This is a genomic window from Embleya sp. NPDC025285 (assembly GCF_055558835.1).
Window position 1 is genome coordinate 108,547 of the sequence record NZ_JBVHLU010000014.1, and the last position, 50,184, is coordinate 158,730.

Here is a 50,184-nt window from a genome sequence, read left to right on the forward strand (position 1 = left end):
CCCAACCCAGCCCGTCCGGCGCTTGAGGACAAGGCAGGCCGCCCGCCCCACAACCCACGCCCACCGGCAACGGCAGCGCCGCGTGCGCCGCGTGCGCCGCGTGCGTGTCAGCCACCCCGCCTAGCCTGAAAGGTATGTGCCGAAACATCACGACGCTCCGCGGACTCGACCCCGCCGCCACCGACGTGGAGATCGAAGCCGCCGCCCGTCAATACGTCCGCAAAGTAGGTGGCGTGCAGACCACGTCGACCCGCACCGAGGAGGCCGTCGAGCGCGCCGTCGCCGCGATCGCCGAGGCCACGAAGGTGCTGCTCGCCGAGCTCCCCGAGCGCCGCCAACCACCGCCCACCCTCCCCCCGCTACGCCGCCGCGAAGCCGCCGCACACGCCGCCGCCGAAGCCGCCCGAGCGCACACCCACCCGCACCCCCACGCTCCCGCCGAGGAGCCCGCCGACGCCCGCTGACCCCCTTCGCGAACCCCCACCAAACCCCGCCGAACCACCGCACAGACCACTTCGCGGGCCACTCCGGGGCCACTCGGATACGGGTCGGAAACGACTCGGAAAAGCCTTCGCCGACAGGCGTGGACACCCGCCTCGGACACCCGGTTGCCGGCCTCCGCCGCGTTATGGTGGATGGTCCCCGCCGCCCCCTTCGAGGAGCCTCACACACCGTGTCTGACTCGTTCGTTCACCTGCATGTCCACACCGAGTACTCGATGCTGGACGGAGCGGCGAAGAACGACAAGCTGTTCGCCGAGGTGGCCCGCCAGGGCATGCCGGCGGTGGCCATGAGCGACCACGGCAACATGTTCGGCGCCTACGAGTTCCAGGGCACGTCCAAGAAGCACGGCGTCAAGCCGATCATCGGCATCGAGGCGTACGTCGCCCCCAGCACCCGGCACGCCCGCCGCCCCGAGTTCTGGGCACCCGGCGGCAAGCGCGCCCCGAGCGAGGACGGCGAGGGCGGCAAGGACGTCTCCGGTGGCGGCCGGTACACCCACATGACGATGTGGGCGGAGAACGCCCAGGGCCTGCGCAACCTGTTCCGGCTCTCCAGCCTGGCGTCCATCGAGGGCTACTACATGAAGCCCCGGATGGACCGCGAGCTGATCGCGCAGCACCACGAGGGCATCATCGCCACCACCGGCTGCCCGTCCGGCGAGGTGCAGACCCGGCTGCGCCTGGGCCAGTACGACGAGGCGATCAAGGCGGCCTCGGCGTACCAGGACATCTTCGGCAAGGAGAACTACTTCCTGGAACTGATGGACCACGGCCTCGACATCGAGCGCACCGTGCGTCAGGACCTGCTGCGGATCGCCAAGGAACTGAGCATCCCGCTCCTGGCCACCAACGACTCGCACTACGTCACCGAGGACCAGGCCGACGCGCACGACTCGCTGCTGTGTGTGGGCGTGGGCAAGAACAAGGCCGACCCGAACCGGTTCAAGTTCGCCGGCACCGGCTACTACATCAAGACCTCCGACGAGATGCGCCGGCTGTTCGCCGAGGTGCCCGAGTCCTGCGACAACACCCTCGCGATCGCCGAGCGCATCCTGCCCTACGACGAGGTGTTCGCCGAGGTCAACCGGATGCCGCAGTTCGACGTCCCGGAGGGCGAGACGCAGGCGACGTACCTGCGCAAGAAGATCGCCGCGGGCCTCAAGCACCGGTTCGGCGACAACCCGAGCCAGGAGGTGCTGGACCGGATCGAGTTGGAGATGGGCGTGATCACGCCCATGGGCTTCGACTCCTACTTCCTCGTGGTCGCCGACATCTGCCAGTACGCCCGGGACAACGGCATCCCCGTCGGCCCCGGCCGCGGCTCGGCGGCCGGATCGATGGTCGCCTACCTCACCGGCATCACCGGCCTGAATCCGCTCGACTACGACCTGCTGTTCGAGCGCTTCCTCAACCCCGAGCGCATCAACCCGCCGGACGTCGACATCGACTTCGACGACCGCCAGCGCGACCAGATGGTGCGCTACGTCACCGAGAAGTACGGCTCCGCCTACACCGCACAGGTCAACACCTTCGGCACGATCAAGGCCAAGGCCGCGATCAAGGACTCCAGCCGGATCCTGGGCTTCCCGTTCGCCACCGGCGACCGCATCACCAAGGCGTACCCGCCGGACATCATGGGCAAGTCGATGCCGCTGGCGGGCATGTTCGACAAGGACCACGCGCGCTACACCGAGGCCGGCGAGATCCGCGCGCTGTACGAGTCCGACCCCGAAGTGAAGATGGTGATCGACACCGCGCGCGGCATCGAGGGCCTGACCCGCGGCACCGGTGTGCACGCCGCCGCGGTCATCCTGTCCTCGACGCCGCTGATCGACCTGATCCCGCTGCACCGGCGGGACAAGGACGGCGTGATCATCACCGGCTTCGACTACCCGTCGTGTGAGGCGATGGGTCTGGTCAAGATGGACTTCCTGGGTCTGCGGAACCTGGGCATCATCGATCACGCCATCAAGATCATCAAGGCCAACCGGGGTGTCGACGTCGACATCGAGAAGATCCCGCTCGACGACCCGACCACGTTCGAACTGCTGTCCCGGGGCGACACGTTGGGCGTGTTCCAGCTCGATGGCGGCCCCATGCGCGCGCTGCTCAAGCTGATGAAGCCCACCGAGTTCGAGGACATCTCCGCGGTCTCCGCGCTGTACCGGCCCGGTCCGATGGGCATGAACTCGCACATCAACTACGCACTCCGCAAGAACGGGCAGCAGGAGATCACGCCCATTCACCCGGAGTTGGAGAAGCCGCTCAACGAAGTGCTGGGCCCCACCTACGGTCTGATCGTGTATCAGGAGCAGGTGCAGCGTGCCGCGCAGGTGTTGGCCGGCTACAGCCTCGGCCAGGCCGACCTGCTGCGCCGGGCGATGGGCAAGAAGAAGAAGGAAGTCCTGGAGAAGGAGTTCATCCCGTTCCAGGCGGGTTGTCGCGAACGCGGCTACGGCGACGAGGCGATCCAGGCGGTGTGGGACGTACTGGTCCCGTTCGCCGGCTACGCGTTCAACAAGTCGCACTCGGCCGCGTACGGCCTGGTGTCGTACCAAACGGCCTATCTCAAGGCGAACTTCCCCGCCGAGTACATGGCCGCGCTGCTCACCTCGGTGGGCGATGAAAAGGACAAGATGGGCATGTACCTGGCCGACGCCAGGTCGGCCGGCATCCGGGTGCTCTCGCCGGACGTCAACGAGTCCGTGGCCGACTTCACCGCCGTCGGCTCCGACGTGCGATTCGGCCTGCGGGCGATCCGCAACGTGGGCGACAACGTGATCAACGACATCGTCGAAGCGCGTACGAGCAAGGGGAAGTTCAACTCGTTCGCCGACTTCCTGACCAAGATCGGCCTGCCCGCGTGCAACAAGCGCGCGGTGGAATCACTGGTCAAGGCCGGGTCGTTCGACGCCCTCGGGCACACCCGCCGGGCCCTGGTGGACGTCCACGAACAGGCCCTGGACGCGGTGGTGGGCCTGAAGAAGCAGGAGGCGGCGGGTCAGTACGACCTGTTCGGCGGCGGCGACGAGGCCACCGCGGAACCGGCCGTCGGGCTCGACTTCACGCTCACCGACCAGGAGTGGCCGCGCAAGCTCAAACTGGCCACCGAGCGCGAGATGCTCGGCCTGTACGTCTCCGCGCATCCGCTCGACGGCGCCGAGCACATCCTGTCCCGACACCGCGACACCTCGATCACCGAGCTGAAGAACTCGGGCCGGACCGAGGGCCAGGTGCAGTTGGCGGGCCTGATCACCGGCATCCAACGCAAGGTCAACAAGAGCGGTTCGCCGTGGGCGATGATCAACCTCGCCGACCACGACGGCGAGATCGAGGTGTTGTTCTTCCCGCAGTCGTACACGCTGGTCGCGCACGCGCTGGAGGAGGACGTCGCGGTCAGTATCAAGGGCCGGCTCAACGAACGCGACGGCGCGCTGAGCGTGTTCGGCTCCGAACTGGTCCCGCTCGACATCGGCTCGGCCGAACACGGCGGCAAGGCCCCGGTGTGCCTGCGGCTGCCCACCACCAAGGTCAACGAGAAGCTGGTGAAGGACATCAAGCGGGTGCTCTCCTCACACCCCGGGGACAACCCGGTGCACCTGATCCTGGAGAGCGCGCGCATGCGCACCCGCTACAACCTGGACTTCCGGGTCAACCCCGAGGGCGGCCTCGCCGGCGAGATCAAGTCGATGCTGGGCGCGGGGGTCTGGAGCATCTGAGCCGGTCCCGAACGGACCGGACCGACCGAGGGGTCGGGAGCACGAGCGTAACCCTCGTGCTCCCGACCCCTCGGCCGTCTCCGCCGACCCTCGGCTCTGTCCGCGGATCCCTCGATCGTCTCCGCGACCGGCGACCGGCGACCGGGCGCGGGGTGCTCAGGTGTGCGTGCGGTCGTACTCCTCGCGCGCGATCAGCACCTGCGCCATGTGGCCCTCCAGGTGCTTGATCAGGTCGAGCAGCTTGGCCGCCGTCGCGGCGCCCAGTTCGGTGAGCGTGTACTCCACCCGGGGCGGGATCGCGCTGTGCACCTCTCGGAGCACGAAGCCGTCCCGCTCCAGCGCCTGCAAGGTCTGCGCCAGCATCTTCTCGCTGACCCCGTCGACCCTGCGGCGCAGCGCGTTGAAGCGCATCGGGCCGTCGTACAGCCCGCCCAGGACCAGCACGCCCCAGCGGCCGGTGATGTGCTCCATGGCCGCACGCGAGACACACGCCTTCGCGAACACGTCGAACTCGAACTCCGGGGTCGGGTCCGGCCCGGTCTCGGTCTCGGTTTCCATCGCTGCCCCCTTCGTCGTGTGCGTCTGCGGCTGCGTCTGCATGCTTTGAGGCTACCTCCGAGTCAGCACTTTCGAAAGTGCTGCACTTTCCTGACGCTTGCGCTTTCGAAAAGTTAGTGCAATCGTTTGGACAGCGGCCGGACGACGGGTTCGGCGCGGAAGAGAGGAAGCTCGCCATGATCGTCGTCACCGGAGCCACCGGGCAGTTCGGCCGCCTCGTCATCGACGCCCTGCTGGAGCGCGGCACCCCCGCCTCGGAGATCGTCGCCGCGGTACGTACGCCGGCCAAGGCCGCCGACCTCGCCACCCGCGGGGTCGAGGTGCGCGAGGCCGACTACGAACGGCCGGAGACCCTCGTGCCGGCCTTCACCGGCGCGGACAAGCTGCTGTTCGTGTCCAGCAACGGTCCAGAGGCGGACCGGATCGCCCAGCACACCGCCGTGGTCGCCGCCGCCGCCGAGGCGCGGGTCGGACAGTTGATCTACACCTCCATCTACGCCGCGAGCGAGAGCCCGCTGGGCCTGTCCCGGGTGCACCGCGACACCGAGGCGCGGATCGCGGCCACCGGCCTGCCCGCCGTGCTGCTGCGCAACGGCTGGTACACCGAGAACTACACCGGCTCGCTGGCCGGCGCCGTCGAGCGCGGCGCGGTCGCCGGCTCCGCAGGCGAGGGCCGGATCGCGTCCGCCTCGCGCGCCGACTTCGCCGAGGCCGCGGCCGTCGTGCTGCGCAGCGACGACCAGGCCGGGAAGGTGTACGAACTCACCGGCGACCACAACTGGAGCCTGGCCGAGCTGGCCGCCGAGGCGGCGAAGCAGAGCGGCAAGGAGATCGCGTACGCGAACCTGCCGGCCGAGCAGTACACCGAGATACTCAACGGCGTCGGCCTCCCGCCGTTCCTCGTCGAGCTGATCGTGGACGCCGACGTCCAGATCTCCGACGGCGCGCTCGCCGGCGTCACCGGCGACCTGTCCGGCCTGCTGGGTCGCCCGACCACGCCGCTCGCGGACACGGTCGCGCTCGCGCTCAAGGGCTGACCGCGCACCCGTTCCGACGCCTCCCGACAGCAAGCGCCCCGAGCACGGCGGCAAGCCGACGCCCGGGGCGCTTCGGGCGCTCTCGGCGCTTCGGGCGGCGCGGATCGCCTCCCCACGTGCTCCACCGGATGGAAACCGCGCCGGGTACCCGCCCTCGGCACCCGCGTCCGGTCCCGCCCGACCGACTGCGGGGACACCCCGAGCGCATACGAATCGGTGCCCGCCGGCGACACCGCCGCTTCACCGGGTGAGCGCCTCCCCCGGCGCCGCCGGGGCGAGCAATCGCCGGAGCGCGGTGGGGGTGTACCCGAGTTCCTTCCGCACGGTCCGGGAAAGGTGCGCCTGGTCGGCGAAACCGAGGTCGACGGCGAGTACGGCCAAGCCGACCTCACCGGCCTCCAACCGATCCAGCACCGAACCGAGCCGAACCCGGTTCCGGTATCGGGTGATCGAAACACCCATCTCCCGGGAGAACACCCGACTCAGCCGGAACGGTGACACCCCGATCGACTGGGCCAGCGAGAGCAACGCGCCGGAGGCGGCGTCGCCGGTCGTGATCGCCTCGCGCGCCGCCGCAACCAGCCGCCGGTCGTCGGGCGCCGACTCGACCGGACGCGGTCGCGCCGCCATCCGGTCGACCGCGCACCGAATCAGGGTCAGCACCTGTTCGGCCAGCGCGTAGTCGACATCGCCGTCCTCGGCGGCCGACAGACACCGCCGGTGCGCGAGGTCGAGCGCCGCGTCGACGTACAGCGCCGAGCACGCGGGACCGCGACCCGGCTCGCCCGCCGCGTCCGCCCACAGTTCCGGCGCGACCCGCACGGACGTACACACGTCGCCACCGGCGGGGTGCGCGAAACGCTCCTCCTGCTTCGGGACGCCGACATAGCCGACGGTCGGATCCAGGTCGACGTCGACACCGTCGACCCAACGCCGAAATCGGCCACTGCGCACCAGCACGATCCGGTGGTCGTCACGCTCCTCGGGCGATGTCCAGTCCCGATGGTCACTCCGGCACCGCACCGCACTCACCACAAACGCGGGCCGATCGACAACATCCACCACGGACAACACACCTCCACGCTACGCCCGCCCCCCCGACAGCACCCCCGCGTCGGCCGCACGGCACGCCACCGCCACCCCGCTCGGGCCGGCGCCCGCTCCACCCGCGACCCGCCTTCACCCGAACTCCACGCCCGTGCTCGCCCCGCCGCACATCGCCCCCGGCCACCCCGCGTGGTCCGCGCAAGGATGTTCAAGACCCGGGGGCGCGTGGGCGGCAGGCTCGGTGTGGGCGTGTATCGCGCCTTTGATGTTTCGATTCGGACCGGAGGATTGCCGTGACGCGCATCCAAGAAGAGCGCATCGTCGAAGCCGACGCCGATGACGTCTGGGCGATCATCGGCGAGTTCGAGACGGGGCCGGTGCGGATGGCTCCCGGGTTCGTCGTGGACAGCCGGCTGGAGGAGCCGGGCACACGGTTCGTCACCTTCGCCAACGGCATGACCGCCCGCGAGCGCCTGATCGAGCTCGATGCCGAGGAGCGCAGCTTCACCTATGCGGTGACCGGCGGCAGTGTCACGCCCACCCACGACCGGGCGACCATGCGGGTGCGGCCGACGGCCGAGGGCCGCTGCGTCTTCAGTTGGACCCGCGACGTACTTCCCGACGGTGTCGTGGAGCCGATGCGGCAGGCGATGGCGTACGGCGCGGACCTGATCAAGCTCACCATGGAGGACCTGGCCAAGGCGGCCGGCCGGGCGGGTTGAGCCCGGCTGGCCGCCCCGATTCAGCCCAGTTCGGCCTCGATCAGGTCGGCCGCGCGACGGGTACCGCCCTCCGCGAGGGCATCGGCCCGCAGTCCGGCGGAGCGCGCGGCCACCTCCGGGTCCGAGGTCAGCGCGAGGAGCGCGCCGCGCAGGGCTTCCGGCGTGGCGTCCTCGGTGTCCAGGCGGCGGGCCACGCCCAGCTCGACCAGCCGATCCGCGTTGCCGAACTGGTCGACGCCCTGCGGTACGGCGATCATCGGCACACCGGTGATCAGCCCTTCGCCGCTGCCGCCCATCCCCGCGTGCGTGACGAACGCGTCGGCCTGCCGCAGAATGGCCAACTGCGGCACCCAGGAGTGCAGTTCCACGTTGGCCGGGAGTACGCCGAGGTCCGCCGGGTCGGTGTGCCGGCCGATCTGGAGCACCACGTGCCACCCCGGCAGGTCGCCGAAGGCGGCGAGGCACCGCCGGTAGAACTCCGGCTGTCGGGTGAAGGCCGAGCCCAGCGAGATCAGCAGCACCCGCTCCGCGCCGACCGGGCGGGTCCATTCCCCCTGATCCTCACGGCGGCCCAGGCACGGGCCGACGAAGTCGACCACGTCCGGGTCCACGAGTTCCGCGTTCGGCTGCATCGCGCGCGCGACGGTGGCCACCACCCGGCGCGGCCGTCCACCGAACGTGTCCACGTCCGTGGTGGTCGCACCGGCTTCCGCCAGCCAGGCGGCGAAGCGCGCCCAATACGCGTCCGCGCCCGGCAACTGCTTCATTCCGGGCAGCACTTCGTCCTCGTACCCGCGCCAGGCCACGTACGTCGGCGACAGTTGCACGATCGGCCGGTCCTGACGCTCGGCCAGCGCGCGGGCGGCGTACGCGCCGATGTCGTAGAGGTAGAGGTCCGCCGGGTCGTGGTCGTACGCCGCGCGCAGTTGCGGCAGCGCCTGGATCGCGTCGTCCAGGAACACACCCATCGCGGCGATCGCATCGGCCGGCCAGTCGTTGTCGGCGACCGGCAGCGTGGAGCGGTACGGCACGAACTCGGCGCCGGTCGGCGCGATCAGTTCGGCGACGGCGGGGTCGTTGGCGTAACTGACGCGGTGGCCGCGATCGGCCAGTTCGCGGATGACTTCGAGGCTGGGCAGGACATGGCTGACGGCGGGGATGCCGATCATCGCGATGTGCGCACGGCGACGTGACATGGGAGTTCTCGTTTCGGATCTACGGCGGGTGGACACGGCAGCCCGACCACCCGGGCGTCGGCGCACGATGCGGGCGCCACCCGGTGCGGGCCGATCGAGGGCACGGCCCTCGCCGGTGTCAGCCGTAGAACTGAAGGAAGTACATCCCTCGACGATATCCCGAGCACTCGGCACCGACCAACCGACTTTCCGGATCACACTCATCCTGCCGCGTGGAGTCGCATGCAGGCCGAGGTCGACCCGGGTAACCGCGTGGGCGGCCGTCCGGGTCACGCGGGCCGGACGTGCAGATCCGTCCCGGTCGTCCCCGGCACCTCGACACCCGGCAGCAGCCGCATGTCGTGGTCGTAGTCGCCACCGACCAGCGACCGGAACGCGACCGGCTCGTCGGTGAAGAGCCCTTCGAGGCGTCGCCCGAACTCCAGCTTCGCCGCCTCGAACCGCTCCTCCGACACGTCGTGCGCGCCGAACACCGCGAACGGTTCCAGCGGCGTCATGCCGGCGAACCAGAACAGGCCGTGCTGCATCGGGTACAGCAGATCCGCCAACCGCCCGTGGATACCCCGGTCGGAGAACGCCGACTCCCGGGCACCGGCCGTCACCGACACCAGCGCACGCCGCCCGGCCAGCGCGCCTTCGCTGTACGGCGGCGGGACCGCCGGACCGTAGCCGAATCCGGCGGTGAACACCCGGTCGATCCAGCCCTTCATGATCGCGGGCACCGAGAACCACCACATCGGGAACTGCAGGATCACCGCGTCCGACCAGCGCACCTTCTCCTGCTCGACGGCGATGTCCGCCGCCAGGCGCCCGGCCAGCGTGGCCTGCTCCGAGTCGGCCATCACCGCGAACCGTTGTTCCGGGTCCCGGCTCGGGAAGTCGTCGGTGTCCACACTCGCCTTCCACTTCATCGCGTAGAGGTCCGACACCCGCACCTCGTGGCCCGCGGCGCGCAGTTCGTCGACCGCGAAGGCGGCCAAGGCGGCGTTGAGCGACCGGGGTTCCGGGTGGGCGCTGACGACGAGGATCTTCTTCGGCTCCTCGGTCCGGCCGGACTGCTGCTGGTGCTGGTGCGACTGCGACGTGGTTTCGGTCATGACGCAACGCTCTCCCGGACGCGCCGGGGCAGCCAGTACCCGGTTCAACCGGCGGAATGGCGTTCCTGGTACTCCGAAGACCAGGAACGGGACGGCAGGGCACGGCAGACGGGACGAGACGCGGCGCCGGTGCGCCGGGCCACGCACGCACCGCCCGGGCGCCGCGAGGGCCACGCATACTGGACCATATGAACGGCGTGAACCGCACCGAACGCACCGAACGCACCGAACGCACCGACGACATGGAGAACCGCACCTCAGGGGCCGTCGACGGCGTCGGCGACACCCGGCGCGCGCTCGGCGGCTTCCTGCGCGCTCGCCGCGAGCGGATCGCCCCGGAGAACGTCGGACTCGTCGGCGGCGGCCGACGGCGGGTACGCGGGCTGCGTCGCGAGGAGCTGGCCCAGCTCGCCGGGATCAGCGTGGACTACTACGTCCGGCTCGAACAGGGCCGGGCCACCCAGCCCTCCCCCGAGGTGCTGGACGCGCTCGCCAGGGCGCTCGGCCTCGACGCCGCCGAGCGCCGGCACCTCACCACGCTGACCGCCGCCAAGCGCGATCCGGCGCCCGCGACCCGGGTCAGCCCGCTGCTGCAACAGGTGCTGGACTCGATGACCCGGTTGCCGGCCTTCGTGACGAACCATCGCCTGGACGTGGTGGCCTGGAACGACCTGGGCGCCGAGCTGGTCGGCGGCCTGGCCGACCCGGGCCGCCGGGATCCGAACAACGCCCGGTACTTCTTCCTCGACCCCGGCTCCCGAGTCGTCTTCCCCGAGTGGGAGGAGCGGGCGGGCGACGCGGTGGGCCAGCTCCGAGTCGCCGCCGGGCTCTACCCGGGCGATCCGGAACTGGCCGAGCTGATCACCGAACTGTCCGCGCACAGCGCCGACTTCCGGCGGATCTGGGCGACCGGCAAGGTGCTGATGTGCTCGGCGGGCCGCAAACAGGTGCGACACCCGCGGGTCGGCCTGATGCACCTGGACTACGAGACGTTGCGGGTACCCGTCCCGTCCGGCGAGACCGGCCTGGAAATCCACATCTTCTGCGCCCCCGAACACAGCCCGGACGCCCGGGCCCTCGCCGAACTGGCCACCATCACGGCATCGGCATCGGCGACAGCCTCGGCGTCGGCCGAAGACGCGACACCCGCGACGGAGGCGCTCAGCCCTTCGATCGGGTGAAGCACACGAACCGGCCGACCGTACGCCCGCCCATCCGCACCGCCACCCGCACCGCCGGTCCGTCTCGGCTCACACGTCGAGGATCTCCGTGTTCTGGCAGGCGACCAAGAGCCGGCGTCCCGCCTCCTTCGCCATGACATAGAGCGGCGTGCCCGGGTTCCCGGTGGGCCGACCGTCGAGCGTCAGGTACTGGGCGTGCACCTTGACCGCCGCGACGTCGGGGCGGATGTGCGTGTTCGAGCGTTGCGATCACCCGCTTGATCGCCGCGATCTCGACTTCCCGTACCGGTCCATTGCCATCGGTCGTAGTCATGGGACCAGCCTGCAACTTCAACCGAACTTCAGATCAAGAGCCCGCAGGACCGATCGGCTCCACGTCCACCGCGTCCTGCTTTCGAGGCGACGGCGCGTGCTTGGCCGCGTAGCGGCGGGCCTTGGTGCGGTTTCCGCAGACGCGCATCGAGCACCAGCGTCGGCTGCGGTTCTTGGACACGTCCCAGAACACCCACGCGCAAGCGTGCTCCGGGCAGCGTTTGAGCCGGGTCGACTCGCCGGTGCCGACCAGGTCGCCCCAGGCGATCGCGAGTCGGGCCAACGCCCCTTCCACCGGCGGCAGTTCCGGACTCGGTACGAAGCGCCCGGGTGGCTCGCCGGTGCCCAACTCGAACACCACCGGCAGGGCGCGCAGCACCTCGTCGGCCTGCCGGAGCGATTGCGGATCGGGCACGTCACCGACCGGTACACCGAGCCTCTCCCGCAGGCCGGCGCGCAGTCGTAGCGCCGCGTCGAGGTCCGCCTGGCCGAGCCCGGCACGGGGGTCGAGCAGTTCCCAGGCGACCAGCCACGCGCCGAGTCGGGACGGCGTGACCAGTTCGTCCGTACCGAGTTCGACGTCGACAGTGTTCACGAATGCCTGGATCAGCACTGCCGAAGCGGGTGCTTCGAGCATCGGGGCCTCCATGGTGCGCGTCGGGTCCGGTCGGGCCGGGCCGCGTTCGCGGCGCGTCGCGACCTCGGTGCGGCCCGGGCACCAGTCTACCGCCGCGCTAACCGGCTATCGAGTTTACCGGTTGACGTGTCGTGCGTGCCGATGTCACCATCGACGCGGCGCACTAACCGGTGAAAGCCTTTGGGTAGTTAGGACATGCGATGGCCCCGCAGAACGTCCGAACCGTGCCGACCGCCCCGAAACGCGAGCGGGACCGCAACCGGCCGGCTCCTGCGAAGCCCGAGCCCGAGCCGAAGCCCACGCCGCGACCGAAGCCCGAGCCGAGCCCGGCGCCGAGCCCGCCCGGCACCCGGAACACCGCCGTCCTGCTGGCCTTCACCCTCGTCACCAACCTGGCGGACGGGATCACCAAGATCGCGCTGCCGGTGCTGGCCACCCGCAGTACCGATTCCCCGGCGCTGATCTCCCTGGTCTCGCTGACCCTGACCCTGCCGTGGCTGCTGTTCGCGCTGCCCGTCGGCGTACTGGTGGACCGCGCCGATCGGCGCAGGTTGTTGTGGCTGGCCGACGGGCTGCGGTTGCTCGCCATCGGCGGGCTGATCACGATCGTGCTCGCCGGCCGGGTCACCGTCGCCGTGCTCGCGATCGGCGGGCTGGTCCTGGGCGTGGCCGAGGTGATCGCGCTGACCTCGACCTCGGCACTGATCCCGGCGATTGTGCCGCGCGCGGACCGGGAACGCGCCAACGCGCTGATCACCGGTGTCGAGACGGCCGCCAACGAGTTCGCCGGACCGTTCGTGGGCGGCCTGCTGCTCGCCGCCGGCACCGGCCTCGCGCTCGGTGCGACCTGGGTCGCCTACCTCGCCGCGAGCCTGCTGCTGCTCCTGCTCACCGGCCGCTTCCGGGCCGTACGCCGGGCCGACCCGGGCGCGGACGACGCTGCGGGCGAGCCGTCGACCGGTACGCCCGGAGCCGGTGTCGCCGCCGAGTCCATCGGTCGGCAGATCGGCGCCGGTCTGGGCTTCCTCTGGCGCGATCGCCTGCTGCGCACGATGTCGCTCATCCTCACCGTGCTGTTCGCGAGCTGGGGCGCCTGGCTGGCTCTGATGCCGCTGGTCGCGCACGACCTGATGCACCTGTCCGCCCGCGAGTACGGGGTCGTGCTGAGCGCGCTGGGCGTCGGCGGCCTGCTCGGCGCGGTGCTCGTCGGTCGGCTCAACCGACTGATCGGCCACCGTCGGGTGCTGCTCGCCGACCTGATCGGCACCGTGGCGATGATGGCGGTGCCGGCGGTGACCACCGACCTGTGGGCGGTGGCCGGCGCGGCCTTCGTCGGCGGCATGGGCGGCACGCTGTGGTCGGTGAACTACCGGCTGATCGGTCAGAACCTGGTTCCCGAGCACATGATGGGCCGGTACAGCGGTGCCTCCCGGCTGCTCGGCTGGGGTGCGCTGCCGGTCGGCGCGGGCCTGATCGGCGTCCTCGCGCAGTGGTTCGGGGTACGCGCCGCGTTCCTGGTGTTCGCGCTCGCCGCGGCGGCGACGATCCCGGTGTTCCTGATCGCCGTCACCGAGGAACGGCTGGCTCCCGCGCTGCGCATGCCCGATTCGGCCGACGCCGGGTGACACCAGGTGACGCCCGGTGCGGGTGACGCCGCGAGCCGGTCGGCCCCGACCGATCCGCGAGACATCCGCCGCGCGGCGGTCCCGGCCGATCCCGTCTACACGCCCATGTCCTCCGCGAGTTCGCCGCCGACCTCGGCCGTGGCCCGCCCCGCGCTCACCGTCGTGCTCGCCTGTCTGGGCGTGTTCGCCTCGTACGTGCCGATCGGCGGGGTGGCGGTGTCCCTGCCCACCATCGCGCGCGGGTTGCACGCGTCCACCAGCGATCTCCAGTGGATCAGCGACATCTTCATCCTGCCGATGGCGGCACTGAGCCTGACCTTCGGCCTGATCGGCGACCTGTACGGGCGCAAGAAGGCGTTCCCGGCCGGCCTCGCCCTGCTCGCGATCGGCTCGGCCACCAACCTCACCGCGCACAGCGTCACCCAGGTCTGGGTGGGCCAGGCACTGTCCGGCGCGGGCGGCGCGGCCCTGCTCACCTCCAGCCTGGCGCTGATCAGCCACGCCTATCCGGACTTCCGGGCCCGCGCCAAGGCCATCTCCGCGTGGGCCGCGTCCCTGGGCCTGGGCCTGTCGCTGGGCCCGCTGCTGAGCGGGATCATCCTCGAACACGCCTCGTGGCGCTGGATCTTCGCGCCGATCGTGCTGGTCTGCCTGATCGGTGTCCTGGTCGCGGCGATCCTCCTGGAGGACTCCCGGTCGCCGCACGGCCGGGCGATCGACGTCCCGGGCCAGATCGCCGCGATCATCGCGATCACCGGCCTGATCTACGGCGTGATCGAGGGCGGCACGATCGGCTGGACCGACGGCCCGGTCCTGGCCGCGTTCGCGCTCGCGGTGCTGGGCCTGGCCGCGTTCATCGTGATCGAGCACCGCTCGGCGACCCCGATGTGGTCGCTCAGGCTGTTCTCCTCGCGCGCGTTCACCGGCGCCGGTGTGGTCACCATGCTCACCATGTTCGGCCTGGTCGGGATCGTCTTCTCGCGCAGCCTGTTCTTCGGCAACGTCCAGCGGCCGAGCGCACTCGAGATCGCCTACCGGTTCCTGCTCATCAACGGGCTCACCGTGCTGATCGGCCCGATCGTCGGCCGGTTGATGGGCCGGATCGCCTCCGGCGCCCTGCTCACCGCCGGGCTGGTGATCACCGGCATCGGCATGTTGACCCTGAACACCCTGGAACCGGACACCGGATTCGCCGCGCTGGTCGGACCGCTCGCGGTGATCGGGGTGGGCTTCGCGTTCGTGATGACGCCGATCACCTCGGTCGCGGTGACCAGCGTGCCGCACCACCTGGCGGGCATGGCCAGCGCGGACAACAACACCCTGCGCCAACTCGGCGGCGCGCTCGGCCCGGCCGTCCTGGGCGCGGTGCTGACCAGCCGGATCGTCGTGGTCCTGCCGGACCACCTGGCCGGCTCGGGCCTGTCCGCCACCGACCGCGACCACGTCGACGCGGCGGTCTCCGCCGACGGCGTCTCGGCGGCCGGCCATCTGGGCCTGGCCCCCGAGGCCACCGAAAAGGCACTGTCCGCCGTCGGCGAGAGCTTCGCGGACGCGCTGCACCTGTGCATGACCATCGCGGGGGTGGGGATGTTCGTGGCAGCCGCGATCACCGTGCTGATGATCGGTGTGCGCCGGTCCAAGCACGCGGGCGGCGTGACCGCACGGCACGTACCCGCACCCGCGACCGCCGCCACCACCACCGCCACGCTCTCGACCTCCACGTCGGCGTGACGCGGTGCCGCTCGCCGATCCGTACGCTCGGCGAGCGGCACCGTGCCCGAAACCCCGCGGCCGGACAGGACCTAGCCGACCGGCACCCGTGCCCGCCCGCGCAGACCGAACGTGGTGACCACCGCGCCCAGCAGCACGCCCGCCAGCGGCACGAGCAACGCCGTCCGGAAGCCGTCCAGTTCCGAGCCGCCCGCGCCGGCCAGCACCGCCGTCACGGCGGACAGGCCCAGCGCAGCGCCGAACTGGAAGGCGGTGTACAGCAGTCCGCCGGCCAGACCCTGCTCGTCCTCCTCGATGCCGTCCGTCGCGGTGATCGTGAGCGGCCCGTACGCCAGCGAGAAGGCGAGCCCGAGCAACAACATCGTCGGGAACATCGCCGCGTACGAGGTGTCCGCGTCGATCGACAGGAACAGCGCGTACGCCAGCGCGGCCAGCAACATCCCGCCCAGGATCACCCGCAGGTTGCCGAACCGATCGACCAACCGCGGCGTCACCGTCGGCGCGAGCACCGCGTCCACGCCGACCGCCAGCAGTGCGAAGCTGGTCTCCAGGGTCGACCAGCCGCGTACCTCCTGGAGGTAGAACACCGCGACGAACTGGAACCCGAAGAACGAGCCCGCGAACAACATCGCGCCCAGATTGGCCCGCACCAGCGCGCCCGAGCGCAGGATGCCGAGCCGCACCAGCGGCGTGCCGGCCCGCCGTTCGGCGGCCACGAACACGACCAGCAGCGCGATCCCGCCCGCGAAGACCGCGATCGTCCAGCCCCAGCCGTGTGCCGGGTGCTCCAGCCGGACCACGCCGTACACCAGCAACAACATCGAGCCGGTCACGCTGATCGCGCCCGCGACGTCGAAGCCCTGACCGTTGCGCTCGGGTCGGCCGTCCTTGGGGATCAGCGCCGACGCCACCACCAGGATCACCGCGGCCAGCACGACCGGTACGAAGAACACCAGACGCCAGTCGATCGCGGTCAACAGGCCGCCGATCACCAGGCCCAGTGAGAAGCCACCCGCCGCGGTGCCCGCGTAGAACAGCAGCGCCCGGTTGCGCTGCGGCCCCTCGGGGAAGCTCGTGGTGATGATGGCCAGACCGGCCGGAGTCATGAAGGCGGCCGAGGCGCCGGTCACGAAGCGCGCGACGATCAGCATCCAGCCCTCGGTGGCGAACCCGCCCAGACCGGAGAAGACCAGGAACACGGTCAACCAGAAGAGGAACATCCGCCGCCGGCCGAGCAGATCGGCGGTGCGCCCGCCCAGGAGCATGAAACCGGCGTAGGCGAGCACGTACGCGCTCATCACCCAGCTGACCGCACCGGTGGACATGCCCAGGTCCTCGCGGATGGTCGGCAGCGCCACGTTGAGCATCGCGACGTCGATGCCCTCCAGGAAGATCGCGCCACACAGCACGATCAACATGCCCCACGCGCGGGCACCCATCCGTCCTGCGTCGTTCTCCGCCGGCGTGTGCGGTGCTCTCGGCGAGCCCGCCTCGCTCGGTGCCGGGAGGAAGGCGGGTGGGACGGAGGGAGTGGACGAGGCGGAAGCGGTGGACGAGGACGTGGATGCGGACATGCGGCAGCCCCTGGGGACGCTGGACACGGGTGAGGTGGGGTCGAGGCTCCGGGAGGTCGGTTATCCGAACGAACCCGGTTCCCTCTTGTAACCACCCCCATCCTTGGGCAGCATCGTCTCCCATGGAAGAAGGCACTTCGAAGGAACCGACCCTCTGCACGAGTAACCACGACTACGACGCGCATCAGTGGGACGTCCGCGAAGGGTGCGAGGTACGCCAGATCCTGGACCGGGTCGCCGACAAGTGGTCGCTCCTGGTGATCGCGATCCTGGAGAGCCGCACACTGCGCTTCACCGAGCTGCGCCGGGCGATCGACGGGATCAGCCAGCGCATGCTCACCGTGACACTGCGTCAGCTCGAACGCGACGGTCTGGTGCGGCGCACCGTGTACCCGGTGGTCCCGCCGCGGGTGGACTACGCGCTCACCCCGATGGGCACGACGCTGCACACCACGATCCGGTCCCTGATCACCTGGACCGAGGAGCACCAGGAACAGATCGCACGGGCCCGGGCCGAGTACGACGCACGCGCCGACGCCGACGCCCGATTGGCCTCCGCCGACCTGTGAGCCGGAGCCGGCCGCTGAACCGGGCCGGTCGGAACCGCGGGCCGCGGGCCGCAGGTGAGGATGTCCAGGTGGAGGTCGTACGACTCGACCGGGTCGTCGCCGCCGTCGTGATCCACCCGGTGCCGCATCACCGCGGTCGAGACCCCGATGATCGCGGCCCCGTCGAGCCCCATGACCAGCGCGCTCGACACCAGGGCCGCGCGGGCCCACCGGCGACGCGGCGATAGCGGGGCGGAAGGCGTCCTGACGATCGCGCTCGAGCGTCGGCCAAACGTCGTCATCCTTCGATCGTGGCCACCGGGACTCCCTCCGGATGGGCCGTGGCCACCGGGACTTCCTCCGGATGGCCTGCGATCAGCGCGACGATGTTCTCCGAGAGGGTGCGTGCCGCTCGTCTGATCGCGGTGCCGGTCATGCCCGCGACATGAGGCGTGAGAACCGCGTTGGGGAGACCCGTCAGTGGTGAGGCGAACCGGCCGTGTTCGAGGGCGAAGACGTCGACCGCGGCAGCCGCCAGGGGTGCCGCGTCGTCACGGAGCGCCCGCGCCAACGCCTCCTCGTCGACGACGCCGCCACGGCTGACGTTGACCAGGATCGCCCCCGGGCGCATCAAACCGAGTTCCCGATCCCCGATCAGATCCCTCGTCGCCTCGGAGAGCGGGCAGTGCAGGGAGAGCACATCGACGCCGGCGAGCAGTTCGTCGAGCGAGGCCGCGAACCCCATGCCGGCCTCCCGCGCCATGGCAGGGGTGAACCGCGGTGATCCGAAGGCGGTGACGCCCATGCCGAGCGCCCGGGCACGCCACGCGAGTTCCGTCCCGCTCCGGCCCGGTCCGACGATCCCGAGCGTCAGATCGGCCAGTTCCGGCGGGAACGACATCCGGGCGGGACGCCAGCGGGCCCGATGGGCCTCCCGGTCGAGGGCGACGAGGTTCCTGGTCAGCGCGAGGATCATCGCCAGGGCGTGCTCCGCGACGGCGGCGGCGTTCAATCCCGGCGTATGGGTCACCACGACGCCCCTCTCCCCGGCGGCGTGCTTGTCGATGTTGTCGGTACCGGCCCCCACCTGCCCGATCACCCGAAGCCGCCGATCCAGCCCCGGTCCCGTTGCGGCCCGCAGGAGCGGCTCCCGCAGCGGCAGATTCGCCCTGGTCTTGATCACATCGAAGCCGACGCCGTCCCCGACGACGGCATCGACAACCCGCCCCTCGTCGAACCCATCCACATCAAGAAACCCGACCCGCCCCGCCCACCGTCTCCGAATCTCGTCCCGGTCGGCCAGGCGCCACAGGTTGAGCGTCACCTCGAAACCCGCCCGCAACAACGGCTCCAACTCGTCTGCGACGAACTCATCGGGCGCCGAGTCCAGGATCAGAATCCGGGCGACGGGCTTGACGGCCATATCCAGTGCCTTCCGTTCCGGAGGGGTTCGGACGGCCGGGCGCTTCGACCCGTTCGATCGAGCCGACCCACCGACGACCGGGCATCCCGACCCCTCGCGCTACATCCCCGCAGGTCACGGCGTGTCCGGGGATACTCGCAGCATGTTCGATCCGATACCGGTACTCTGCCGGTGGGCAAATGCGGATCACACCGCAAGCACCCAACCGGGCCGTTAGCTCAATTGGCAGAGCAGCGGACTTTTAATCCGCGGGTTCAGGGTTCGATCCCCTGACGGCCCACCCGCGTCAGGGCCGGCTTTAGGCTTCTGACCAGCACGAACATCGCGCGCTGCGGTCTTCTTCACGGCCCTGGACCTCTGGTCCGGGGCCGCTTGCGTGAGCGGACGTCCCGGTGTCAGGTCACAAAGGAGCGGCCGGGCTTCACCGGTCGGCTCGGCGACTTGGTCTTCGGCGGACTCGACCACGGCCTTCGCGGCGCGCGGAACGATGCGACCGACGGCCTCGGCCAAGGCCCGGTCGACCTGCGGCAGCACGCTTAATGGTGACGTCGGGTATGGAACTGTCTGAATGCCTGGGCCCGAGAGACTTCGACTGCCAGGGAGTCGCTGGATGGAGCCCGTGCTCGGCCGGCCACTGGCGCAGATCTTGGTGAGAGGTCTCAACATTGTCGGATATCGACCAGAGACTGACGCGCTCCTGCTCGTCGGGTGCTGATCGAGGGGGGACAGGCGGTGGCCGACGCCTGCTATGCAGGAGGATCTGTGGCTGCGGGTGGTCGCGGCACTGGAGTCGCGGCGGGTACGGCGCTTCCACTGGGAAGCCGGTCACCGGATCGCCCAGGGAATCTGGGCCGGTCCGGAGCCACTTCCGCCAGACCGAATTACTCCCCGTAGAGGGTGGGCAGGTCGACCAGGAGGATGTTGTCACGTCGGCCCACCAGTTCGATCAGGTCGGGGTGGAAGCCGTGCAGGGAGTACAAGGCCAGCGTGGTGCCGGAGGTGTCGTAGCCCTGGTCGGCCAGCAGAGTGCGGATGTGCTCCAGACGTTGCAGGTCTCCGGTGCCGCGGCGGGCGGCGGTCGCTTTGGCCTCCCCGATGAGGGCGATCTTCGCGCGGGGGGACTGCGGTCGTTCGCCGGCAGCCAGGGCGATGACGTCGACCTCGTGCTTGGTCCGGGCGGCCGGGTCGGCGACCTCGGTGGTGCCGACCGGGCCGGGCAGACTTGTGGGCAGCAGGCTGTAGGCGTAGCGGCGGGTGAAGTCGCGGGCCAGGTCCTCGAAGTGTGGTCCGAAGATCTTGGAGTTGAAGGTCGGGGCGGCCTGCTGCCAAACCTGCTCGGCGAAGCCCTGCTCCACTGCGGCCGCCTGCGGCAGCGTGATCAGCTGGTTGAAGCGGATGACCGGGTCCGCGAGCGTGATGACCGGGTGCCGGGTACGCAGGATGTCCTGCTCACGACGGATATAGCCGGTCGACTCCAGCACCCCGAGAGGGTGGGCAACGGCGTTGCGCGGACGCTCAAGGGCCGCGCCGATCTTGGTAGGGGTGGTGGCGCCCTGGGCGATGGCGGTGAGGATGTCGTAGTACAGCGTGTGCTGCGTGATCCGCGGGTCCTCCCGCAGGAGGTACTCGGTCTCGGTGCGCGAGTACACCGCGCGGCCCGGGTCGAGGAGGGTGCGGGTGAGCCAGGCGTCGAAGCCGTCGTCCGGATGCGGGCGGGCGGCCACCGGCCGGTAGCCGGGTGCACCGCCGAGAACCGCGTGCACCTTCAACGCGGTCAGTGGATCCTTGATCTGCCAGAAGGTGCGGCTGTCCCGGTAGTCGAACGGCCCCAGGCGCAGGTCGACCACGGCCCGGCCCCGCAGCGGCTTCGTCCCCGACAACAGCTCATGCATGACACTCATCGCGGAACCGCACAGGATCAACCGCGGGCCCGGCCCGTCCCCCGGCCGCGCGCCACGCTGACGCTCGTCGTAAAGCTGCTGTAGCAAGCCCGGAATCTCAGGTGAGTGCTGCAGCAGGTACGGCAGCTCGTCGATCACCAACAGCGGGTGCGGTGAACGGGCGGTCACATCCAGGGCGTTGGACAGCACATCACGCCAGTCCGTCAGGCGCAGACTGCCGGACCGCAGACCGGCATGGGCAGCGACCGCATCGCTGAACCGCTGGATCGCAGGCAGCCGCCCCTCTTCCCGGACCGCCGTGACATACAGGCCGCCGACCTGCTCGGACAAGGCCTGCAGAAGGTACGACTTCCCGTGCCGCCGTCGCCCGGACACGATGCCGAGCCGCATCGCGGGATCCGGATCAGCGAGGAACTCCGCGAGAAGGTTCCACTCTCGGTCCCGGTCGACCACGTCGCCTGGCTTGACCAGCAGACCGTTCTCCATCGGATCCTCCACACATTGACTGCGCCTGATTACGTCGAAGTCTACTTCGACATAATCCGTCCCGCTGGGCTTCACCACGACTGCTACGACAGCAGGGCCCAGGAGCGCGAAGGCCGTCCCAAAACCCGCCCTGACCTGCTGTTATTTATGCGTCAGAGGGGCGTCATGATGTGAAGCCCAGGAGAATCGAACGTCCGGCAGCGCCAGGATGCCTGCTCAGGCAATCCACCATTGTTCGGATGGACGGCCAACAACCAGGTACGGACCACTCCCAAAGGCTCTGGCTGCGTGAGCGGATGTGCTCACGCGTCGCATCACGAGGCGGTACCAGCGGGACCCAGCGATGTGTAGATCCGGACAGAACTGCGCACCGCTACCCGCCCCAACCCCCGCTACCATCACCGCTGTCCAGCTTTTAATCCGCGGGTTCAGGGTTCGATCCCCTGACGGCACGCCGCGCAACACCGCTCCGCCGCTGGTCACGGGTCCGACGATTCGGGCAGCGGCCTTGTGCCGCCGAAGCCGCGTACACGTTTCGTACACATCGCCGTGGGTCGTCATCCGCGATGTGGGCGTCTTCCCGGCTTGTGTCGATCGAGGGCACGCTCGGGATGTCGAGGTCAAGCGCGGTGGCGGGCAAGGGTGTTCGGCCTAGCCGGGCGGGGTCCGGGGTGGTGGGGTCAGGCCCAGGGAGCGGATGAGGTCGTGGATTTCGGTGCGGTAGATGCGGCCCGGGTCGGTGGTCTGGCCGCGTAGGTGGCCGTAGATCTCCAGGGACACCAAGCCGTGCAGCCGGCCCCACACCCGGAGGGCGAGGGCGACCGCGGTCGGTGGCAGGTCGGGGAACTCCGCGCGGATCAGCCCGACCAGCGTCGGGTCGAAGTCGGGCCAGTCGTACGCGTCCTCGGACTGCAACGCCTCGGCGGACGGCCACGCGGCGGCGACCAGGCCGGTGAGCCCGGCGCAGGCCCGGTGTCCCGCCTCGGACGCGGCCCCGCCGACCGGTGCCTGGTAACCCGGTACGGGATCGCCGTAGATCAGTCGGAAGCCCTCCGGGTTGGCCAGCGACCACTCCCGGAACGCCCGCGCCCAGGCCAGCATTCGGCCCGCCGCGTCCTCGACCGGCACCCGGTCCCGAGCGGCTTCCGCGGCCTCCACCAGGGACAGGTAGATCTCGCTGATCAGCACGCTCACCAAGTCGTCCCGGGTCGCGTAATAGCCATAGATCGCGTTCGCGGTCATGCCCATCTCCCGGGCGATCGCGCGCAGCGTGATCGCGCCCGGGCCGCCCTCGGCCAGCAGCTTGAGCGCGATCGTCTTGATCTCGCGGGAGGTCTCCACCCGTAGCCGGGCCCGGCGGGTCGGCGTGCGTTCGTCCATGGCCATGACCGAACTCTACAGCGTTGCGATACTGCTCGGCGTGCTGTAACTATACGGCGTGCAGTAAATGCACGCCGCATAGTCCGGATCGCTCAGATCGCTCGGATCGCACAGAACGGCTCTCGCTGTGCCTGTTTCCCCTGCCCGGAACACCTCCGTACGGGGCGCCTCCGCAGGTGGCGCCCCCACCCGCGCCACCTCCGCCCGCAACGCCCCGGTTCGGGGCGCTCCCACCGCGTGGTTCCTGGCCGTACTCGCGGCCGCGCAGTTCGTGGTCGCTCTCGACTACAACATCGTGTACGTCGCCCTTCCCGACATCGGCGCCGGACTGGGCTTCGGCGCCCAGTCGTTGCAGTGGGTGGTCAGTTCCTACGCGGTGACCTTCGGCGGCCTGCTCCTACTCGGCGGTCGGCTCGTCGATCGGCTGGGCGCGCGCCGGATGTTCCTGCTCGGCCTGGCGCTGTTCGGCCTGGCCTGCCTCGCGGGCGGCCTCGCCGGCAACCCCGGAACCCTGCTGGCCGCCCGCGCGGTCCAGGGCGTCGGCGCCGCGATGCTCGCCCCCGCGACGCTGTCCCTCATCAACACCGGTTTCACGGAAGGGAGCGAGCGCACCCGGGCGCTGTCCGTCTGGTCCGCCGCCGGCAGCGCGGGCCTCGCCGCCGGTGCCCTCCTCGGCGGCGTCCTCACCGAACTCGGCGGCTGGCGCTGGGTGATGTTCGTAATGGTCCCGGCCGCCGCGGCCATCCTGGGCGCCGCTCCACGCACCCTCGGACCGAAGGCGCCGAATGCACCGAAGGCACCGACGACGCCCAGGGCGCCCAAGACTTCCAAGGAACCCGAGGCACCGACCCATCAGCCCGCCGGCCTGGACATCCCCGGCGTACTGCTCGCCACCGCCGGCTCCACCCTGCTCGTCTTCGGCCTGGTCAGCGGGCCGGAAGCGGGCTGGGCCTCACTCCGCGGCGCGGGCGCGATCGTCCTGGGCGTCGTCCTGCTCGGCGCGTTCCTGCTCGTCGAGCAACGCACCCGCGACCCGCTCGTACCGCTCCGCCTGTTCGGCAACCGCAGCCTGGCCGTCGCGATGGCCGTGATCCTGGTATTCCAGAGCGGCCTCGGCGGCGCCTACTACGTGTTCACCACCTATCTCCAGAACGGCCTGGGCTACAGCGCGCTGCGCACCGGCCTCGCCTTCGTCCCGGTGACCGTGCTGTCGGTGTTCGCCGGCATGCGGCTCGGCCCCGCCCTGATCGGCCGCCGGGGCCTACGGACCACCCTGTTCGTCGGAATGCTCGGCAACGGCCTGGGCATCGGCACCCTCGCCCTCGGCATGTCGAGCGACGGCCCGTTCGCGGCGCTGCTCCCGGGCATCCTGATCTGGGGCATCGGCGGCGGCGTCACCTTCACCGCGATGTTCGTCACCGCGGCCGCCGGTGTGGACGCCCGCGAACAGGGCATCGCGTCCGCCCTGGCCACCACCGCCCAGCAACTCGGCGGTGCGGCCGGGCTCGCCGTACTGATCGCCGTGGCCAACGCGCACCTCGACCCGAACGCCGGCCCGGCCTCCCCCGCCGACCTCATCGACGGCCTACGCACCGCCGGCCTCGTCGCGGGCGCGGCAGCCGTACTCGGCGCCTTCCTGGCCTTCACCCTCAAGCGCCCCCCGACCCCCGAAGCCCGAAACGACACCGACACCGACACCGACGGCACCGCCGACACCGCCGCAGGCCAAACCCAGCCAAGCCAAAACACCCACTGAATCAGCCGATCCCAACCGACCGCAGACCAACCGAACAAAACCGCCAGCAGACCAACCCATCCACACTCCCGAGAACGACAAGCGCGATGGGCCCCGACCACCCGGCCGGGGCCCATCGCGTCTCACACCCTCGTGCTCACCTCACGCCGTCGTGCTCACCTCACACCGGCACCGCCACCTTCACCGAATCGTCGACCGCCTCGTCGGCGTCCACGGACTCGGCCTCATCCGCCCCGGCCCGCGCCCGCCGGCTCGGCAGCAGTTGCACCAGCACCGCGACCACCGCGCAGAACGCGGTCAGCAGCCACAGGCCGTTCACGAACGCGTCCCCGAAGGTGTCCGCCGTCGGCGCGTCACCCAGCGTGTCGTAGAAGACGATGCCCACCAGGGCCACTCCCAGCGCGCCGCCCACCTGCTGTGCCGTGGACAGCAGCCCCGCCGCCGAACCCACGTGCCTGGCCCGGATCCCGGACAACACCGTCTCCGCCATCGGCCCCATCACCAGGCCCATCCCGAATCCCGCCAGCGCCAATCCCGGAATCAGCGCCAAGGTCGCGCCGGTGGTCGACAGCGTCTCCACGAGCACCACGTGCCCGACGCCCTGTACCGACGCGCCCGCCGCCAGCACCTGTCGCCCGAGCTTCGCCGCGATCTGCCCCGAGACCGCCGAGGACAGGAAGTACCCGACGCCCAGGGCGATGAACAGCAGCCCCGAGTCGAGCGCCGACATCCCGTGACCCATCTGCAGGTACAGCGCCAGGATCAGGAAGAAGGCCGCGTTCACCAGGCCGTACACCAGCGCCATCGTGATGCCGACCGAGAACGACCGCTCACGGAAGAGCACCAGGTCCACCAGCGGCGCACCGCCCTTCGACGCCAGGCCACGCTGGTACAGCGTGAACGCGCCGAGCAGCAGCGGAGCGACGCCCAGCGACAGCCAGGTCCACAGCGGCCAGCCCTGCTCGCGTCCCTGGACCAACGGGAGCACCACGGCGACCAGACCGAGCGTGATCAGCGCCGTACCGACCAGGTCGAGCCGAGTGCCGCCGCCCTCGCCCCGGCTTTCCGGCACCAGCTTCGGCGTCAGGGCCAGTGCGACCAGCCCGACCGGAACGTTGATCCAGTAGATGCTGCGCCAGTCGAGCCCGAACAGGTCCACCTGGATCAGCGCGCCACCGATCAACTGACCGAAGACCCCCGCGAAACCCATCGCGAGCCCGTACGCGGTGAACGCCTTGACCCGCTGCCCACCGACGTACAGCACGTTGATGAGGCCCAGCACCTGCGGCATCAGCAGGGCCGCCGCCGCACCCTGGACCACCCGGGCGGCGATCAGCGTCTCGGCGTTGCCGGCCAGCCCGCAACCCGCCGAGGCGAGGGTGAACAACCCCAGCCCGACCGCGAACATCCGCCGTCTGCCGTAGATGTCCCCGAGTCGACCGGCGGTGATCAGCCCGGCGGCGACCGCGAGCCCGAAGCCCGCGACCACCCATTGGATCGCGGCCGGCGTCGCGTGCAGATCCTCCTGCGTGGCCGGGATCGCGACGTTGACGATGAAGAAGTCCAGCGTGGTGATGAAGATCCCGGCGAGCAGGACCCACAGCGCGCCCCACGACTGCCGGGGCGTCGGTGCCTCTGCTTCGGGAGCGATGGCCGTCGTGGTGGCGGACATGAGTGTTCCTTTCGGTTCCATACGAGCGCGCCGACCGGCGCGGGAGAGGGCATACGGCGACGCACGCGGCAAGACCGGGCCGACGGCGCGAAGGCGCGAAGAGGCGAAGAGGCGAAGAAGAGAGATCAATCGGCGCGCGGGACGATCGGCAAGGCGGGAAGGCCGCGCGCGTCCGGATGCCGCCGGGACCCTGGGGGGCCGGGCGCTACCTCCACCCGGCCCCGGGTCCGTCCAGCGGATACGGCACCGACGCGAAGGCGTCGGATTCAATCGACCGAGAGCTCAATGAGAGCTCGCCGGAAACCTGCCGAGAACTCGACGAACGGTCACAACCCCGCCGGAACCTTGTCCAGGAAGCCGCTCACCCGAGCGATCCGACCGTCCTCGGCGATCCGGATCACGTCGAAGCCGACCACGATGGCCTCCTCGCCCGCCGGGCCGAGGTTCCACGTGAAACGCGCCAGGTCGTGGTGCCCGTCGACCGCGCCACCGAGGCTGAACACCAGGCCGGCGAACTGCCCCTGTACCGCGCCCAGCGTCGCGTCGATCGCGTCGTGACCCTCGGCCACCACCAGCGGGTCGACGTACACCGCGTCCGCGGTGTAGACCGCCTCGACCAGCTTGCGGCGGGCGCCCGGGTCGGCCTCGTTCCAGGCGGCGATGTAGCGCTCGGCCAGGGCGGTGAAGTCGATGTTCGTGGTCATGGTGACCGTCCTTGTGCTTCCTCCGGGCTTCCGGCCGTTCCGGCGAGCTCCGTTGGACATGAACCTACGGAGCCCCGAACCGACGGGAATCAGTCCCGCATAGGTACTTTGGCGCGGGGGGATCCGCAGGTGGGATCGGTACCGGATGAGTACCGGACCAGTACCGGACCGGTAGGGCACCGGCACGAGATCGCTAGACACGGGGACGGCGAGAGATGTTGTACGGCAGAGACTCCGAGCTGACGACCATCGAACAACTGCTCGCGGACGCCGAGAAGGGCCACAGTGGCGTGCTCGTCGTGCGCGGTGAGCCCGGCATCGGCAAGACGGCCCTCCTGGATCACGTAATCGCCGGCACGAGCCTGCGCACCATCCGGGGCACCGGCGTCGAATACGAGGCCGAACTCCCCTACGCCGGACTCAGCCTGCTGCTCCGCCCGGCGCTGGGGTACCTGGACCGACTGCCCGACCCGCAGCGGCAGGCCCTGAAGGCCGCGTTCGGGCTGGCCGTGGGCGAGCGCTCGGAACCGATGTTCGTCGGCCTGGCGGTGTTGTCGCTGCTGTCCGAGTACGCCGGCGACGGCCCGCTCCTGTGCGTCGTCGACGACGCACAGTGGCTGGACCGGGCCTCCAACGACGCGCTCGTGTTCGCCGCCCGCCGGCTGTACGCGGAGGGCATCGCGCTGATCTTCGCCGCACGCGACGACCGCCACGCGTTCTCCGTCCCGGGCCTGCCCGAGCTGCGCCTGAGCGCGCTGCGGGCCGAGCACGCGAGCGCGCTGTTGGCCGGCCAGGCCGGGGAATTGTCCGCCACCGCCCGCTACCGGGTGCTCGCCGAGGCCCAGGGCAACCCGCTCGCGCTGATCGAACTGCCGGTCGCCCTCGCCGGCGAACGGTCCGGCGACACCCTTCGCCCGGGCGCGCTGCCGCTCACCAGTCGACTGCAGATCGCCTTCCACGGCCAGGTCACCCGGCTCGACGAGCGAACCGGGATGTTGTTGCTCCTGGCTGCGAGCGACGACTCCGGCGAACTGGGCATCCTGCTCCGGGCCGGCGCCGAGTTCGGCGCCGGCCCCACCGATCTGGCCGCCGCTGAGGAGGCGTCGCTGATCGTGGTCGACGACGACCGGCTGCGTTTTCGGCACCCGCTGATCCGGGCGGCGGTCCAGCAGCGAGCGCCGATCGACCGCCGGCTCGCCGCCCACCGCGCGCTGGCCGCCGCGTTCGACGCGCCCGATCACGCGGACCGCCGCGCCTGGCACCTGGCCGCCGCCGCGACCGGTGTCGACGAGCCGGCCGCCGCCGCCCTGGAGAGCACCGGCGAACGCGCCCGCGAACGCAGCGGCCACCTCGCCGCCGCACTGGCCTACGAGAAGGCCGCGCGCCTGACCGAGGACGTCGAGGCCCGCACCCGCCGGCTCGTGCTGGCCGCCGAGGCCGCGTCCGAGGCGGGCGAATTGGACCGCGCCCGCACGTTCGCCGAGCGGGCCCAAGCCGGCGCGACCGACGACGCGATCCGGGCCCGGCTGCTGCACGTACGCGCCCTGTCCGACTTCTGGCAGGGCGCGTTCGCCGGTGCGCACGAACTGCTGCACCGAGGCGCCGAGCTGACCGCCGTGACCCACCCGGAGCGCGCGGCGCGCACGCTGCTCCAGGCGATGCACACCGCGTGGTATCTGGGCGAGGAGCAAGTACGTTCCACGGTACGGGCGTTGCACGCGCTCGACCTGCCGGCGACGGCCTCCGTGACCCCGGTCGCCGACTTCATCATCGCCGCCTTCCCGCCGAACGAGGACACCGAGCACCCGGAATCCCAGCGCCCCGATCCCGAGCGCCCCGACCTCGGCGACCTCGTCCGAGTCGCCCACCGAACCGGCAACGAAGAGCTGCGCGACCTGCTGCTCGCCTGCGGCGTGGGCCTGACCCTCGGTCAGGACGTGCACGCGCACGACATCGCGGCGATGTTCGCCACCGAGAGCCGGCTGCACGGCGGGATCGGTCGGCTGCCGACGATCCTGTTCTTCGTGGCCGAGGCCGAGGTCTTCGAGAGTCGGCACACCGACGCCCTGGCCACCGCGTCCGAGGCGCTGCGGATCGCGCAGGACAGCGGTCAGCAGCAGTGGATCAGCCAGTTCGAGAGCGTGCTGGCCTACCTGGCGGGCGTATCCGGCGACGAGGAGGCCGCCCACCGGCACGCCGACGCGGCGCTGGCCGGCGGTGTGGGCAGCGCGATGCCGGCCGGCGCGCCGTGGTCGGCGTGGGCACTGGGACTGCTCGACCTGGGTCTGGGCCGGCCCGAATCGGCGCTGAACCGGCTGGAGCGGCTCACCCGGGCACCGATGCGCCATCACATCTGCGCGACCCGTTCGATTCCCGACCTGGTCGAGGCCGCCGTCCGGTTCGGCGCCCCCGAGCGCGCGCACGAGCCGCTGGCCCGCTTCGAGCAGTGGGCCCGCCGCGCCGACCAACGCTGGGCCGACGCGCTGGTGCTGCGCTGCCGCGCGCTGCTGGCGGACGACGACGCGGCCGAGGAGCTCTGGCTCGCCGCGCTGGCCCGGCACGAGAGCGAGCGCCGGCCGCTGGAGCGGGCCCGAACCGGGCTGCTGTACGGCGAATGGCTGCGCCGGATGCGCCGCAAGACCGACGCGCGCGACCGGCTGCGCATCGCCCTGGAGGAGTTCGACCGCCTGGACGTCCGGTCCTGGGCGGATCGCGCCCGCACCGAACTGGGCGCGATCGGCGGCAGCGCGACGCCGCAGGGTCCCCGCCCCGCCGGCGTGCTCGCGCTGCTCACCCCGCAGGAGTTGCAGATCACCCGGCTCGCCGCGCAGGGATTGTCCAACCGGGACATCGCGGCCCAGTTGTTCCTGAGCCCGCGCACCGTCGGCCACCACCTGTACAAGGCCTATCCCAAGCTCGGCATCGTCTCGCGCACCGAACTGTCCGCGATCCCCGAGTTGGCGGGCCGCCCCGGCTGACCGCGACCCGCGACCGCCGCCGCCCGCCCGGACCGCCGCCCGCCGTGCTCAGCCGACGGCGTCGGCCCGAGCGTGCCGGTCCCACTCCGCCGCGACCTGCCGCAGCGCCGGGTGCTCGGCCCCGCCCCCGGCGCGGATGTGCTCGTACACGGCGCGCAGCACCTCCGCACCCTCGGCCGCCCACAACCGTTCCGCGGCCCGGGTCAGGGTGAAGTGGAACCACGCGAAGTTGATCGCGCCGTGCTCGAAGGAGCGCTCCATGTCCGCGAGTTCGCGCACCGGGGTGATTTCGACCGGCAGGTCGTCCACGGTCGAGGTGAAGGCCCGCAGGGCCGGCAGCAGCTCCGGCTCCACCTCGTGCGCGTAGCCGACCATCGCCAGGTTCGCGTGCAATTCGGCGATCCACATGCCCGGATACCCGGGCCAGACCTGGTCCTGGAAGAGGTGGGTGAGCTCGTGCACCGCCACCAGGTCGAAGTACGGCCGCAGCGCGGGCGGCTCCCCGTACACGGCACGCACCGCCCGGGCCGTCCCGGCGCCCAGGTGCGGCCGGATCGCGGCGAACAACTCGGTGCCGAACCAGCCGTCGTCGGCGGCCACCCGCAGGTGGTCCTGTGCGCCCTGCGGCGTGCCGTACAGCGGCACCGTCGCCACGCCGTCCCAGTCCGCCGCGTTCGCCACGGACAACCGTATTCGCGGCGCGAAGCCCAGCCGTTCGCCCAACCACGCGGCGGCACGATCCACACGCCCGGCGACGAACTCGGCCCGCTCCCGCGCGCCCGGGCTGAATCGGACCGTACAACCGAAACCATCGAGTGTCGCCATCGCTGCCACGCATGCCTCCGAGTGGGTTCAGCGGCCACCATAGGCACAGCCGTCCCGCTCCCGCCCGGATTCCCCGCGCGCGCGACGATCCCGACCACCGGCCGCCGCGGTCGGGCCGCCGTCAGGCCTTCCAGCGCGGGTCCCGGCCGGACGCGCCGAGCGCACGCTCGAACGCGCTCGCGTCCTCCCCGACGGCCACCGGCTCGGCGAAGCCGGCGTACTCGCGGTACATCTGCGCGTACTTGGTCACGATGCCCTCGATCGCCTCACCCAGTTCCGCCGACGCCCGATAGTCCTGGCCGGTCGCCCGCGCCACGTCCCAACCGTGCAGCACCGACTCCAACAGGAGCATCTCGGCGATCTCCGTCGCGGGCATGGTGCCGCCGCCGCCGAAGTCGATCTCGCCCTCCCACACCTGCGGATCGGCCCACGCCGCGACCGCGCGACCCAGTTGCGCGGCGTACGCGTCGGCCCAGTCGGGCTCGGCGACGAAATCGCGCGTGGTCATCTCCTCCGGCAGCGTCGTACGCAGCGCCCGGTGCTCCATGCCGTGCGAGGTGAACACGACCCAGTGGTTGATCAGCGCCCGGGTGTCGTAGTCGCCGCACGGCGTGGGCCCGGCCGCGGGCTCGGGCGGAACACCGTGGGCGATCCGGTCGGCTTCCGCGGCGGCTTCGACGAAGAGGTGGTGAATGTTCATGCGTCAGACGCTATGCGACCTGCGGAAACCGGTCTTGAACAAACGCGACAGGGCTCGACGGGCGGTGTCACCGGCGCCGGCTACGGTGGAGACATGACACTTCCCGATCGCGCTCGCGGGGTGCTGCGCGCGGCCGTCGAACCGGGCAACTGGAACGTGAGCCGGTACGAGCCGGCCCCCGACCTGGCACCCTTCGTCGACTACCACTGGATCGTGCGCTGGGACCTGCACGGTCGGGCGCCCTTCAAGCAGAAGGTGCTCTCGCACCCCAACGTGCACGTGGTCTTCGAGCAGCCGTACCCGGCCGTGTACGGCGTGGTGCGGGACGTGTTCGAGCGCGAGCTGATCGGCGCCGGACACGTGTTCGGGATCCGGTTCCGCGCGGGCGGCTTCCGGTCCGTCCTGGGCGGTCCGGTGGCGGCGCTGACCGATCGGGTGCTGCCCGCGGTCGACCTGTTCGGCCCGACCGTCGCGGAGGTCGGCGAGCGCGTGCTCGGCACCGCCGCCGAGGCCGACCGGGTCGTCCTGGCCGAGACCTGGCTGCGCGGCGTGCTGTCCGGGCCGACCCAGGCCCCGCCCGACCTCGACCCCGCGGTGGCCGAGGTCGCCGCGATCGTCGAGCGCATCACCACGAACCCGAACCTGTTCCGGGTCGACGACCTGGCCGAGGAGGTCGGCGTCCCGGTCCGCCGCCTCCAGCGCCTGTTCGCCGAGTACGTCGGGGTCGGCCCCAAGTGGGTGCTCCGCCGGGCCCGCCTCCAGGAGGTCGCCGAACGGGCCGAGCACGGCGCCGGGATCGACTGGGCCGCGCTCGCGGCCGATCTGGGCTATGCCGACCAGGCCCACCTGACCCGCGATTTCACCGCCACCGTGGGCACCGCACCGGGCCGCTACGCCCGCACCTGAGCACCCGCGCGCGGCGGCCCGACCGGGCCCGAATCGTTCACGCGCCGACAATGCAATCCTTGACGGGTGCCCACCACGCTCGTCGAAACCCGATTCCACGCCGTCCTGAGCGCGTCCGACGACGCCTTGGAGGACACGATCGACCTCGGCGCGTCCCTGCTCGCGGCCTCCGCCGGCGACTGGCCGGAAATCTCGCGCGCCGTGCTCGCCCTGTACGAGCGCGTCGCCGACGGCTGCTGGCGGCGCGGCTGGCAACCCGCCGACGTGGTTCGCGCGGTCACCCGCGAGCTGGGCGAGCGGCACGCCGCGCTCGCCGCCGACGTGGTCGCCGCGCAGGCCCGCAGCCACCCGGGCACCGGCCGCCGGTGGACCGCCCAACTGCACGATCTGGACGCGAGCACCCCGTGGTGGAGCTCGGACGACGCCTACCTCGCCGAACTCGGCGCCCGGGAGCATCTGGACCGCTTCGGCACCGCCGCGCGCGTGCTCGAACTGCTCCGCTGCGTCGCCCGGCTGCCCGCCATCGAGCCACTCGCCGCCGCGTCCTTCCAGGAGCCGGCCCGCAAGCAGCCCGCCACCGGCGAACCCCGCCAACTCGGCCGGGTGCGCGCTCTGCTCGCCAAGGCCGAGTCGAGCGAATTCCCGGAGGAGGCGGAGGCGTTCACCGCCAAGGCGCAGGAGCTGATGACCCGGCATCGGATCGACGAGGCGCTGCTGGGCGCGCAGGAGGGTTCGCGCCACGCCCCCGCCGCGTGCCGGATCGGCGTGGACAACCCGTACGAGGGCGCCAAGGCACTGCTGCTCGACGCGGTCGCCGACGCCAACGGCTGCCAGGCGATCTGGTCGAGCACGCTGGGCTTCTCCACCGTGGTCGGCTTCGACTCCGACCTGGACGCGGTCGAACTGCTCTACACCTCGCTCCTGGTGCAGGCCACCGCCGCGATGAACCGGGCCGGCTCGCGCTACCACGAGTCCGGCCGCTCGCGCCGGACCAAGACCTTCCGCCAGTCGTTCCTGATCGCCTACGCCGACCGGATCCGCGAGCGGCTGACCGCCGCGAAGGAGGAGGCCGAGGCGAGCGCGGACCGGGCCGCCGAGAACCGCCTGCTGCCGGTCCTGGCCGCGCGCGACGTCGCGGTCCAGGAGACCACCGAGCGGATGTTCCCCACCAAGACCACACACCGTCTGCGCGGCCGCGACGCGGACGGATGGCGACACGGCCAAGCCGCCGCCGACCGGGCCGAACTGGGCCTGCGGGACAAGCTGGAGCGCGGCGAACCGGCTCGCCCGTAACCGGCGCACACCCCCCGAGCATCGACCCGCACCCGCATCGCGGCCGGGGCCGAGCAGGCAGGCGGCCCGGACGACCCAGGCGACCCGAGCGACCCGCCGGCCGCTACATCCCCGGCAACCAGGTCCCCCGTTGCGCCGGCACCGCCGAGGTGGGCGCCCCGCAACGCCCCTCGGCCACCGCTCGATGCGCCTGACGCGCCGTCATACCCGGTCCCGCCAACGGCTCGACGTCCTCCAGATGGAGCGGGTCGCCACACACCGCACAGATCACGGCGGCCTGCGCCTCGTGTCCCTCGGAGCCGCCGTGCCGGTAGACCACCGGCGGCCCGGTCTCGTCCGCGAGCCAGGTGTCGCCCCAGTGCCCGATCGCCACCAGCACCGGGAAGAAGTCGCGCCCCTTGGCGGTCAGCACATACTCGTGCCGGGGCCGCCGCTCCTCGTACGGAACCCGGTCGAGCAGGCCCTCCTCGACCAGCCTGTTCAGCCGCTGCGCCAGCACGTTGCGGCCGATCCCCAGGTTCTCCTGGAGATCCTCGAACCGCCGGACCCCGTAGGACGCCTCACGCAACACGAGCGGCGTCCACCCGTCGCCGAACAACTCGAGGACGCGCGCGATGGAGCACGGCCAGCTTCCGAACGAGGTCCGCTTCATGTCGCCACATTACTGAGCGGGACGGGATCGATACGCGATCGATCCCGCCCCGCTCAGTGTTTTTGACTAGACGTCAGTTACAGCTCGGTCACCCGACGCTCAGGCGTCGCGCTTCCAGCGCGGCTTGCGGTCGCCCGCCGGGCCACCGGCCGGACGGTCGTAGTGACCGTCCCGACGCGGGGCACGGTCGTGCGAACGCTCGCCGCCGTAGGACGGGCGGTCGTTGTAGGCCGGCCGGTCGTTGTTGTACGTCGGACGGTCGCCGCGCGGGGCGCGGTCGTTGCCGTAGCCGGGACGGTCACCGCTGCGCGGCGCACGGTCCCCGTAGGAGGGACGGTCGCCCCGGTAGCCACCCTCACGCCGGTCGCCGCCGCCGTAGGACGGGCGGTCGCCGGTACGCGGCGCGCGGTCCCCGTACGCGGGACGGTCGCCACCACGCGGGGCCCGGTCGCCGTAGGACGGCCGGTCACCCGTGCGCGGGGCGCGGTCGCCGCTGTTGTACGCCGGACGGTCGTTGTACGCGGGACGGTCGCCACGCGGGCCGCGGTCGCCCGACGGACGGTCGCCCCGGTAGCCACCCTCACGCCGGTCGCCGCCGCCGTAGGACGGACGGTCGCCACCACGCGGGGCGCGGTCGCCATAGGACGGCCGGTCGCCACGCGGCGCGCCGCCACGACGGTCGCCGCCGTACGGCGGACGGTCGCTGCCGCGGTCACGGTCGCCCCGGTAGCCACCCTCGCGCCGGTCGCCACCGCGGTCGCCGCGGTCCGATCGCTCGTAGCGCTCGGTCCGCACCGGCGCGTCGCCGTTCTTGGCCGCCTCGGCAAGTTCGGCGGCCTTGCGGCGCAGCTCGGCGGCCTCGGCCTTGAGCTCGATGATGCGACCCGCGAGGCGCTCCGCCTCGGCCTCGGCCTCGACCGCGGCGTCCGCCACGGACTGCGCCTTGACCTCGGACAGCGTGCGCGCGCCGGTCAGCTTGCGCATCTCCGGGTCGTTGGAGCCCTGCACCCGAAGGCGGGTCGGCTCGACGCCGGCGTCCTCCATCAGGCGATCCACCGTGCGGCGCTGGTGCGGCAGCGCGAGCGTGACCACCGCGCCGGCCTCGCCGGCCCGCGCGGTACGACCCGCGCGGTGCAGGTAGTCCTTCGAGTCGGCGGCCGGGTCCACGTGCAGGACCAGGTCGATGCCGTCGACGTGGATGCCGCGGGCGGCGACGTCGGTGGCGACCAGGACCGGCGTGCGGCCCTCCTTGTACTCGGCCAGAGTGCGGGTGCGCGCGCCCTGGGTCATCCCGCCGTGCAGGGCCTCGGCGCGCACGCCGGCCTCACGCAGTTGCTGCGCGACGCGGTCGGCGCCGAACTTGGTCCGCACGAAGATCATCGTGCGCCCGCGGCGGGCCGCGATGGCCGCCGTGACGTACGTCTTGTCCTTCGGCTGCACGACCAGCACGTGGTGCGACATGGTGGTGACCGAGGACGCGTGCGGGTCCACCGAGTGGGTGACCGGGTTGTCCAGGTACTTGCGGACGATCGCGTCCACGCCCTTGTCCAGCGTCGCGGAGAACAACATCCGCTGGCCACCGGCCGGGATCAGATCGAGCAGCGCGGTGACCTCGGGCAGGAAGCCCATGTCCGCCATCTGGTCGGCCTCGTCGAGGATGGTGATCTCGACGTTGTCCAACACGGCCGAACCGCGGTCGACCAGGTCCTGGAGCCGACCGGGGGTGGCGACCAGGATCTCCACGCCGCGCTCCAGCGCGAAGATCTGCTTCGGCATCGACATGCCGCCGGTGACCGTCTTCATCCGCAGGTCGAGGATGCGACCGTAGGGCTCCAGCGCGTCGTGCACCTGCATCGCGAGCTCACGCGTGGGCGTGAGGATCAGCGCGAGGGGGCGACGGGCGCGGGCCTTGCGACCGGACAGACGGGTCAGCATCGGCAGACCGAAGCCCAGCGTCTTGCCGGAACCGGTCCGGCCGCGGCCGAGGATGTCCTTGCCGGCCATCGCGTCCGGCAGCGTCGCGGCCTGGATCGGGAACGGGTGGGTCACGCCGCGGCGCGCGAGCGCGTCCACGACGTCCTTGTGCAGACCGAACTCGGCGAAGCTGGGGCCGGTCGGTTCGGGCTTGGCCTCGACCTCGTCCGAGGCGTCGTCCGCCTCGTCGAGCCCGGCCTCGTCGGCGGCGTCGTCCTCGACGCTCGCGTCGACATCCGTGTCGGTGTCGTCGTCGGTGTTCGCATCGGCGTCCGTCGCGGCCTCGTCCTGCGCCGCGAACCCGGTGTCGCCGTCGGTGGTGTCGTCGCTCTCGACGACCTCGGGAGTGATCTCGGTAATCTCCGCGGCGACCTCGGTCACCTCGGCTGCCTGCGCATCCGCCACACCCTCCTGCACCTCGGCACCTTCGGTGCCGGGCATGGGCGTAGCAGTGTCATTGGCATAGGGGGGCATGCAAAACCTTCCGGATGCGGCCCGTCTCGAAGGTCCGCAGCCGAAATGTGGTCGCACGAGAAAGCGACACTTCTGCGGAGCACCAGAACGAGCCTACGAGGCGCCGCGACTCATGGCGGCGCCTGGATATGGGCAAAGCGATTCACCAGCGTACCCGATCACTGCTCGTTCATGCCTATCGGGTGCGTTCGTACTCGACCCTCAGGCGTGCGTCCTCGTGCACGACGAGCAGCCTCGGACGCTGCCACGACCAGTGCTCGGGGAGCAGGAACAGCGTCCCCGGGGCACGGCGCAACAAGCGCAGTCCGGTGTAGCGGTAACGATAGGAAGCACCGATTTCTTCCTCGACCGCGACGCCGTCGTCCGATCGCATCCGCAGATCCTGCACCGAGTACAGCACCACGCCCGTCCGCCTGGGCAGTTGCTGCGCGACGGCCTTGCCCGCGTCGCGCCCGGACACCTTCGCGTACGCCCCCGAGGCCCAGAACAGGCACAACACCACGGCGGCGGCGACGAGCAGCGCCGACGGCGACCACGGCCGGGCCCCGGCTCCGGAATCGCGCCGATGCGCGCCGATCCGCCGCGACAGCAGCACCCCGTACGCGCAGACCAACAGCCCCGCCGCGAGCGCGCACGGCAACAACAGCGACCACCACTGGGCACCGCGGGCCGGCCACCGATGCACCGCGACCCAGGTCGCGCCGGGCACCGCGAACCACCCGCAGCGCAGCGCCCACGTGCACCACGCGGCGATCCGCCGGTGCCGGCGCAGCCACACCAGCAGCCGTGGATGCGCCGCCCGGGCCGCGAGCAGAGCCGCGACGGCCACGAGCAGCGGCCGGTACAGCGCGCGCAGGCCGTCCGCGAGGTACTCCCGGGCCGGCGTGTCCAGCACGCTCTCGTCGAACCCGAGATAGGCGGACCGGGCCGAGGCACGAGCCCAGCCGAAGTAGTAGAGCAGCCCGGCGAGCACGAGCGCGGGCACCACGACGACGGCGGCGAACTCCCAGCCGACGCTTGCCGATCGCCCGTCCGAAACGCCCTTCGCGACCTCGGTGCGCGCGGTCTCGGCGGCCCGGTGGGCCCGGTGCGCGGACCTGCGCCGCCCGGTCGCCCGCCGGTTCGGCGACGCGGATCCGTGTTCCACCGCGCCGGCCCGCGGGGCGGCCGGTTCGCCGAACCACCGGGTGAGCATCGAGACCGGTTCGCCGTAGCAGACCCGAGCCAACTCGGAGGTGAGTTCGCCGGTCGTCCGGAACGGGGCGAACTCACCCGCTGGTGGCGCGACTTGGTCGACCGGGCCGGCCGACGGCGCGAACCGCGGGTCGGACCCGACGGACCCGCTCGAATCCGTCTCCTCGACGTCGCCGCCCGCCTCCCGCATCCGCGGCTCCGGGCTCCCCCACGCCTCACCCGCGACCGGCTCGTATGCCTCGGGGCCCGCCGACCGCCGCCACTCGCCCTCGCGAGCGCGCGGCACGGTCGAGTCGTGCTCGCCCACACGGGTCAACGACCCGGTTCCGGGAAACTCCGGCTCATCCTCGACGAAGTCCGGCACCGGCCCGATGTCCCCCTGCGTGGTCACCGCTTCAGCATGGGCACGGCAAAAGTCCCGCTCCAATTTCGGAGCATCGCCCGTCACCCGTTCGGCCGCGGCGCGTGAGCGCACGACGGGAGCGCACGCGATCCGGCCTGTCCCGGCTCGCCGACGAGCGCTCAGCCGTACCCGTGCTCGTGCAGCCACTCGTCGCCGATCCCGAAGTGGTGCGCGACCTCGTGCACGACGGTCACCTCCACCTCCTCGACGACGTGTTCGTACGTCTCGCAGATCCGCAGGATGGGGTTGCGGTAGATGGTGATCCGGTCGGGCAGCACACCCGCGTACCAATCCCCACGCTCGGTGAGTGGGATGCCCTCGTAGAGGCCGAGCAGGTTGGTCCCGTGCTCGCCGTCGGGGGCCGGTTCGTCCTCGACGAAGATCGCCACGTTGTCCATGAGCTTGGTCAGCTCAGGCGGGATCCGGTCCAGGGCCTCGGCCACCAGTTCCTCGAACTCCTCGCGCGACATCTCCAGCACGCCCCCATTCTGCGGCCTCCGCGCCCACTCCGGGGGGTGCGTACGCGGGCCCGCGCGGGCCCCCGGCTATCTGTTTTGCAAGCGCCGCCGAAAACCCCGTATAGTTCGGGACGTCCCCGACGGCAACAAGACGCCGGACACGGCCAACAAGCCCCCATCGTCTAGTGGCCTAGGACGTCGCCCTTTCAAGGCGGTAGCACGGGTTCGAATCCCGTTGGGGGCACGCAACAAACCCCCTCGGGGGCCGCAACAAGCCGGACAGCCAGTACGGTAGGGTTCAACACGAAACACCGCGAGGGAAACCCGGGAAGCCGGGTGGAGATCGTAGAGGTCCTGTGGAGCAGTTTGGAGTGCTCGTCACCCTGTCAAGGTGAAGGCCGCGGGTTCAAATCCCGTCAGGACCGCAAGATGGAAAGATCGGGGCGCCGAAAGGCGCCCTGATCCATCGAGGCCAGGTAGCTCAGTTGGTACGAGCGTCCGACTGAAAATCGGAAGGTCGGCGGTTCGACCCCGCCCCTGGCCACCGCAGCCGGATACACCGACGCCCCAGACGGAATCCCGTCCGGGGCGTTCTTGCGTGTGCGGATCGCCGGCCGGATCCCCGCCCGGCCACCACGACGACCGGGACGCGAAGGTCGGCCGCGACGAACCGGCCCGGCAGGACTGACCCGCTCGGGTTCCGCCCGGGGCCCGAGCTCGTGTCCACGCCGCCCGCATGGGACTTCGTCGTGATACTTCGTCCATGAGCGCCGCGGACGATCCCGATCGGATGCCCACCCATCCCCCGCACGACGAGGCGATGGGGACGCGGCTGAACTGGCTGCGGGCGGCGGTGCTGGGCGCCAACGACGGGATCGTGTCCACGGCGGGCCTGGTGGTCGGGGTCGCCGGAGCCACCGACGAGCGCGCGCAGTTGCTCACCGCGGGGCTGGCCGGACTGCTCGCCGGGTCGATGTCGATGGCCGCCGGCGAATACGTCTCGGTGAGCACCCAGCGCGACGCGGAGCGGGCCGCGCTGGTCCAGGAGCGCCGCGAGCTGACCGACGAACCCGAGGCCGAACTCGACGAGTTGACCGGGCTGTACGAACAGCAGGGACTCACCCGGCGACTCGCGCGCGAGGTGGCCGAACAGCTCACCGCACACGACGCGCTCGCCGCGCACGCCCAGGTCGAGCTCAAGATCGACCCGGACGAACTGACCAACCCGTGGCATGCGGCCGGGGCCAGCTTCCTGGCCTTCACCGTCGGCGCACTGCTACCGCTGCTGGCGATCGTGCTGCCGCCCGCCTCGGCCCGACTGCCGATCACGGTGGCCGCCGTCCTGGTCGCCCTGGTGTTGTGCGGGTGGAGCGGCGCCCGGCTGGGCGGCGCGCCGCCGACCCGCGCGATCGTGCGCATCACCGCGGGCGGGGCACTGGCGATGGCGGTCACCTACGCGGTGGGCAGCCTGCTCGGCGCGAGCGGGATCTGACCCGGCCCGTCGCCGGGATCGCCGGGCGCCCGGCCCGCGCCTTCTCTCGAGCCGTGACACTGCGTACACACCCCCGCACTGGCAGCGCCCGCCCGTGCACTCCGCCGTGACGAGCGGTCCGCACCCGCGTCCCGCCGCGTCGAACGCACGGACATCGCGGGGGTCGGACATCACCGACACCGATCGACAAATCACCCCGGGCACGTCGAGGACTTCCCGGTTTCCCCCTCCCGGGGCCACCGTTGGCCCGCAGGTCTCGGTACCGTCCTCGGAGTCGGTCCACACCGGACCGTCACCGGCAGCCCTTCGAGCGGAGGACCCGTGGCCACCCCATCTCGCGCCACCAGGCTCGTGTCGTCAGGCTCGCGTCCGCAACGCAAGGGCGGCGTGAAGTCGACCGCGGTCGCGGCGACCCTGACGCTGACCCTCGCCGGCGCACTCACCGCGTGCGGGAGCGGCGGCGGCAAGAGCTCGGCGAAGAGCGGTTACGCCGAGGTCTGCGCGGACCGGACGCACAACGTGCGCGTCGACGACTTCCGCTGCCTGGGCCGCACCGACCCGAGTCTGTCCTGGTACTACGTGCCGCATTCGTGCGGGCAGACGCTCAGTCCGACCAGGGGTATGACACTCGTCTCCGGGCAGGGATCCTTCGATCGCCCGCGCAAGGGCAAGATCGAACGCGGCGGCTTCGGCTCGTGCCCGTCGAAGAGTTCAAGCTGACGCGGTGTCACATCCGGGGAGGGCCTGAGCCATGCGTCGTATACCCAGCACGCCTCGACCGGGCTGGAAGCCACTCGTCGAGTCGCAGGGACTGCTCTACGCGGCCTGGGAGGACGACGACGGCACGGAGGTGCCGTACTGGCACGAGGAGGCGTACTACGAGCTGACCCTCGACGAGGTCGACCGGCTCGAGGACGTCACCGAGGAACTGCACGAGATGTCCGTGGCCGCCGCCCGACACGTGATCGAGCGCGGTGACCTGACCGCGTTCGGCCTGCCCGACGAGGCCCGCGACTACCTGCGGATCACCCTGGAGGAGGAACACCCGAGCGTCTACGGGCGGTTCGATCTCGCGTGGGGCGGCGACGGGCGTGCGGCCAAGCTGCTCGAGTACAACGCGGACACCCCCACCGCGCTGATCGAGGCCTCCCTGGTCCAGTGGTACTGGTTGCGCGACTGCTTCCCCGAGCGCGACCAGTGGAACAGCCTGCACGAGCGACTCGTGCGCGCGTGGGGCCGGATCAAGCCCTATCTGCGCTCGGAGACGATGCACTTCGCGCACGTGGAGGGCACCGAGGACGAGGAGGAGTGGCTGCACACCGCCTACCTCCGGGACACCGCGACCGAGGCCGGGCTGACCACGATCGGTCTGGAGGTCGCCGAGATCGGCTGGGACAGCGAGCGGCTGCGCTTCGTGGACCTGGAGGAGCGGGGCATCGACACGATGTTCATGCTCTATCCGTGGGAGGACATGCTCGCCGAGCCGTTCGGGAAGCACCTGATCACCCACCCCCGGTCGTGCCTGTTCATCGAACCGGCGTGGAAGGCGATCCTGTCCAACAAGGCACTGCTCGCGGTGATGTGGGAGCTGTATCCCGGCCACCCGAACCTGCTGCCCGCCTTCCTGGACTCACCGCGCGGCATGGAGTCCTATGTGGCCAAGCCGCTGCACGGACGCGAGGGCGACGCGATCCGGATCGTCACGCCCGACGGCGAACACGTGCAGCCCGCCGAGGCGTACGGCGACGAGGGCTGGTGCTTCCAGGAGTACGTGCCGCTGCCCGACTTCGACGGCAACAAGCCCGTACTCGGCGCGTGGGTGGTGGACGGGAAGTCCGCCGGCGTCGGCATCCGCGAGTCCAGTGGTCCGGTCACCGACGGGTACGCCCGCTTCCTGCCGCACGTGATCGACGGCCCGGCGCCGGACGAGGACACCCGGCTCGCCTGGCTCGACGAGGACTGACCGGACACAGCGCGCGCACGCGTCCCCTGAACCCGGTCACCTTGCTCGCACACAGTCACGAAGGCCGGCGATTCGGCGGGATCCCGATCGCGGTGGATCGGCCCGGATCATCACTCAGCGTGGTCGATCGGCGATCGTTGGGCCGGGTCCGTCGAATCCCCCGACCCCGCGCGGTTCGGGTCCCCGCGACGCCCGCGGGCCCGGCCCGCGCATCCGCCGGGCCCGGCGCGGCGACCGCCCATCGACCCACCCGACGCGGCCCGGTGCCCCCGGCGTCGCTCACCGGCCCCGTGACGTCCGCGGAACCCCGGCCGACCGGGTCGCGGGCGCACCGGCCGGCGGACCCGGCCGACCGCCCTTCGACCGGCTCCCCGACGGAGAGGTTCGAACCACTGCCGTGAGCGGCCCGTCGAAGCACACACGGAGCCGGCATGTGACCAAGGTCACTGTTTTAAAGGGCGATGGTTTTCGTCGGCGGCCGGAAATCGACCGCGCATTCTATGTGATATTTTACTGGCCGCCGTCGGGAATCCCGGATGGAAGCGGCCGAGCGAGGCCCTCCGCAGCCCCCGACCGACCCGGATCCGACCGCGCCGCGGCCCCGGCACCCGCCCCGGAGCGACGCCGAACCGGCGTCCCAGCCGCTCCCCCCGCTCCCACCTCCTGCGACCGTGCAGACGCGGAGTGGGACTCACAGGCACGCGCGGGGCACTTCCGGGCGCACAAAAAGAGTGCTGCACCGGACCCGGCGGGATCCGGTGCAGCACTCAGGGGAAAAGCTTTTCGACGCAGCCCTCAGGCTTCGCTGCGCTGCTGCGGAATGCCCGCGAGCAGGGCGCGGACCTCCACCTCGCGGTAGCGACGGTGTCCGCCGAGCGTGCGGATCGACGTGAGCTTGCCGGCCTTGGCCCAGCGCGTCACCGTCTTGGGGTCGACGCGGAACATGCTGGCAACCTCGGCCGGCGTCAGCAGCGGCTCGGCATCAGGCGTACGAGCGGTCATGAGCGGCCTCCTCGGGAGAACCGAACCAACACGGTTCTTTCTTCAAATTCTGCACCTTGACCCACGATGTCCTAAATAGTTCACGAGGGCCAAGTCGGTTATAGGACGAACGGCTTGTCCTTCACAGTACAAGTACACCATCCGCCGCACCCGGTTGGTCAAACCGCCGGAATTGGCATCCCAGGGTTCAAGCCACGCGATCCCGAAGGACCAGGCATAGCGGACAGTCACATGACTGTGACGATGAGTCACTCGAGCCCGAACGACCCCTCGTGTCCACCCCGTCCCACCAGCAACGAAGTATCCCCGATGACTCGACCCGGCCAGACCGACTACATCTGGTTTGTCCTTTTCATCATATACGAACCATTCGCTGGCGTATGCACCCTGTTGTGAGTCGATCTCCGTCAACCTGGAGGACTGGGAGTCCCACAACTCGAACCAGCAGGTTGAGAGGCTTTCAGATCACGGGGTGACTGAACACGAAAGAGTGACGACGGTCACGCCGAAACTTCATGAAATGCGGACGCTTGCTCAGCTCGCGTGCTCCAGGGCACGTACCGATTGCCAACGCTCCGTAATCCTGCGGTAGGCGGCCGATGCTCGCGCTCCGTCACCGGAGCCCAGTGCGGCGATGCCCTCCGCGACGTCCGCGACCGAGTTCTCGGCGGCCGGATCGCCCGACCCGATCAGCCGCACCAGACCGCCGTAGTCCAGCTCGACCAGCGCGCGCGGATGGAACTCCTCCAGCCAGCGGCCCACGCTCTCCAGCCCGGTGATCAGCGCGCCGTCCCCGACCGTCTCGCGGAGCACCTTCAGCGCCCTGGCCACCCGCCGCCGGGCCTGCACCATCGGCGTGCGGTAGTAGAGCTCGCCCGGTCCCGCCGCCGCGCCCTCGGCCGCGGGCACCAGGACCCGCTCGTCCGGCGCGAACAGCACGAACCAGCGCACCGGGACGTGCCACGTGCTGCTGTGGATGTGCGGCTGCACGTCGGGATGCGCGGACTTCCAGCGCTCGTGCTCGACGTGGGCCTGGTCGATCACCAACCGCGGCCAGAACACGTCCAATACCGCCGCCGGATACTCCCGACGCAACTCGGCCAGCGCCGTCCAGCAGCGCAGCCGGGTCTGCCGCGGGCAGATCACCGTGACGCCGTCCAGGACGTGCACGTAGGCGTCCTCGCTCTCGTGCGGTGGCGCGATCACCGGAGGGGTGGCCAGGAGGTTCTCCAGGCCGCTCCGGTGCTCCTGCGCGGTCAGTCCGGCGGGCGAGGGCGCCTCGGGCGACGCGGGGGTGCCTGCGGGCTGTGTGGCGGCGTACGCGGCCCACCGCTCGCGTTCCGGTTCGGGAAACGCGGCAAGCGGCTCGTACACCCGCAGGTACGCCGCGTAGGGGGCAACCACCGAAGTCCGCACGAGGGAATCTTGGCACGTCGGGCGGGCCCCGACGTGGAGAAGGTCCAACCCGGTGATCCGCACGGGTTCTAGGCTTGAACCGCCGCGCAGATCCGCGCGGCACCAACGTCACCACGATCCCATGGAGTCACCACAGTGACCGACAGGATGGAAGGCCCCGACGGCACGACGTCGGGCCTGGTGTTCGGCAGGTCGACCGGCCACGAACAGGTCGTCTTCTGCCAGGACCGCGCGAGCGGCCTGCGCGCGATCATCGCGATCTACTCCAGTGCCCTGGGACCCGCCCTCGGCGGCACCAGGTTCCACCCCTACGAGAGCGAGGAGGAGGCCGTCGCGGACGTCCTCAACCTCTCCCGCGGCATGGCCTACAAGAACGCCCTCGCCGGACTCGACCACGGCGGCGGCAAGGCCGTGATCATCGGCGACCCGACCCGGGACAAGACCGAGGTGCTGCTGCGCGCCTACGGCCGCTTCGTCCAGTCCCTGGGTGGTCGCTACATCACCGCGTGCGACGTGGGCACCTACGTCGACGACATGGACGTGGTCGCCAAGGAGTGCGCCTACGTCACCGGCCGCTCCCCAGAGAACGGCGGCGCGGGCGACTCGTCCGTGCTGACCGCGTACGGGGTCTTCCAGGGCATGCTGGCGTCCGCCGAGCACCGCTGGGGCAGTCCGACGCTGCGCGGTCGCCGGGTGGGCGTGGCGGGCGTCGGGAAGGTCGGCCGGCACCTGGTCGGGCATCTGCTCGCGGACGGCGCCTCGGTGGTGATAACCGACGTCGACGAGCGCGCCGTGGCGCGGGTGCGGCACGAGCACCCCGAAGTGGACTTCGTCGCCGACACCGACACCCTGATCCGCCTCCCGGACCTGGACGTGTACGCGCCCTGCGCGCTCGGCGGCGCACTCGACGACGTCACCGTCCCGGTGCTGACCGCGGCCGTGGTGTGCGGCGCGGCCAACAACCAACTGGCGCATCCGGGCATCGAGAAGGCGCTCGCCGAGCGCGGCGTGCTCTACGCGCCGGACTACGTGGTGAACTCCGGCGGGGTGATCCAGGTGGCCGACGAGCGGCACGGATTCGACTTCGAGCGGGCCAAGCGCAAGGCCGGCGGCATCCGCGCGATCACCGCGAAGATCTTCGCGTCGGCCGAGGAGGAGGGCGTGCCACCGGTCGTCGCGGCGGACAGATTGGCCGAGCGGCGCATGGCGGATGTGGGCCGCCTGCGTGACATCTACCTCCAAACCTGACCGACACGGTATCGTCAGACCCGGCAAAGGACCCCAGATCAGGCCCCTGACCAGCCGGAACGACAGAGCCCGGTCGGGGTCCGAGCCCCGCTGTCACCCATGCGACGTACCGTCCGGCGGCGGAAGCAGGTACCGTTAATCCCCTACGGGCCGGTTCTCAAGCGTCATCGAACCGTCCCTGACTATGAACGCGTGTCAAGACCCGGGGCCGTGAGCCCCGTCGTTGAGGGGGTCGAGCCATGGGGCGCGGCCGGGCCAAGGCCAAGCAGACAAAGGTCGCCCGCCAGCTGAAGTACAACAGCGGCGGTACGGATCTGAGCCGTCTGGCTGAAGAGCTGGGCGCGTCGTCGCCAACCGACTTGCCGATCGGCAAGCCAGAGGTTGACGACGACACGAGTGAAGACGAGTTCGACGACCCCTACGCGGGGTATTCGGCTCGTTACAACGATGACGAGGACGAGGAAGACGACGGCCGATCGCGCCATCGTTGACGCCCCGCTCCTCTTCTTCGAGCACGGGAGACAACGCCCAATTCAGCCGGGGCGCCCGTGCGCTGTGACACCGCCCGGTCCGGGACCGAGTAGGACGACTACTCGACCCCGGGCCGTTTGGCGTGTTCGCGAACGCGCCCACGGAGGTACCGCCGTCCCGATCCGGGACGACGGCGACCGCCGCGGGTGCTTTCGTCATGCCCGGTGATCGCCGCTCAGTACGGCCCGGCCGGAGCCGGTGACGATGTCGCCCAGGACCCAGGCCGGCACGCCGCGCTCGGCGAGCACCGCCAGGGCCGCGTCGGCCGCGTCCGCGGCGACCACCGCGACCATGCCCACGCCCATGTTCAGCGTCTTCTCCAGTTCGGCGCGGGCCACGTCGCCGAGCGAGCCGACCAGGCCGAAGATCGGTGCCGGGGTCCAGGTCGAACGGTCCAGGCGGGCATCCAGGTGGGCCGGGAGCACGCGCGCCAGGTTGGCCTCCAGGCCGCCGCCGGTGACGTGCGAGAACGCGTGCACGTCGGTGCGTCGGGCCAGGTCGAGGCAGTCCAGCGAGTAGATCCGGGTCGGCTCCAGGAGTTCCGCGCCGAGGGTGCGGCCCAGTTCCGGCACGTCGCGGTCGAGCTTCCAGCCGGCGATGGTGAAGAACACGTGCCGGGCCAGCGAGTAGCCGTTGGAGTGCAGGCCGGAGGCGGCCATCGCGATCACCACGTCGCCCTCGCGCACCCGCTCCGCGCCGAGCAGGCCGTCGGCCTCCACGACGCCGGTGCCGGCGCCCGCGACGTCGTACTCGTTCGGGTCGAGCAGGCCGGGGTGTTCGGCCGTCTCGCCGCCGACCAGCGCGCAGCCGGCCAGCACGCAGCCCTCGGCAATGCCCTTGACGATCGCCGCGATGCGTTCGGGGACGACCTTGCCGGTGGCGATGTAGTCGGTCATGAACAGCGGCTCGGCACCGCACACGACCAGGTCGTCGACGACCATGCCGACCAGGTCGTGGCCGATCGTGTCGTGCTTGTCCATCGCCTGCGCGATGGCGACCTTGGTTCCCACCCCGTCGGTCGCGCTGGCCAGCAGGGGGCGTTCGTACCGCTTGAACGCGGACACGTCGAACAGGCCCGCGAAGCCGCCCAGGCCGCCGACGACCTCGGGCCGGGTGGCCTTGCCGACCCATTGCTTCATCAGCTCGACGGCGCGGTCACCGGCCTCGATGTCGACGCCGGCCGCGGCATAGGTCGCGGTACGGGGGGTGGGGGTGGACTGGTCGCTCACGGCGGCGGCCCTTTCGGGTCGGGTCGGTGGATCTTCTCGGGGCGCCCCGTCGCGGCCCCGGGTGGGGACGCGACGCGACGATCCGAAGGAGAGAACTCGGGGACTCGGCTGATCAGGGACGGCGGAGCGCGTCCTCGGCCCCGCCGCCGCCGAGGAGGGCCTGCACGCCGTCCACGTCGGTGCGGACGGTCTGCTCGATGCCTTCGAGGAGGTGCTTGCCCAGCCGCTCGGGGTCGGGCAGCTCGATCGGGTACTCCCCGTCGAAGCAGGCCCGGCAGAGCCGGTCCTTGGGGATGGTGGTCGCCTCGACCATCGCGTCGATCGAGATGTAGGCGAGCGAGTCGGCCCCGAGGGACTTGGCGATCTCGTCCACCGAGAGACCGTTGGCGATCAACTCGGCCCGGGTGGCGAAGTCGATGCCGAAGAAGCACGGCCACTTCACCGGCGGCGAGGAGATCCGCACGTGTACCTCGGCCGCGCCGGCCTCGCGCAACATCCGCACCAGCGCGCGCTGCGTGTTGCCGCGCACGATCGAGTCGTCGACGACGACCAGCCGCTTGCCCTGGATGACCTCGCGCAGCGGGTTGAGCTTGAGCCGGATGCCCAGTTGCCGGATGGTCTGGCTGGGCTGGATGAAGGTGCGACCCACGTAGGAGTTCTTGACCAGGCCGTTGCCGTACGGGATGCCCGACTGCTCGGCGTAGCCGATCGCGGCGGGGGTGCCGGATTCGGGGGTCGGCATGACCAGGTCGGCGTCGACTGGGAACTCCTGGGCGAGCCGTCGGCCCATCTCCACCCGGGACGCGTAGACGCCTCGGCCGGCGATCGTGGTGTCGGGGCGGGCCAGGTAGACGTACTCGAAGACGCAGCCCTTGGGCTTGGCCTCGGCGAACCGTCGGGTGCGCAGGCCGTGCTCGTCGACGGCGATCAGCTCGCCCGGTTCGATCTCGCGAATGAACGAGGCACCGACGATGTCGAGTGCGGCGGTCTCGCTCGCGACCACCCAGCCGCGCTCCAACCGACCGAGCACGAGGGGCCGGATGCCCTGGGGATCGCGCGCGGCGTAGAGCGTGGTCTCGTCCATGAAGACCAGCGAGAAGGCGCCCTTGACCTTGGGCAGCACCTGCATCGCGGTCTGTTCCAGGGACAGGTCCGGGCTGCCGGCCAGGAGCGAGGTCAGCAGATCGGTGTCGCTGCTGGCCTCGATCCGGCCCTGGTAGGGATAGTTGAGCTCGCCGCGATCGGGGCCTTGCTCGGCGACCAGACGGGACAGCTCACCCGTGTTGGTGAGGTTTCCGTTGTGGCCGAGCGCGATGCTGCCGGTCGCGGTGGCCCGGAAGGTCGGCTGGGCGTTCTCCCAGACCGACGAACCGGTGGTCGAGTAGCGGGCATGGCCGACGGCCATGTGCCCGCGGAGCGAACCCAGAGTGGTTTCGTCGAAGACCTGGGAAACCAGGCCCATGTCCTTGAAGACCAGGATCTGGGATCCGTTGCTCACAGCTATGCCGGCGGATTCCGTTCCGCGGTGCTGCAATGCGTAGAGACCGAAGTAGGTGAGTTTTGCGACCTCTTCGCCGGGGGCCCAAACGCCGAAGACGCCGCAGGCATCCTGCGGGCCCTTCTCGCCGGGGAAGAGATCGTGGTTGAGTCGTCCATCGCCACGTGGCACGTGATCGAGTCTACGACAGGGCCGGATCGGTCGCGGTTCACCCCATCAGTGGCAGGTATCCGGACAAGTCGCTGCGTTCTCCACTGGCCAGAACCCGACCGTCCTCGACCGCGTCCGCCCAGGTCAGGCGGCCGGTGGCGAGGCGGAGCCAGGTCCTGGGGTCGGTCTCGACCACGTTGGGCGGAACGCCCCGAGTGTGCCGGGGGCCTGTGACGCACTGCACTACGGCGAACGGCGGGACGCGGACCTCGACCGAGTGTCCGGGGGCCCTGGTCGCCAGCGCGTCGGCCAGCGCGCGGACCACGGTGCCCAGCGCGTGCCGGTCGTGCGGGAACGGCTCGCCGATCGCGCGTTCGAGGTCGTCGCAGTGCACGACGCCCTCCACCAGACGGGTCACCAGCATGTCGGCGACCCGCATCGGGCCGATCCGGGTGATGGTGATCCGGGTGTCCGGGACGCCGTCGAGGGCGGCGATCGCGTCGTCCACGAAGTCGGCGGGGGTGTGGCCGGCCTCGGCCATGTCGTCGGCGATGGCGGAGACCACCGCGGCGTACGCGGAGGTGCCGTTCGCCCACTGCTCGACGGTGATCGGGGGGCCGCCGGGGATCGGCTCGGCGAGCCAACGCGGCACCGCCTGCACGCTCGCGGCCAAGTGGCCGACCAGGTTGGCGGTGGACCAGCCGGTCAGCCCGGAGGGAGCCGCGAGTTGGGCCGGGGTCAGCCGGGACGTCACCTCCACCATCGCGTGCCACTGCGCGATCAGCGCGGCGCGCACCTTGACCGGGTCGACCTTGCGGGGGCGCGGGGCGGCGGGGCGGCTCGTCATGGGTGCAGATTAGAGGGCTCGATCGGGGACGAGTAGGCGATTCGTTTCTGCACCGATTCGCCGCGCGGGGGGGCGGGGGGGGGGGGGAAGTGATAACACCGCGGACGGAGGCACGCGAAGAGGGCTGGGAGAGCACCACCCC

General features: G+C 71.0%; 40 protein-coding genes and 4 tRNA genes. 21 read left to right on the forward strand and 23 right to left on the reverse strand.

The window, feature by feature from the left end:
- Positions 1–134: 134 nt before the first annotated feature.
- Complete coding sequence (locus ACZ4FV_RS12165; protein ID WP_395864551.1) at positions 135–464, forward strand: DUF2277 domain-containing protein; 330 nt, start codon at positions 135–137, stop codon at positions 462–464.
- Positions 465–673: 209 nt separating this feature from the next.
- Positions 674–4,222, forward strand: a complete 3,549-nt coding sequence (gene dnaE, locus ACZ4FV_RS12170) for a DNA polymerase III subunit alpha (RefSeq protein ID WP_402235954.1) — start codon at positions 674–676, stop codon at positions 4,220–4,222.
- 156 nt (positions 4,223–4,378) lie between these two features.
- On the opposite strand, the gene ACZ4FV_RS12175 is transcribed toward dnaE, so the two are convergent.
- Entirely contained in the window at positions 4,379–4,780 is a 402-nt protein-coding gene (locus ACZ4FV_RS12175) for a winged helix-turn-helix transcriptional regulator (RefSeq protein ID WP_395864555.1), read from the reverse strand.
- A 176-nt stretch (positions 4,781–4,956) separates the two neighbouring features.
- Here ACZ4FV_RS12175 and ACZ4FV_RS12180 point away from each other — a divergent pair, with 176 nt between their 5' ends.
- Positions 4,957–5,817: an SDR family oxidoreductase gene (locus ACZ4FV_RS12180; RefSeq protein ID WP_402235950.1), complete on the forward strand. Its 861-nt coding sequence runs from the start codon at positions 4,957–4,959 to the stop codon at positions 5,815–5,817.
- Positions 5,818–6,057: 240 nt separating this feature from the next.
- Here the strand turns inward: ACZ4FV_RS12180 and ACZ4FV_RS12185 are convergent, their stop codons facing one another.
- Entirely contained in the window at positions 6,058–6,882 is an 825-nt protein-coding gene (locus ACZ4FV_RS12185) for a helix-turn-helix domain-containing protein (protein WP_402235947.1), read from the reverse strand.
- A 275-nt stretch (positions 6,883–7,157) separates the two neighbouring features.
- Here ACZ4FV_RS12185 and ACZ4FV_RS12190 point away from each other — a divergent pair, with 275 nt between their 5' ends.
- Complete coding sequence (locus tag ACZ4FV_RS12190; RefSeq protein WP_395864561.1) at positions 7,158–7,586, forward strand: SRPBCC family protein; 429 nt, start codon at positions 7,158–7,160, stop codon at positions 7,584–7,586.
- Between the two features lie 20 nt (positions 7,587–7,606).
- On the opposite strand, the gene ACZ4FV_RS12195 is transcribed toward ACZ4FV_RS12190, so the two are convergent.
- Positions 7,607–8,782, reverse strand: coding sequence for a macrolide family glycosyltransferase (locus ACZ4FV_RS12195; RefSeq protein ID WP_402235944.1), 1,176 nt, complete (start codon positions 8,780–8,782; stop codon positions 7,607–7,609).
- 269 nt (positions 8,783–9,051) lie between these two features.
- Entirely contained in the window at positions 9,052–9,879 is an 828-nt protein-coding gene (locus ACZ4FV_RS12200; RefSeq protein ID WP_402235941.1) for an NAD(P)H-dependent oxidoreductase, read from the reverse strand.
- Between the two features lie 188 nt (positions 9,880–10,067).
- Here ACZ4FV_RS12200 and ACZ4FV_RS12205 point away from each other — a divergent pair, with 188 nt between their 5' ends.
- Positions 10,068–11,060: a helix-turn-helix transcriptional regulator gene (locus ACZ4FV_RS12205; RefSeq protein ID WP_465322575.1), complete on the forward strand. Its 993-nt coding sequence runs from the start codon at positions 10,068–10,070 to the stop codon at positions 11,058–11,060.
- Between the two features lie 69 nt (positions 11,061–11,129).
- Here ACZ4FV_RS12205 and ACZ4FV_RS12210 read toward each other — a convergent pair whose 3' ends face one another.
- Entirely contained in the window at positions 11,130–11,261 is a 132-nt protein-coding gene (locus ACZ4FV_RS12210; protein WP_395864569.1) for a hypothetical protein, read from the reverse strand.
- 145 nt (positions 11,262–11,406) lie between these two features.
- A complete protein-coding gene (locus tag ACZ4FV_RS12215) occupies positions 11,407–12,009 on the reverse strand; it encodes a CGNR zinc finger domain-containing protein (protein ID WP_402235935.1) in 603 nt (200 codons plus the stop codon).
- A gap of 200 nt (positions 12,010–12,209) precedes the next feature.
- On the opposite strand from ACZ4FV_RS12215, the gene ACZ4FV_RS12220 reads away from it, so the two are divergent.
- Together ACZ4FV_RS12220 and ACZ4FV_RS12225 are read left to right on the forward strand one after the other, a co-directional pair.
- Positions 12,210–13,634 (forward strand): MFS transporter, encoded by a 1,425-nt coding sequence (locus ACZ4FV_RS12220; RefSeq protein ID WP_465322576.1) that lies wholly within the window; start codon positions 12,210–12,212, stop codon positions 13,632–13,634.
- Between the two features lie 6 nt (positions 13,635–13,640).
- Positions 13,641–15,365 (forward strand): MFS transporter, encoded by a 1,725-nt coding sequence (locus tag ACZ4FV_RS12225; RefSeq protein WP_402235929.1) that lies wholly within the window; start codon positions 13,641–13,643, stop codon positions 15,363–15,365.
- A gap of 71 nt (positions 15,366–15,436) precedes the next feature.
- Here ACZ4FV_RS12225 and ACZ4FV_RS12230 read toward each other — a convergent pair whose 3' ends face one another.
- Entirely contained in the window at positions 15,437–16,804 is a 1,368-nt protein-coding gene (locus ACZ4FV_RS12230) for an MFS transporter (protein ID WP_395864577.1), read from the reverse strand.
- A gap of 257 nt (positions 16,805–17,061) precedes the next feature.
- Between ACZ4FV_RS12230 and ACZ4FV_RS12235 the strand changes: the two genes are divergently transcribed.
- On the forward strand, positions 17,062–17,508 hold the full coding sequence (locus ACZ4FV_RS12235) for a winged helix-turn-helix transcriptional regulator (RefSeq protein WP_395864579.1): 447 nt from the start codon (positions 17,062–17,064) through the stop codon (positions 17,506–17,508).
- Positions 17,509–17,785: 277 nt separating this feature from the next.
- Here ACZ4FV_RS12235 and ACZ4FV_RS12240 read toward each other — a convergent pair whose 3' ends face one another.
- A complete protein-coding gene (locus ACZ4FV_RS12240) occupies positions 17,786–18,910 on the reverse strand; it encodes an NAD(P)-dependent oxidoreductase (protein ID WP_465322577.1) in 1,125 nt (374 codons plus the stop codon).
- A 207-nt stretch (positions 18,911–19,117) separates the two neighbouring features.
- Here ACZ4FV_RS12240 and ACZ4FV_RS12245 point away from each other — a divergent pair.
- A tRNA-Lys gene (locus ACZ4FV_RS12245) sits at positions 19,118–19,190 on the forward strand.
- Between the two features lie 601 nt (positions 19,191–19,791).
- Here ACZ4FV_RS12245 and ACZ4FV_RS12250 read toward each other — a convergent pair.
- Together ACZ4FV_RS12250 and ACZ4FV_RS12255 are read right to left on the reverse strand one after the other, a co-directional pair.
- Entirely contained in the window at positions 19,792–21,297 is a 1,506-nt protein-coding gene (locus ACZ4FV_RS12250; RefSeq protein WP_465322578.1) for an AAA family ATPase, read from the reverse strand.
- Positions 21,298–21,948: 651 nt separating this feature from the next.
- Positions 21,949–22,683: a TetR/AcrR family transcriptional regulator gene (locus ACZ4FV_RS12255; protein ID WP_402235798.1), complete on the reverse strand. Its 735-nt coding sequence runs from the start codon at positions 22,681–22,683 to the stop codon at positions 21,949–21,951.
- Positions 22,684–22,804: 121 nt separating this feature from the next.
- Here ACZ4FV_RS12255 and ACZ4FV_RS12260 point away from each other — a divergent pair, with 121 nt between their 5' ends.
- On the forward strand, positions 22,805–24,433 hold the full coding sequence (locus ACZ4FV_RS12260) for an MFS transporter (protein ID WP_465322579.1): 1,629 nt from the start codon (positions 22,805–22,807) through the stop codon (positions 24,431–24,433).
- A gap of 160 nt (positions 24,434–24,593) precedes the next feature.
- On the opposite strand, the gene ACZ4FV_RS12265 is transcribed toward ACZ4FV_RS12260, so the two are convergent.
- Together ACZ4FV_RS12265 and ACZ4FV_RS12270 are read right to left on the reverse strand one after the other, a co-directional pair.
- Positions 24,594–26,105 carry an MFS transporter gene (locus tag ACZ4FV_RS12265; RefSeq protein ID WP_465322580.1) on the reverse strand — a complete coding sequence of 504 codons (1,512 nt, stop codon included), beginning with the start codon at positions 26,103–26,105 and terminating at the stop codon, positions 24,594–24,596.
- Between the two features lie 326 nt (positions 26,106–26,431).
- A complete protein-coding gene (locus ACZ4FV_RS12270) occupies positions 26,432–26,809 on the reverse strand; it encodes a nuclear transport factor 2 family protein (RefSeq protein ID WP_395864591.1) in 378 nt (125 codons plus the stop codon).
- 215 nt (positions 26,810–27,024) lie between these two features.
- Between ACZ4FV_RS12270 and ACZ4FV_RS12275 the strand changes: the two genes are divergently transcribed.
- Positions 27,025–29,787 carry a helix-turn-helix transcriptional regulator gene (locus tag ACZ4FV_RS12275; RefSeq protein WP_465322581.1) on the forward strand — a complete coding sequence of 921 codons (2,763 nt, stop codon included), beginning with the start codon at positions 27,025–27,027 and terminating at the stop codon, positions 29,785–29,787.
- A gap of 48 nt (positions 29,788–29,835) precedes the next feature.
- Here the strand turns inward: ACZ4FV_RS12275 and ACZ4FV_RS12280 are convergent, their stop codons facing one another.
- Together ACZ4FV_RS12280 and ACZ4FV_RS12285 are read right to left on the reverse strand one after the other, a co-directional pair.
- A complete protein-coding gene (locus ACZ4FV_RS12280; protein WP_465322582.1) occupies positions 29,836–30,612 on the reverse strand; it encodes a hypothetical protein in 777 nt (258 codons plus the stop codon).
- 121 nt (positions 30,613–30,733) lie between these two features.
- Positions 30,734–31,312 (reverse strand): TIGR03086 family metal-binding protein, encoded by a 579-nt coding sequence (locus ACZ4FV_RS12285; RefSeq protein WP_395864596.1) that lies wholly within the window; start codon positions 31,310–31,312, stop codon positions 30,734–30,736.
- 93 nt (positions 31,313–31,405) lie between these two features.
- Between ACZ4FV_RS12285 and ACZ4FV_RS12290 the strand changes: the two genes are divergently transcribed.
- Positions 31,406–32,218: a DUF6597 domain-containing transcriptional factor gene (locus ACZ4FV_RS12290; RefSeq protein ID WP_465322583.1), complete on the forward strand. Its 813-nt coding sequence runs from the start codon at positions 31,406–31,408 to the stop codon at positions 32,216–32,218.
- A gap of 66 nt (positions 32,219–32,284) precedes the next feature.
- Positions 32,285–33,511 carry a DUF2786 domain-containing protein gene (locus ACZ4FV_RS12295; RefSeq protein ID WP_465322584.1) on the forward strand — a complete coding sequence of 409 codons (1,227 nt, stop codon included), beginning with the start codon at positions 32,285–32,287 and terminating at the stop codon, positions 33,509–33,511.
- 103 nt (positions 33,512–33,614) lie between these two features.
- Here the strand turns inward: ACZ4FV_RS12295 and ACZ4FV_RS12300 are convergent, their stop codons facing one another.
- The 4 genes from ACZ4FV_RS12300 to ACZ4FV_RS12315 form a co-directional block, all read right to left on the reverse strand.
- Entirely contained in the window at positions 33,615–34,163 is a 549-nt protein-coding gene (locus tag ACZ4FV_RS12300) for a winged helix-turn-helix transcriptional regulator (protein ID WP_395864602.1), read from the reverse strand.
- A 99-nt stretch (positions 34,164–34,262) separates the two neighbouring features.
- A complete protein-coding gene (locus ACZ4FV_RS12305; protein WP_402235780.1) occupies positions 34,263–36,578 on the reverse strand; it encodes a DEAD/DEAH box helicase in 2,316 nt (771 codons plus the stop codon).
- Between the two features lie 208 nt (positions 36,579–36,786).
- Positions 36,787–38,196 carry a hypothetical protein gene (locus tag ACZ4FV_RS12310; RefSeq protein WP_395864606.1) on the reverse strand — a complete coding sequence of 470 codons (1,410 nt, stop codon included), beginning with the start codon at positions 38,194–38,196 and terminating at the stop codon, positions 36,787–36,789.
- A 131-nt stretch (positions 38,197–38,327) separates the two neighbouring features.
- On the reverse strand, positions 38,328–38,687 hold the full coding sequence (locus tag ACZ4FV_RS12315) for a metallopeptidase family protein (RefSeq protein WP_395864608.1): 360 nt from the start codon (positions 38,685–38,687) through the stop codon (positions 38,328–38,330).
- A gap of 150 nt (positions 38,688–38,837) precedes the next feature.
- Between ACZ4FV_RS12315 and ACZ4FV_RS12320 the strand changes: the two genes are divergently transcribed.
- From ACZ4FV_RS12320 to ACZ4FV_RS12345, 6 genes are all read left to right on the forward strand, one after another.
- Positions 38,838–38,910 (forward strand) — tRNA-Glu (locus tag ACZ4FV_RS12320).
- A gap of 106 nt (positions 38,911–39,016) precedes the next feature.
- A tRNA-Asp gene (locus ACZ4FV_RS12325) sits at positions 39,017–39,091 on the forward strand.
- A 45-nt stretch (positions 39,092–39,136) separates the two neighbouring features.
- Positions 39,137–39,210: transfer RNA gene (locus ACZ4FV_RS12330), tRNA-Phe, on the forward strand.
- 219 nt (positions 39,211–39,429) lie between these two features.
- Positions 39,430–40,158, forward strand: coding sequence for a VIT1/CCC1 transporter family protein (locus ACZ4FV_RS12335; protein WP_395864610.1), 729 nt, complete (start codon positions 39,430–39,432; stop codon positions 40,156–40,158).
- A gap of 321 nt (positions 40,159–40,479) precedes the next feature.
- Positions 40,480–40,878 (forward strand): hypothetical protein, encoded by a 399-nt coding sequence (locus ACZ4FV_RS12340; RefSeq protein WP_395864612.1) that lies wholly within the window; start codon positions 40,480–40,482, stop codon positions 40,876–40,878.
- A gap of 31 nt (positions 40,879–40,909) precedes the next feature.
- The gene (locus tag ACZ4FV_RS12345; RefSeq protein ID WP_395864614.1) at positions 40,910–42,121 is read left to right on the forward strand and encodes a glutathionylspermidine synthase family protein; all 1,212 of its coding nucleotides are present in this window, start codon (positions 40,910–40,912) and stop codon (positions 42,119–42,121) included.
- Between the two features lie 795 nt (positions 42,122–42,916).
- Here the strand turns inward: ACZ4FV_RS12345 and bldC are convergent.
- Positions 42,917–43,123, reverse strand: coding sequence for a developmental transcriptional regulator BldC (bldC, locus tag ACZ4FV_RS12350; protein ID WP_020555617.1), 207 nt, complete (start codon positions 43,121–43,123; stop codon positions 42,917–42,919).
- A 534-nt stretch (positions 43,124–43,657) separates the two neighbouring features.
- Positions 43,658–44,539 carry a DUF8083 family protein gene (locus ACZ4FV_RS12355; RefSeq protein WP_395864616.1) on the reverse strand — a complete coding sequence of 294 codons (882 nt, stop codon included), beginning with the start codon at positions 44,537–44,539 and terminating at the stop codon, positions 43,658–43,660.
- Between the two features lie 147 nt (positions 44,540–44,686).
- Here ACZ4FV_RS12355 and ACZ4FV_RS12360 point away from each other — a divergent pair, with 147 nt between their 5' ends.
- Both ACZ4FV_RS12360 and ACZ4FV_RS12365 read left to right on the forward strand, forming a co-directional pair.
- Positions 44,687–45,787 carry a Glu/Leu/Phe/Val family dehydrogenase gene (locus ACZ4FV_RS12360; protein ID WP_395864731.1) on the forward strand — a complete coding sequence of 367 codons (1,101 nt, stop codon included), beginning with the start codon at positions 44,687–44,689 and terminating at the stop codon, positions 45,785–45,787.
- 239 nt (positions 45,788–46,026) lie between these two features.
- On the forward strand, positions 46,027–46,278 hold the full coding sequence (locus tag ACZ4FV_RS12365; protein WP_020555620.1) for a DUF3073 domain-containing protein: 252 nt from the start codon (positions 46,027–46,029) through the stop codon (positions 46,276–46,278).
- 195 nt (positions 46,279–46,473) lie between these two features.
- Here the strand turns inward: ACZ4FV_RS12365 and purM are convergent, their stop codons facing one another.
- From purM to ACZ4FV_RS12380, 3 genes are all read right to left on the reverse strand, one after another.
- A complete protein-coding gene (gene purM / locus ACZ4FV_RS12370) occupies positions 46,474–47,547 on the reverse strand; it encodes a phosphoribosylformylglycinamidine cyclo-ligase (RefSeq protein ID WP_402235772.1) in 1,074 nt (357 codons plus the stop codon).
- A gap of 112 nt (positions 47,548–47,659) precedes the next feature.
- Positions 47,660–49,216, reverse strand: a complete 1,557-nt coding sequence (gene purF / locus ACZ4FV_RS12375) for an amidophosphoribosyltransferase (RefSeq protein WP_395864620.1) — start codon at positions 49,214–49,216, stop codon at positions 47,660–47,662.
- Between the two features lie 37 nt (positions 49,217–49,253).
- A complete protein-coding gene (locus ACZ4FV_RS12380; protein ID WP_395864622.1) occupies positions 49,254–50,042 on the reverse strand; it encodes a maleylpyruvate isomerase family mycothiol-dependent enzyme in 789 nt (262 codons plus the stop codon).
- Positions 50,043–50,184: the final 142 nt, after the last annotated feature.

Excerpts from the sequence above, each read along its gene's own strand:
- ACZ4FV_RS12290 (WP_465322583.1), top strand. The coding sequence starts at position 31,406 with ATGACACTTCCCGATCGCGCTCGCGGGGTGCTGCGCGCGGCCGTCGAA.
- ACZ4FV_RS12275 (WP_465322581.1), top strand. The coding sequence starts at position 27,025 with ATGTTGTACGGCAGAGACTCCGAGCTGACGACCATCGAACAACTGCTC.
- ACZ4FV_RS12360 (WP_395864731.1), top strand. The coding sequence starts at position 44,687 with ATGGAAGGCCCCGACGGCACGACGTCGGGCCTGGTGTTCGGCAGGTCG.
- bldC (WP_020555617.1), bottom strand. The coding sequence starts at position 43,123 with ATGACCGCTCGTACGCCTGATGCCGAGCCGCTGCTGACGCCGGCCGAG.
- ACZ4FV_RS12235 (WP_395864579.1), top strand. The coding sequence starts at position 17,062 with ATGGAAGAAGGCACTTCGAAGGAACCGACCCTCTGCACGAGTAACCAC.
- ACZ4FV_RS12165 (WP_395864551.1), top strand. The coding sequence starts at position 135 with ATGTGCCGAAACATCACGACGCTCCGCGGACTCGACCCCGCCGCCACC.
- ACZ4FV_RS12255 (WP_402235798.1), bottom strand. The coding sequence starts at position 22,683 with ATGGCCATGGACGAACGCACGCCGACCCGCCGGGCCCGGCTACGGGTG.
- ACZ4FV_RS12280 (WP_465322582.1), bottom strand. The coding sequence starts at position 30,612 with ATGGCGACACTCGATGGTTTCGGTTGTACGGTCCGATTCAGCCCGGGC.
- ACZ4FV_RS12220 (WP_465322576.1), top strand. The coding sequence starts at position 12,210 with ATGGCCCCGCAGAACGTCCGAACCGTGCCGACCGCCCCGAAACGCGAG.
- ACZ4FV_RS12195 (WP_402235944.1), bottom strand. The coding sequence starts at position 8,782 with ATGTCACGTCGCCGTGCGCACATCGCGATGATCGGCATCCCCGCCGTC.
- ACZ4FV_RS12365 (WP_020555620.1), top strand. The coding sequence starts at position 46,027 with ATGGGGCGCGGCCGGGCCAAGGCCAAGCAGACAAAGGTCGCCCGCCAG.
- ACZ4FV_RS12380 (WP_395864622.1), bottom strand. The coding sequence starts at position 50,042 with ATGACGAGCCGCCCCGCCGCCCCGCGCCCCCGCAAGGTCGACCCGGTC.
- ACZ4FV_RS12250 (WP_465322578.1), bottom strand. The coding sequence starts at position 21,297 with ATGGAGAACGGTCTGCTGGTCAAGCCAGGCGACGTGGTCGACCGGGAC.
- ACZ4FV_RS12215 (WP_402235935.1), bottom strand. The coding sequence starts at position 12,009 with ATGCTCGAAGCACCCGCTTCGGCAGTGCTGATCCAGGCATTCGTGAAC.
- ACZ4FV_RS12230 (WP_395864577.1), bottom strand. The coding sequence starts at position 16,804 with ATGGGTGCCCGCGCGTGGGGCATGTTGATCGTGCTGTGTGGCGCGATC.
- ACZ4FV_RS12205 (WP_465322575.1), top strand. The coding sequence starts at position 10,068 with ATGAACGGCGTGAACCGCACCGAACGCACCGAACGCACCGAACGCACC.
- ACZ4FV_RS12240 (WP_465322577.1), bottom strand. The coding sequence starts at position 18,910 with ATGGCCGTCAAGCCCGTCGCCCGGATTCTGATCCTGGACTCGGCGCCC.
- ACZ4FV_RS12200 (WP_402235941.1), bottom strand. The coding sequence starts at position 9,879 with ATGACCGAAACCACGTCGCAGTCGCACCAGCACCAGCAGCAGTCCGGC.
- ACZ4FV_RS12265 (WP_465322580.1), bottom strand. The coding sequence starts at position 26,105 with ATGTCCGCCACCACGACGGCCATCGCTCCCGAAGCAGAGGCACCGACG.
- ACZ4FV_RS12270 (WP_395864591.1), bottom strand. The coding sequence starts at position 26,809 with ATGACCACGAACATCGACTTCACCGCCCTGGCCGAGCGCTACATCGCC.
- ACZ4FV_RS12175 (WP_395864555.1), bottom strand. The coding sequence starts at position 4,780 with ATGGAAACCGAGACCGAGACCGGGCCGGACCCGACCCCGGAGTTCGAG.
- ACZ4FV_RS12305 (WP_402235780.1), bottom strand. The coding sequence starts at position 36,578 with ATGCCCGGCACCGAAGGTGCCGAGGTGCAGGAGGGTGTGGCGGATGCG.
- ACZ4FV_RS12335 (WP_395864610.1), top strand. The coding sequence starts at position 39,430 with ATGAGCGCCGCGGACGATCCCGATCGGATGCCCACCCATCCCCCGCAC.
- ACZ4FV_RS12285 (WP_395864596.1), bottom strand. The coding sequence starts at position 31,312 with ATGAACATTCACCACCTCTTCGTCGAAGCCGCCGCGGAAGCCGACCGG.
- ACZ4FV_RS12300 (WP_395864602.1), bottom strand. The coding sequence starts at position 34,163 with ATGAAGCGGACCTCGTTCGGAAGCTGGCCGTGCTCCATCGCGCGCGTC.
- ACZ4FV_RS12180 (WP_402235950.1), top strand. The coding sequence starts at position 4,957 with ATGATCGTCGTCACCGGAGCCACCGGGCAGTTCGGCCGCCTCGTCATC.
- ACZ4FV_RS12345 (WP_395864614.1), top strand. The coding sequence starts at position 40,910 with ATGCGTCGTATACCCAGCACGCCTCGACCGGGCTGGAAGCCACTCGTC.